The sequence below is a fragment of the Erythrobacter donghaensis genome (assembly GCF_001557325.1).
GTDB lineage: Bacteria > Pseudomonadota > Alphaproteobacteria > Sphingomonadales > Sphingomonadaceae > Erythrobacter > Erythrobacter donghaensis_B.
The window spans coordinates 1-52,540 of sequence record NZ_LSJS01000222.1 but is presented as its reverse complement, the minus strand read 5'-3'; the positions used below and the strand labels follow the sequence as shown (position 1 = coordinate 52,540).

Genomic DNA, 52,540 nt, shown 5'->3' with positions numbered 1-52,540 from the left:
ACAGGACCTACACCATCTCCGAAACCGACATCCGGGTCGAGAGCGGGATCTTCAGCCGCGCCGCGCGCTCGGTGCCATTCGAGCGCATTCAAGATGTGAGCCTCGAAGCCAAGCCGCTGCCGCGCCTGCTGGGGCTGGTGGCGGTCAAGTTCGAGACCGGGGCGGGCGGGGCGGATGACCTTGCGCTCCAGTACCTCACGGCCGCCGAGGGCGAGGCGCTGCGCCAGCTGGTGCGCGAGCGGCGCGAGGACGAGGCGGCAGGCGAAGGTGCCGCCGCCGCAGACCCCGCCATGCCTGCTCGCACCGTTGACGAGGCAGGCGAGGTGCTGTTCGCGATGGCACCTGGGCGGCTCCTGACCTTCGGCCTGTTCGAATTCTCGCTCGCGGTCTTCGCGGTGCTGGGCGGCGCGCTGCAATATCTCGACAATGTCACCGATATCGACGTCTGGTACGGCTGGCTCAAGGAACAGGGCAGCACGGTCGCCACGCTCGGTCGCGAGGCGCAAGTCTTCGGCGCGGTGGCCGGGATCATCGGCTTGCTGGTCGTCGGCTCGGTGACCGGGGTGGTGCGCACGGCCTTGCGCGATTGGGGCTTCACCCTGACCCGCTCGGCACGCGGCTTCCGGCGCCAGCGCGGGCTCTTCACCCGCACCGACGTGGTGATGCCCGCCCACCGCGTGCAGGGGCTGGTGATCGGCACCGGCATGGTGCGCTACCGTTTCGGCTGGCATTCGCTGCGCTTCGTCAGCCTCGCGCAGGACGACAAGGAGCAGAGCCACGTCGTCGCGCCCTTCGCGACCATGGAGGAGATCGCGCCGATCGTCGCGGCATCCGGCTTCCGCCTGCCGGGCGAGGCCACCCGCTGGCAGCGCGCCAGCACCCGCCACCGCACCGATCTGGCGATCCGCGATGCGGCGATTTTCGCGGCTGCGGCGATCGCGACCGCGATCCTTGCACCTCCGGGCCTGTTCCTGATCCCGCTTGGCCTCGCGGTGCTGGCGGTGGGGGCTAACCTCTATGCCTGGGAGTTCCGCCGCCACGCGATCGACGACAAGCAGGTCTATGCCAGCCACGGCTTCCTCTCGCCCCGGCAGGAAATCGCGACGCGGCTGAAGCTGCATTCGGTCGAGATCGCGCAGGGGCCGGTGGCGCGGCTGCGTGGTTATGCGACGGTGCACTTGGGGCTCGCCGGGGGCAGCTTCGCGATGCGCGGCGTGCCGATCGAGGACGCGCGCGCGCTTCGTGCGCAGGTGATGGAGACGATCACCGCGACCGATTACTCGCGGCTTGATGCCGCGCCTGCTCCTCAGGCCTTGAGCGCGGCCCAGTCAGGGTTCTCGGAAAACTTCCTCGCCACGTAAGAGCAATCGGGGCGGATCAGGAAGCCCTGCCGCTCGGCGTCCTTGACCAGCCGATCCACCAGCGCGCCTGCCACGCCGCGCCCGCCGATGGCGCGCGGGACGATGGTGTGCGCGGCGACGCGGATCTCCTTGCCATCGCGGCTGCCACCCGGCTCCCATTCGAGATAGCCTTCTTCCGGCGACCCCTCGACCACGGCGACATAGCGGCCGCCCTGGCCTGCGACATGATGGGTTATTGTCGGCTTTGCGCTTTCTTCGTCCATCGGTTGCTCCTCCGGCTTGCCACGCCCGAATGTAAGGTTAAGGGCGTGCCGAAATGACCCTCGCCAAACCCTTCCTGTCCGACAATGCCGCTGCCGTCCACCCCAAGCTGTGGGAGGCGATGCGCGCTGCCGACCAGCCGGACAACCCGTACGACGGGGACCGCCTCTCGGCCGAGCTCGACGCCCGCTTCACCGCGCTGTTCGGGCGTGAATGCGCCGCGCTGTGGGTGGCCACCGGAACTGCGGCGAACTGCCTGGCGCTGGGCACGATGGTCCAGCCCCATGGCGGGGTGGTGTGCCACCGCGAGGCGCATATCGAGGTCGACGAGGGCGGCGCGCCCGGCTTCTTCCTCCACGGCGCCAAGCTGATGCTGGCGGAAGGCGAGGGCGCGAAGCTGACCCCCGCCGATATCGCCGCGCTGGTCGACCCGATCCGCGATGATGTCCATCAGGTGCAGCCCCACGCCATCGCGATCACGCAGGCCTCGGAATATGGCCGCAGCTACAGCCCCGCCGAGCTGGCGGCGCTAGGCGACTTTGCGAAGGAGCGCCGCCTCGGCCTCCACATGGACGGGGCGCGCTTCGCCAATGCGGCGGCCTTCCTCGGCGGCTCGGCGGCGGAGGCGGCGCGGGCAGCGAGCGGCCCGGTGGACAGCCTCGCCTTCGGCTTCATCAAGAACGGCGGCATGGGGGCCGAGGCGGTGGTGCTGTTCGATCCCGAGCGCGCGATGGAAGTGCGCTACCGCCGCAAGCGCGCCGGGCACCTGCAATGCAAGGGTCGCTATCTCGCCGCACAGATCCTCGCGATGCTGGACGGCGACCTTTGGCACGCCAATGCCGCGCACGCCAATGCCGCCGCGCAGGAAGTGGCCGCAGGCTGCGCCGACCGGCTGCTCCACCCGGTCGAGGCCAACGAGCTGTTCGTGCGCCTGACTGCGGCGGAGCGTGAGGCGCTTCGCGCGCAGGACTTCGCCTTCTACGACTGGGGCGCCGATAGCGCGCGCTTCGTCACCGCCTGGAACACCCGTCCCGAGGATGCCGCCGCGCTCGGCAAGGCGATTGCCGCGCTATGACCCTCGCGCCGCCGCCTGCGCCCGCGATGCTGAGCCCGCGGGTGCTGGTTCCGTTCATGCTGACCGGTACGATCTGGGGCTCGACCTGGTTCGTCATCACCGGACAGATCGCGGGCGTGCCCGCTGCATGGGGCGTGTTCTACCGCTTCATGCTGGCGACCCCGGCGCTGTTCGCCCTCGCGCTGGCGATGGGCAACCGGCTGAGGCTGTCGCGGACCGAGCACGTTCTCGCGCTCGGCGTCGGGATCGCGCAGTTCTCGGGCAACTTCCTGTTCGTCTACCATTCCGAGCAGCACATCACCTCCGGCATCGTCGCGGTGATGTTCGCGCTGCTGATGGTGCCCAACGCGATCTTCGCGCGGGTGTTCATCGGCGAGCGGGTGCAGGGCGGCTTCATCGGCGGGAGCCTGGTCGCCATCGCGGGGGTTTCGCTGCTGCTGGTGCATGAATGGAACGCGGCCCCGCTCGGCGGCGACGTGGCGCTGGGCATCGTGCTCGCCATCGGCGGGATGCTTGCCGCCTCGATCGCCAACGTGGTGCAGGCCAACCCCACCGGGCGCAAGGTGCCGATGGTGAGCCTGCTCGCCTGGGCGATGCTTTACGGCACGATTTTCGATTTCGGCTTTGCCCTGCTGACCGCCGGCCCGCCGCAGGTGCCGACAGCGTGGCAGTTCTGGGCGGGGACGGCCTATCTCGCGATCATCGGTTCGGTCGTCACCTTCCCGCTGCACTACAACCTCGTTCGCGAGATCGGGGCGGGCAAGACCGCCTATAACGGTATCGTCACCGTGTGCGTGGCGATGCTGCTCTCGACCCTGTTCGAGGACTTTCGCTGGGACCTGCTCTCGGCGAGCGGGATGGCGCTGGCGCTGCTCGGCATGGGCCTGGCATTGCGGGCGCGGCGGGTGAAGGCGGTGCAGGTGCAGCAGTCGGGCGCGCTGCGGCGGTAGGCCCTGCGTTCGTCATCGCGAGCGAAGCTGGCCGTAGGCCTACCAATCCGTCGACTGCGGTCGCCCACAGCGGAACGGGCGTTCCATGGATTGCCGCGTCGCTCCGCTCCGCGCGATGACGAGCTAGAGAAGTCCTGCCAACCCTTCGACATAGGTAGGGTACTTTGGCGACCACCCCAGCAAGCGCCTTGCCTTGCCGTTGGCGACGCGGCGGTTCTCCATGTAGAAGCCGCGCGCCATTTCGGAGAGGTTCGCTTCCTCGAGTGTCTCCATCGGCGGCAGCGGCAGGCCGAGCAACCGGCAGGCATGTTCGGTGACTTCGTTGCCGCTGCACGGGTAGTCGTCGCCGAGGTTGTAGGCCCCGCTCGGCGCATCCCCGACCAGCGCGGCGACCACCCCGCTGGCGATATCCTCGACATGCACGCGGCTGAAGACCTGCCCCGGCACGTCGATCCGCCGCGCCTTGCCCTCCTTCACCCGGTCAAGTGCCGAGCGGCCCGGGCCATAGATCCCCGGCAGGCGGAACACCCGTGCGCCCATGGTCAGCCATGCGAGGTCGGCCTCGGCCCGCGCATTGCGACGGCCTTCCCCACTTTGCGCGATGGTCGGCGTCGTCTCGTCCACCCATGCGCCTGCGCGGTCGCCATAGACGCCGGTGGAGGAGAGGTAGAACAGCGCCTTGCCTTGCAGAGCCTCGCCATAGGCCTCCAGCACCGGGTCGCCGCCTGCTCGCTCCGGCGGCACCGAGGAGAGGACGTGGCTCGCCGCGCCCAGCGCCGCCAGCACCGCCTCGCGGTCGGCGAAGGCGAGGTCGCCCGCGCTCCCGGTCGCGCGCACCTGCCAGCCCTGCGCCTGCATGGCGATGGCGATGCGCCCGGCGGTGTAGCCGAGACCGAAGATCAGCAATTGTCCCATAAGAGCAACCTAATGATTGGCCCCGCGCCCAATACAACCTAAATCGGGCCGCATGGATATCGCAACCACCCCCACCACCCCCGACGGCAACCCCGAAATCGCGGATGCCGCGCCCACTCCGCACGAGCCGCCGGTGATCCGGCGCGAGGATTATGCGCCCTTCGCGTGGCGCGTCCCGACGACGCAGCTCGATTTCCGGCTGGGGCTGGAGGCGACCCGCGTCACCGCGACGCTTGCGGTCGAGCGCAATCCCGCCGCCGCGCCGACGCACGAGCTGCGCCTCAACGGCGACAGCCTCACCGCGACCAGCGTGATGGTGGACGGCGCGGCTGCCGCGTGGCGGATGGACGGGCCCGACCTCGTCGTCACCCTGCCGGGGGACAGGCACATGGTCGAAATCGTCACGCAGATCGATCCCAGCGCCAACACCCAGCTGATGGGCCTCTACGCCTCGAACGGCATGCTTTGCACCCAGTGCGAATCGGAAGGCTTCCGCCGCATCACCTTCTTCCCCGACCGACCCGACGTGCTTTCGACCTATGCGGTCAGGATGGAGGGCGACAAGGCCGCCTTCCCAATCCTGCTGTGCAACGGCAACCGCACGGCCGCGGGCGAGAATCCTGACGGCACCCACTGGGCCGAGTGGCACGACCCCTGGCCCAAGCCCTCCTACCTCTTCGCGCTGGTCGCGGGCGATCTGGTGGCGAATTCGAAACCCTTCACCACCCGCTCGGGCCGCGTGGTCGAATGCAATGTCTGGGTGCGCAGGGAAGACCTCGAACGCACCGACCATGCGCTCGAAAGCCTGCACCGCTCGATGAAGTGGGACGAGGACACCTTCGGCCGCGAATACGACCTCGATCTCTACAACATCGTCGCCGTGTCCGACTTCAACATGGGGGCGATGGAGAACAAGGGGCTCAACGTCTTCAACACCAAATACGTGCTGGCCGACCCCGACACCGCGACCGATGCCGATTTCGACGCGGTCGAGGGCGTGATCGCGCACGAATATTTCCACAACTGGTCAGGCAACCGCGTGACCTGCCGCGACTGGTTCCAGCTCAGCCTCAAGGAAGGCTTCACCGTGCTGCGCGACCAGCTGTTCTCGCAGGACATGCGTGGGCAAGCGGTCAAGCGGATCGAGGATGTGCGCATCCTGCGCGCCGCGCAGTTCCCCGAGGATGCGGGGCCGCTCGCGCACCCGATCCGGCCCGACAGCTACCGCGAGATCAGCAACTTCTACACGGCCACCGTCTACAACAAGGGCGCCGAGGTGATCCGCATGATGCGCAGCATGGTGGGCGAGGCGCGGTTCCGGGCCGGGTGCGACCTCTATTTCGACCGCCACGACGGGGAAGCGGCGACCTGCGAGGATTTCGTCAAGGCGATCGAGGACGGGGCGGGGATCGACCTCACCGCCTTCCGCCGCTGGTATTCGCAGGCGGGCACGCCGCGCGTCGCCGTGTCGCAGACGGTCGCGGGCGACACGCTCAAGCTCACCCTCAAGCAGACCGTCCCGGCCACGCCCGGCCAGCCCGACAAGCTGCCGATGCCGATCCCGCTCAAACTCGCGGTGCATGCGCGTTCCGGCGTGCTCGGGGCCGAGCGGCTCGTAGTGCTGGAGGAGGAGCAGCAGAGCTTCGACCTGCCGCTCGCGGGCGGCGATCCGGTGGTCTCGATCAACCGCGGCTTCACCGCGCCGGTCGTGATCGAGCGGGCGCTGGCGCGCGAGGATCTGGTGTTCCTTGCGGCGCATGACGATGATCCCTTCGCGCGCTCGGAGGCCTTGCAGGAGCTCGCGGTCGGCCATCTCGTCGCTGCGGCGAGCGGTGCGCTCCCGGCCGACGAGCAGGCGGCGGGCGAGGCGGCGATCATCGGCGCCTTCCGCGCGAGCCTCGCCGACAACGCGCTCGAGGATGCGATGCGCGGCGAATTGCTGGTGCTGCCTTCCGAAACCTACCTGTTCGAGGCGATGGCGACCGGGGAGCGCAAGGCCGATCCGGGCGCGATCCATGCCGCGCGCGAGGGGCTCAAGGCCGCGATCGGCACCGCGCTGGCGGGAGAGCTTGCGGCGCTCCATGCGCGGGCCTCGGGCGTTGCGCAGGGCGATCCGGCAGGGCGCGGGGCGCGCAAGGTCAAGACCATCGCGCTTGGCCTGATTGCCGCCGCCGACCCGGCCACGGCGGCAGAGCTCGCCGCGGCGCAGTTCGATGCGGCGGACAACATGACCGACCGGCAGGGGGCGCTGATGGTGCTGTGCGGGCTCGACACCCCGCATCGCGAGGACAAGCTCGCCGCCTTCTACGAGCGCTACAGGGACAATGCGCTGGTGGTCGACAAGTGGTTCACGCTGCAGGCCCTGTCGCTCCACCCCGATGTCATCGCGCATGTCCGGGCCTTGGCCGAACATCCCGACTTCACGCTCAAGAACCCCAACCGCGTGCGCTCGCTGCACATGGCCTTCGCGGGCAATCCCAAGGCGTTCCACAAGGCGACTGGCGAGGGCTACCGGATGGTCGCCGACGTGATCCTCGCGCTCGATCCGATCAACCCGCAGACCGCCGCGCGCTTCGTGCCCTCGCTCGGACGCTGGCGGCGGATCGAAGAGGGCCGCGCGGCGCTGATGAAGGCGGAGCTCGAGCGGATCCTCGCCGCGGGCAATCTCTCGCGCGACACCTTCGAGCAGGTCAGCCGCTCGCTCGAGGGCTGACCGGGTGGAGTTCCAGATCGAAACCCACCCGCTGCTCGAAGGCGTGCCGCACGGCTTCTTCGGCAGCGCGGGCGGCGCGCAGCAGTTCGGCTTCGGCGGGCCCGGCGAAGGCGAGGGCGTCCGCGCGCTGCGGGCGGCGGCGGCCGAGGCGATCCGCCCCGGCGGCACCCTCGCCGCCCCGCATCAGGTGCATTCGCCCGATGTCGTGACGGTCACCGGGGCGTGGGACGACGGCGCTGAGGGCCGCCCGGTCGGCGATGCGGTCGTCACCGCCACGCCCGGGATCGTGCTCGGGATCGTCACCGCGGACTGCGGCCCGATCCTCTTCGCCGACCGCGCGGCAGGCGTGGTCGGCGCAGCCCACGCGGGCTGGCGCGGCGCGGTGGACGGCGTGCTCGAGAACACCATCGCCGCGATGGAGGCGCTGGGGGCCAGGCGCGCCCATATCGCCGCCGTGCTCGGGCCGACCATCGCGCAGGCGAGCTACGAGGTCGACGCGCCCTTCCGCGACCGCTTCCCGGCCGCCGCCGAGCGCTTCTTCGCCCGCGCGCCCGAACGCGAGGGTGTGGCGCGCTGGCACTTCGATCTGCCGGGATTCATCGCCGCCCGGCTTGTCGACGCGGATATCGGGAAATTTGCGGATATTGCCCGGGATACATTCTCACACGTCGCGCGTTACCACTCCCACAGACGCTCCACGCAGGGCGGTGAGGCGAATTATGGTCGGCAGATCAGCATGATCGCGCTGCCCTGACCCGGCCTTGCACGGCGGCGAACGCGGCTTGACTAAAACACGGTTGGAATCTCGCAGGATTGCCGTTAATTGCCCCGCCCAAGTTTCAGGCCGGGTTCGCCGCAAGGGGCACACGGCCATGAAGCAGGGACCAATCGACGGATAGGCTCAGGGGCTTTCGCGCCCCGCAACGCAACACCACGCCGCGCAGGCTCATTCCGGCGCGGCAAAACGAGCAGGGCAAGACGAAATGGCTAATGACACGGCCGCTACCACCGAAGTCTCCACCGCCGATGAGGGCGTGCGCCGCCGCGACTGGATCCACATCGCCGCGCTCGGCACGGCGGGCGTGGGCGGGGCTTCGGTCCTGTTTCCGCTGATCAGCCAGATGGCGCCCTCGCAGGACGTGCTCGCCGCGAGCACCACCGAAGTCGATGTCAGCGCGATCCAGCCGGGTCAGAGCATCAAGGCCACCTTCCGCAAGCAGCCGCTGTTCGTGAAGCGCCTCACCGCCGAGGAAATCGCCAAGGCCAAGGCCGATGACGCGTCCGACATGCGCGATCCCGCCACGCTCGCCGAGCGTACCAAGACCGGGCACGAGGACCTGCTGGTCACCATGGGCGTTTGCACCCACCTGGGCTGCGTGCCGCTGGGCGCTGCCGAGGGCGAGAACAAGGGCGAGTTCGGCGGCTATTTCTGCCCCTGCCACGGCTCGCACTACGATGTCGCGGGCCGTATCCGCAAGGGTCCGGCGCCCAAGAACCTGCTGGTGCCCGAATACGAGTTCACTTCCGACACCGTCATCCGGGTCGGGTGATCGCGCGTATCTGATCCGACACAATAATCGCCTGACCTTTCATCCGATCAAGCCGAGAGAACGCCATGAGTTTCGCCTGGGCCAAGCAATACGAACCGCAGTCCGCCTTCACCAAGTGGATTGACGAGAAGCTGCCGCTGCCGCGCCTCGTCTACAACGCGGTCGGGGCCGGTTATCCGGTGCCGCGCAACCTCAACTACATGTGGAACTTCGGCGTGCTCGCCGGCTTCTTCCTGGTGGTTCAGATCGTCACCGGCGTCGTCCTGGCGATGCACTATGCGGCCAACGGCCTCGTCGCCTTCGCCACGGTCGAGCACATCATGCGCGACGTGAACTACGGCTGGATGCTGCGCTACGCCCACGCCAACGGGGCAAGCTTCTTCTTCATCGTGATCTACCTGCACATCTTCCGCGGGTTCTTCTATTCCTCCTACAAGGCCCCGCGCGAGATGATCTGGCTGCTGGGCGTGGTGATCTTCCTGCTCATGATGGCGACCGCCTTCATGGGCTACGTGCTGCCGTGGGGCCAGATGAGCTTCTGGGGCGCGCAGGTCATCACCGGCCTGTTCTCGGCGATCCCGCTGGTGGGCGAGCCGCTGCAGGTGTGGCTGCTGGGCGGCTTCGCGCCCGACAATGCCGCGCTCAACCGCTTCTTCAGCTTGCACTTCCTGCTGCCCTTCGTGATCGCGGGCGTGGTGATCCTGCATATCTGGGCGCTGCACATCCCCGGCTCGTCGAACCCGACCGGCGTCGAGGTGAAGCAGGAATCGGACACCGTGCCGTTCCACCCCTACTACACCGCCAAGGACGGCTTCGGCCTCGGCGTGGCGTTGATCCTGTTCACCGCGATGGTGTTCTTCCTGCCCAACGCGCTCGGCCACCCGGACAACTACATCGAGGCGAACCCGCTCTCGACCCCGGCGCACATCGTGCCCGAATGGTACTTCTGGCCGTTCTACGCGATCCTGCGCGCCTTCACCGGCGATCTCACCATCCCCTTCACCGGCATCACCCTGATCCCGGCGAAGCTGCTCGGCGTGATCGCGATGTTCGGCTCGATCCTGCTGTGGTTCGTCCTGCCCTGGCTCGACAAGAGCCCGGTGCGCTCGGGCCATTACCGCCCGCTGTTCCGCAAGTTCTTCTGGTTCGGCCTGATCCCGGCGATGGCGGTGCTGTTCTACTGCGGCGGCGCCCCGGCCGAGGAGCCCTTCGTGGTCCTCAGCCAGATCGCCACGGCGTACTACTTCCTGCACTTCCTGGTGATCCTGCCGATCATCAGCCAGATCGAAGTGCCCAAGCCGCTGCCGTTCTCGATCACCGAAGCCGTGCTCGGCGGAACCAAGCCCGGCAGCACCTCGGGCGGCGGCAAGGTCGATCCCGAAAGCGTTGTCGAGGGCCTGCCCGGCACCGCCACCGACGGCTCGCTGCAACCGGCCGAGTGATCGGCCGGGACACAGCCCAAGCAATCTGAACCGATAACGAGAAAGAGCTCGGTCATGACTATTCGTCTCGGAGGCATCCTCGCAGGCCTCGCCATCACCGCGGTGCTGGTGCTGTGGTCGCTCCTGCCCGGTGTCTACAACTACGCCTTCGGCCCCGCGCCGGAAAAGCAGCCGTCCTATGCCTTCTACGAGCACGGCCACGGTCCCGAGGGCGGCTTCGCCTTCGACGGCCCCTTCGGCAAGTGGGACATGGCGCAGCTGCAGCGCGGCTATCAGGTCTACAAGGAAGTCTGCAAGGCGTGCCACAGCCTCAAGTTCGTCGCTTTCCGCGACCTCAAGCAGCTCGGCTACACCGACGCCGAGGTTGACGCCGAGGCGGCGACCTGGACCGTTCCGGGCATCGACCCCGCCACCGGCGAGGCGACCACCCGTCCGGGCGAGCCGACCGACTACTTCCCCTCGCCCTTCCCCAACGCCATCGCCGCCGCGGCCGCGAACAACAACGCAATCCCGCCCGATCTCTCGCTGATGGCCAAGGCGCGTCACGACGGGTCGAACTACATCTACGACCTGCTGGTGGGCTACGGCGAGGCGGACCCCGCCAAGGCGGCCAAGGTCGGCTTCGAGACGCCCGACGGCCTCTACTTCAACAAGCACTTCCCCAACGTCAACATCGCCATGCCCCCGCCGCTGAGCGATGATCAGGTGACCTATGCCGACGGCACCAAGGCCACCGTGGCGCAGATGTCGAAGGACGTCGCCGCCTTCCTGACCTGGACCGCCGAGCCCAAGCTCGTCGAGCGGCGCCAGACCGGGTGGTTCGTGCTGGGCTTCCTGCTGTTCGCGACCACGCTGGCCTTCCTCAGCTACAAGCAGATCTGGGCCGGCATGAAGCCGAAGAAGAAGTAAGCCTTTCACGCGGTTCGATACATCGGGCGCCCCGTCATCCCTTGCGGATGGCGGGGCGCTCTGCTTTGAGGGGACCGAAAGGGGCCAAGCCGACATGACTGCACCGCATCTCTCTCCCGAAGAGCTCAAGGCGCTTGTGCGCACCGTGCCGGACTTCCCGCATCCAGGGATCCAGTTCCGCGACATCACCACGCTGATCGGCCACCATCAGGGCATGGCGGCGAGCGTCCATCACCTGGCCGCGGCCGCCGGCGCTGCGGGGGCGCACAAGATCGCCGGGATGGAAGCGCGCGGCTTCATCTTCGGCGCGGCGGTCGCGGTGCAGCTCGGGCTCGGCTTCGTGCCGGTGAGGAAGCCCGGCAAGCTGCCGATCGACACTATCGGCATCGACTACGCGCTCGAATATGGCACCGACCGGCTCGAGATGGACCCGGGCGCGATCGAGCCCGGGAAGCAGGTGGTGATCGTTGACGACCTCATCGCCACCGGCGGCACCGCGCTCGCCTCGGCCGAGCTGCTGCGCAAGGCGGGGGCCGTGGTGACCCACGCGCTGTTCGTGATCGACCTGCCCGACCTCGGCGGGGCCGAGCGGCTGCGTCAGGCGGGCATCACCGTATCCGCGCTGATGGCGTTCGAGGGCGACTGACCCCTCCGCGTCGGCCGGCAAGGGTCCGGTTTTGGTTGTGTTGTCGAAGACCCCTCGGCTATGCCCGAGGGCGGGCGCTGCCTCCCGCGCCCGTGTAAGCTGAACCCCATTAGCGCAAGGATCCGAGACGCCGCCTATGGCTATCGCCATGACGCTTCTGACGCTGGCCCTGCTTCCCTTTGCCGCTGCGCTCGCCATCGCGCTGTTGCACGGCGCGCCGCGTGCGGTGCATGCGGGGCTGGCGGGCGGAGCGAGCGCGGCGGGCCTCGCGCTGCTGGCGAGCCTCGCCGCACCCGCGCTCGGGGGAGAGCCGCCCTTGGCCCGGTGGGAATGGGTGCCTGCCCTTGGCCTCGATCTCACCCTGATGGTCGATCCGCTGGGCTGGATGTTCGGGCTGCTGATCCTCGGCATCGGCCTGTTGGTGGTCATCTTCGCGCACAGCTATCTCTACGAGAACGAGGACACGGGACGGTTCTTCGCCAGCCTCATGCTGTTCCAGGGCGCGATGCTGGGGATCGTGATCGCGGGCAATGTCCTGCTGCTGCTGGTGTTCTGGGAGCTGACCAGCCTCGCCTCCTTCCTCCTGATCGGCTTCTGGCAGCACAAGGCCGAGGCGCGGCAGGGCGCGCGCATGGCGCTGGCGGTGACCGGCGGCGGGGGCCTCGCGCTGATCGGCGGGATGGTGCTGCTCGGGCTGATCGCCGGGAGCTTCGATTTGCCCACGATCCTCGCGCGGGGCGACCTGGTGCGCGCCTCGCCGCTCTACCCGCTGATGCTGGGGCTGATCCTCATCGGCTGCTTCACCAAGTCGGCGCAGTTCCCGTTCCATTTCTGGCTTCCCCACGCGATGGCCGCGCCGACGCCGGTGAGTGCCTATCTCCATTCGGCGACGATGGTGAAGGCGGGCGTGTTCCTGCTCGCGCGGTTGTGGCCGGTGCTGGCGGGGACGGAGCTCTACACCGTCACCGTCACCAGCGTCGGCCTCGTCACGATGGTCGTCGGCGCCACGGTGGCGCTGTTCCGGCACGACCTCAAATCGATCCTCGCCTATTCGACCATCTCGCAGCTCGGCATGCTGGTGATGCTGCTCGGCTTCAGCCGCGAGACCGCGGCGCTGGCGGCGGTGCTGCACATCCTCAACCACGCCGCCTTCAAGGCCGCGCTGTTCATGAGCGCCGGGATCGTCGAGCACGAGACCGGGACGCGCGACATCCGCCGGCTTGGCGGGCTTGCCAAGGCGATGCCGGTCACCGCGCTGGTCGCGACGCTCGCCGCCGCCTCGATGGCGGGGCTGCCGCCGCTGGGCGGGTTCATTTCCAAGGAGGCGATGCTCTACGAGACGCCCAAGCTGGCGCTGTTCGGGATCGCATGGCTGCTCCCGGCGCTGGCGACGGTGGGCGCCACCTTCTCGGTCGCCTATTCGCTGCGCTTTGCCGCGCACCTCTTCGCCGGAAAGCCGCGCGAGGCCGGGCCCTTCGCGCGCGCGCATGATCCTTCCCCCGCGATGTGGGCCGCGCCCGCGCTGCTGACCGCACTGGCGGTGCTGCTCGGCCTTGTCCCGATGTGGCTCGCCGCGCCGCTGGTGAGCGCGGTCACGGGCGCCGTCACGGGGAGCGCCCCGCCCGAGGTCGAGCTGGGCCTGTGGCACGGGGTCAACCTTGCGCTGATCCTCAGCGTGGCTGCGGTCGCGGGCGGAGCGGCGCTGCTGTGGCGGCATAAGGGCCTCCTCGCCCTGTGGGAGCGCGCTTCGCTGCCCGATGCCAAGCGGATGTTCGAGACCGCGCTCGGCCTCGCCGACCGCTGGACGAGGAAGGCGCTGGTCGCCACCCACACACCCTCGCTCCAACGCATGCTGCTGGCGAGCTTTGCGGTCACGATCCTGCTGGTGATCGAGGGTGCGCTCACCGGCGGCGGGGTGCTGACCGGCACGCGCGCGGGGCTCCCGGCAAACCTTCCGGCGATGGCCGCCTGGGTGCTGCTGATCGCCGCGACGCTGGCGGTCGCGCTGGAATCGCACAACCGCCTGCGTGCGCTGATCTATGTCAGCGTGATCGGCCTTGTCGTCAGCCTCGCCTTCGCGGTGCTCTCCGCACCCGATCTCGCGCTGACGCAGATCTCGGTCGAGGCGGTGACGGTGCTGCTGATGCTGCTCGCGCTGAACCTGCTCCCCAAGCAGCCGCCGGTGATCTCGAGCCGCGCGCGCAAGACCCGCGATGCTGCCATCGCCATCGCGGGCGGCCTGCTGGTCGGCGGGATCGCCTGGGCGATGCTGACCCGCGATCCGGGGGCGAGCATCGCCGCCTTCCACCTCGCCAACGCCAAGCCGGGGGGCGGGGGGACCAATGTCGTCAACGTCATCCTCGTCGATTTCCGTGCCTACGATACCCTCGGCGAGATCATCGTGCTGGGGATCGCGGGGCTGGGGATCTTCGCGCTGCTCGACACTGCGGGGGTTGGCGCATCGGGCGCGCGGCTGCGGGCATGGCGCGCCGACATGCCGCATTCGCCCGAGCGCCATCCGATGATGCTGGTCGCCGCCAGCCGGATCATCCTGCCGCTGACGCTGGCGGTGGGCATTTACCTGTTCCTGCGCGGCCACAACCAGCCCGGCGGCGGCTTCATCGCCGCGCTGGTGGTGGCGATCGCCTTCCTCGTCCAGTACCTCGCCGCCGGCTTCGACTGGTCGGATGCGAGGAAGCCCTTTGGCGAACACAACCTCATCGGCTGGGGCGTGCTGGTGGCGATGGCGACCGGGCTCGGCGCGATGGTGCTGGGCGCGCCGTTCCTCACCAGCTGGTTCGACTATTTCAGCCTGCCGCTGATCGGCAAGTTCGAGCTGGCGAGCGCGATGCTGTTCGACACCGGCGTGTTCCTGACCGTGCTCGGCGCGGTGATGCTGGCGCTGGCGCAGCTGAGCCATGTCGCGACCCGGGCCGCGCGCGCCGCCGGAGAAGTGGAAGGCGCGCCATGAGCTACGAATTCCTCGTCGCCAGCGCCATCGGCGTGCTGGTCGCAGGCGGGATCTTCCTCGCGCTGCGGGCGCGCACCTTCCAGGTGGTGCTGGGGCTGACGCTGATTTCCTATGCGGTGAACCTGTTCCTGTTCGCCAGCGGGCGGCTGGTGCTCAACCGTCCGCCGATCTGGGACAAGACGGTGAGCGAATACACCGACCCCCTGCCGCAGGCGCTGGTGCTGACCGCGATCGTCATCACCTTCGGCATGACCGCCTTCGTGGTGATCCTCGCGCTTCGGAGCTTCCTCGAGACCGGCAGCGACCATGTCGATGGCGACCGGGTGCCCTGCGATGCCCAGGACGGGCTGGCTGATGGGGAGAGGAACGAGCCGTGAGCCTCGCCGATCATCTCCCGATCCTGCCGGTCGCGATCCCCGCGCTCGCGGCGCCCTTCGCGTTGCTGGTGATGCGCCGCCGCCGCGCGCTGGCGGTGGGCATCGGCTTTGCCGCCTGTCTGGCGCAGCTCGCGGTCGCCGTGTTGCTGATGGAGCGGGTGAGCGGGGGGACGACCCTTGCCTATGCCCTCGGCGCATGGCCCGCGCCTTTCGGGATCGTGCTGGTCGCCGACCGCCTCGCGGCACTGATGCTGGTGCTGACCGCGGTGCTCGCGCTGATCGTGCTGCTGCACGCGGTGGTGACCCGCGCCGACCGCAAGGGCTGGCACTTCCACCCGCTGTTCCACTTCCAGCTGATGGGCCTCAATGGCGCCTTCCTGACCGGCGACCTGTTCAACCTGTTCGTCTTCTTCGAGGTGCTGCTGATCGCCTCCTACGGACTGATGCTCCACGGTCAGGGCCCCGCGCGGCTCAAGGCCGGGGTGCAATATGTGGTGGTGAACCTCGTCGGATCGGCGCTGTTCCTGATCGCGCTGGGGATGCTCTATGCGCTGACCGGCACGCTCAACATGGCCGACATGGGCCTCAGAGTGCGCGAGGTTGCCCCAGACGATCAGGGCCTGCTGCGGATCGCGGCGCTTCTGCTGGCGAGTGTCTTCGCGCTGAAGGCGGCGGTGGTGCCGCTGCACCTGTGGCTGCCGCGCACCTATGCGGCCGCCACCCCTGCAGTGGCAGCGCTGTTCGCGATCATGACCAAGGTCGGGGTCTATTCGCTGATCCGGGTCGTGCCGCAGGTGTTCGGCGAGGGCGCGGGCGCGGCGGCCTGGGCGCCGGCGCCGTGGCTGCTCCCGGCCGCGTTGGTGAGCGCCTGCATCGGCTTTGCCGGAGTGTTCACTGCGCGCAGCCTTGCCGAGCAAGCCGCCTATGCCATCATCGGATCGACCGGCACGCTGCTGATCGCGGTCGCCGGTTGGAGCGGAGCGAGCCTTGGTGCAGGCCTCTACTACCTCGTCCACTCGACCCTCGCGGGCGCCGCTCTGTTCCTTGTTGCCGACATCGTCGGCCGGCGGCGCGGGAGCTTCGGCGATGCCACGAGCCCCGGCCCGGCCTTCGCCGGGCGCGGGGGCGCGGCGCTGCTGTTCATGGCCGCCGCGATCGCCACCACCGGCCTGCCGCCGCTCTCGGGCTTCATCGGCAAGCTCTTGATCCTGCAATCGGTCGCGGCGCTGCCGAACTGGGGCTGGGCGTGGAGCGTGATCCTCGGCACGACCTTCATCGGCGTGATCGGCTTCGCCCGCGCGGGCAGCGTGATCTTCTGGAAGACCGCCGAAGGGTGCGAGGCCCCGCCGCTGCCCGACACCCGGCTCGACCTTGCCGCGCCCGCGCTGGCGCTCGCCTGTCTCGCCGCGCTCTCGGCTGGCGCGGGAGCTGCGAGCGACTATGCGAATGCTGCCGCTGCACAAGTGCTTGCGCCTGCGCAAAGCGCGGCGGCGGTGCTGGGGGAGGGCCCGCGATGATGCGCCGCCTGCTCCCGCACCCCGGGCTTACCGCGCTGCTGGTGGTCATGTGGATGGTGATGGTCAACGACCTCACCGTCGGCACGCTGTTCCTCGGCCTGGTGGTGGGGGTGGCGGTGCCGATCTTCACCGCGCCCTGGTGGCCGGGCCGCCCGAAGGTGCGGTTCCTGCCTGCGCTTGCCTATGCCGGGCTGGTGCTGTGGGACATCGTGGTGGCCAACTTCCAGGTCGCCGCGATCATCCTGTTCAAGCCCAACCGCGACCTTCGCCCCGCTTGGCTGACGATCCCGCTGGAGCTTCCCAGCCCCGAGGCGATCACCGTGTTTGCCGGCACCATCAGCCTGACGCCGGGCACGGTCTCGGCCGATGTCTCGGCTTGCGGCAAGTACCTCCTCGTCCACGCGCTCCACGCCCCCGATCCCGCCGCCGAGATCGCCAAGGTCAAGGCGCGCTACGAGGCGCGGCTCAAGGAGATCTTCCCATGACGGCAGGGGTGATCGAGGCGGCGCTCGCCTTCGGCTTCGCAGGCCTGGGCCTCGCGCTGGCGATGAACCTGTGGCGGCTGTTCAAGGGGCCGGGAGTGACCGACCGGATCCTCGCGCTCGACACGATAGTGATCAACACCATCGGCCTGATCGTGCTCGCCGGGATCGCCGGGGGCAGCGGCACCGCTTTCGAGGCGGCGCTGCTGCTGGCGATGGTGGGCTTTGTCGGCACCGCCGCCTACGCCAAGTTCCTGCTGCGCGGAGACATCATCGAATGAGCCCCGCCGCCCCCCTCCTCGCCGAGCTGCTCGCCGCCGCGCTGATCGTGCTCGGCAGCGGCTTCGCGCTGGTCGGCAGCTGGGGACTGGTGCGCCTGCCCTCGCTGATGGAGCGGCTCCACGGCCCCACCAAGGCGAGCACCCTCGGGCTGGGCGCGATGCTGGTCGCCTCGGTGGTGTGGTTCCAGCTGGGCGAGGGGGAGTGGACCACGCACGAGCTGCTGATCTCCGTGTTCCTGTTCGTCACCGCGCCGATTGCGGCCAACATGATCGCCAAGGTCCACCTCCACCGCCTGCGCACCGGCGAGCCGAGCGAACCGGCCGGCCCCGCAGGCCCGCCCGCACCCCCGCCGGGCCGCGCCGACTGGGCCACGCACGAGGCCCCGCACCACGGCACGCCGGGAGACTTCGCGGGGGATTAGGACAGCAGTGGAGCCGCCGCGTTGCTGCGCAGCGCGGGCTCGGCGGCGGCTATGCAGCGCCGCACCATGCCTGCCGTCTCCGGCGCAGTCTCGACCGGCGCTGGACTATTGGCATAATGTTTGCCATTAGTTTTGATCGATGGACCGCCCCGCGCCGCTGCTTTTCGTGGCGCGGGCGCCCGATGTTCGGTCGATGACGGCGGGGGAGAGCGATGCGGAGATTGCGGGCACCGGCGAGGTATGGCGTGCTGGCGGCGGTATTGGCGGCTGCGCTGCTCACCGGCGCGGCTGTTCCGCCGGCCACGTCCGCGGACACGGCTCGGCCCCGCCCCAATGTCGTCGTGATCCTTGCCGATGATGCAGGGCTCATGGATTTCGGCGCCTTTGGCGGGGAAGCGCACACGCCCAACATGGATGCCCTCGCCGCGCGCGGCGCGATGTTCACGCAGTTCCGCGCCTCCCCGCTGTGCTCGCCCTCGCGCGCCATGCTGCTCACCGGGATGGACAACCACCTGACCGGTTTCGCGACGATCCCCGAGGTGCTCCCGAGCGAGCAGCGCGGCAGGCCGGGCTATACCATGGCGCTCGAGCCCGGCGTGCTCACGCTGGCCGATCGCCTGCGCAAGCTGGGCTATCGCACGCTGATGGTCGGCAAGTGGCACCTGGGGGAAGAGGCCGGGGCGATGCCGCAAGCACACGGCTTTGATCGCTCCTTCGCGCTCGCCGCATCGGGGGCGGATAACTGGGAGAAGAAGGCCTACATCCCCTATTACAAGGACGCGCCCTGGTACGAGGACGGGGTCGAGGCCGATCTGCCCGACAACTTCTATTCCTCGCGCTTCATCGTCGACAAGATGATCGCCTATTTGCGCGAGACCGACCCATCGAAGCCGTTCTTCGCCTATCTGCCGTTTCAGGCGGTTCACATCCCGGTGCAGGCCCCGGCGGAGCTGATCGCCAAGTACAAGGGCCGTTATGACGCGGGCTGGGACGTGTTGCGGCGCGAGCGGCAGCAGCGCGCCGAGGCGCTCGGGCTAGTGCCGCCGGGCGCGGCGATGGCGGACCTGCCGCCGGGCTATCGCAGCTGGAGCGACCTGAGCGACCAGGATCGCGCACTCTATGCCGCGCGCATGGAGGTGCATGCCGCGATGCTCGAGGCGATGGATGCCAATGTCGGGCGCCTGATCGATCACCTCAAGGCCAGTGGCCAGTATGACAACACAATCTTCGTGCTTGCCTCGGACAACGGGCCCGAACCCTCGCGCGGCGACGACAATGCCTCGCTCGGCGCCTGGCACCGTGTGGCCGGCTATCACGTCGGGCTCGAGGGCATGGGCGGGCGCGGGAGCTGGGGCTTTATCGGCCCCGAATGGGCGGCAGCCACCGCAACGCCAGGCGCTTGGTTCAAGTTCTACGCCACCGAGGGCGGCGTGCGCGTTCCGCTGGTCATCGCCGGTCCGGGCCTCGAGGCGGCGCGCATCGACAGCCCGGCGATGATGACCGACATCGCCCCCACGCTGCTCGAATGGATCGGCGCGCCGCTCGGCAGTGACGATCAGGGTGCCCGCCCCGTCACCGGACGCAGCCTGCTCCCCGTCCTCGCCGGGAAGGCGACGAGCGCCTATGCCAAGCACGAGGTGCGGGTGATCGAGGTATCGGGCAACACCGCGCTCTACCGCGGCGATTTCAAGATCACCCGCAGCGTGCTTCCCTTGGGCGATGGCCGCTGGCGGCTGTTCGATCTCGCCCGCGACCCCGGAGAAACCACCGATCTCAGCGTGGCCCGGCCTCAGCTCCTGACCGACATGGTGGCCGAGTATGACGCCTATGCCGAGCGCGTGGGCGTGCTGGCGATGCCCGAGGGTTACGACTCGGTGAAGCAGACCGCCAAAAACAACATCGTTCAGATGCTCGCGAACTATCCCTGGCTCTACGGTGTGATGGCGGGATTGGCGCTGCTGGCCGGGCTGGTCGTCTGGGGCCTGATCAGGCTGCTGCGCCGGGTGTTTCGCCGCCCCGGCGCATGATCCGGCGGCGTTGGGCGTTGGAGCCACGCCAGCCGCCCGGCCTCTGGCGACGCTGGGCGCTTTTGTACGGTTCTTGATTGCTCGTTAATGCATGGTATTAGTTCGCGGCACTATGAGGTGGCCCAAGCTTGCACGCTGCCCGGATGGAAGGAGCCGAATCGTGACCTGGTTGAAAAGGATCGGACTGACGGCACTCGCCATCGTTCTCATCGGCGGCGTGGCGGTTTACGCATTTCAGGCGCGCATCGGCGTTTGGCTGTTCGAGCGCGGCACGGCGCAGCGCATGGGCGTCGACAACCTCGCCGCCTTGGGTGATGGCCTTCACGTAGGGTTGTGCGGCACCGGCTCTCCCATGCCCAATCTCGACCGCGCAGGCCCCTGCAACGTGGTCATCGCCGGCAAGCAGATGTTCGTGGTCGACATCGGCGAGGGCGGGGCCGAGACGCTCAATGTCATGGGGCTAAGCCCCGGCAAGGCCGACGGACTGCTGCTGACGCATTTCCATTCCGACCATATCGACGGCTTCGGCCCGCTGATGCTGTTCCACTGGACCCGCGGATCGAGCACCGCGCCGCTCCCGGTCTATGGCCCGAGCGGGGTCGAGGCGATCGTGGGCGGGTTCAACGCGGCCTACGCGACCGACAACACCTATCGCATCGCGCACCACGGCACCGCGGTCGTCCCGCCGAGCGGCGCGGGCGGCATCGCGCGCCCGTTCGAAATGACCGGCCCGACGACGGTGGTGCTCGAGCGTGACGGGCTGAAGATCACCGCCTTCACGGTCAACCATGATCCGATCAAGCCCTCGGTCGGCTACCGCTTCGACTACAAGGGACGCTCGCTGTGCATCAGCGGCGACACCAAGAAATCGCCCAATCTCGAAGCCGTGTGCAAGGGCGTCGACATCCTCGTGCACGAGGCGCTGAACCCCGGGCTGGTCCAGAAGATGGAAGCGGCGGCGGGAGCGGACGGCCAGGGCGGCGCGGCGAAGATCATGCACGACATTCAGGATTACCACACCTCGCCCGAGGAGGCCGCCGAAAGCGCGCAGGCCGCAGGGGCCGGGATGCTGGTGCTGAGCCATCTCGTCCCGCCCTTGCCGAGCCGGTGGCTCTACGCCGCCTTCCTCGGCGATGCCGAAAGCCGCTTTTCCGGCCCGATCGTGGTCGGCGAGGACGGCATGATGTTCTCGCTGCCCACCGGCAGCAAGACGATCGACCGAAGTCGGTTGATATGACGCAGCGGCTGATCCGCTGCCGCCTTTGGGCTTTCCCCGCCCCTGACCCCCCTGAAGGAGAATGACCGATGAAAACGATGTACCGGATTGCAGCGCTCGCAGCGGCTTCGCTGGCCCTTGCCCCCGCAGCCCATGCCCAGAGCTACGACATGGCGTTGTCGCACCTGACCTCGAAGTTCAAGGCGGCTGACAAGAACGGCGATGGCAAGCTCAGCCTGCAGGAAGCCAAGGACGGCGGAATGACGCGGGTCGTTGCCAACTTCAAGACGATCGACACCGACAAGGATGGCTACGTGACCTTCGCCCAGCTCAAGGCGCAGTTGGACGCCCGCTACAAGTAGGGGCTGAAGCGATCGGGACGCGCCGACAGGTGGTGCGGCGCGTCCCGATCAGCAATGGCAAGCGGTTTCGTGGCACGGCTCCGGGTTTCGCAGGGCCGGGATAATCAGAGCACTGGCAGGTCAGCGAGGATGATTACGCCGTCCTCGTCCTGATCGATCAGGGCGAAGATATCGCGCTCGGGCTTGTCCCATTCGGCGCGCGACAGCAATCCGTCGCCGTTCTTGTCGGCCATCGCCAGCACCTGTTCGAGCTTTTCGGTGAACTTCTTCCTGGCGATCCGGATCTTGGGCGCGTCTTCCTCGCTCGCCACGCCGTTGCCGTTGCGATCGAGCTTGGCGAAGATGTCGTCGCGGTGCGCGTCATATTCACGGCGGGTGACCCTGCCATCGCCGTTTGCGTCGGCTTCGGTGAGAATGTTGCGGACCTTTTCGAGCTGCTCCGCCGAGGGCTGGGCGGCGACCGGGAATGCGGCGCAAGCCAGAGCGGCTGCGGCAAGAATGCGGATGGGTTTGTGCATGGGCATGCTCCGTTCGAATCGCCGACACTGGCTTGCTGCGGCTGATGTGCATCATTAATCGAATACATTATTCGGGCAAGGGGTACCGCAATTGCCCGCCTTGCAAGAATTAGCGATTGCCCGACACGCCGTAATGTCTCATATTAATCCGCGAGAGCCCGATCCGACGTCGGGCCAATCGAACGGGATGAATGATGGCAAAGGTTCTGAAATGGGCGGTTCGCGTGCCGCCGGTGGTGCTGGCGATCCTGTTCGGGTTTCTGGGTATCCGCACGATGACGAACCCGGATCGCGCCGCGGCCTTCTTCGGCTACCGGTTTCCCGACAGCGGGCTGGGGCTGAGCTCTCTGACCGGCCACTCGGCCAGTTGGGCGCTGACCATCGCGGTCTGCCTGGCGCTTGGCCTGATCCGCAAGGAACGTGTGTGGTTCTACCCGGCGATGATGCTGTTCGGGTTCTTTGCGCTGGGCCGGATAGCCGCGACCCTGCTCCACGGCGCGCCGGTTCATCCCGAGCGCGTCATTCCGGAACTGGCGTTCGTGGGCCTGCTCTACCTCGCAGCGCGCCAAACGCCCCAAGTCGGCCAACAGGCGCACTGACGGCGCAGGGTCGAGACGATCAAGCGGGAGCAAGGCATGGTTGAGACAATCCTGATCGGCGCGGGCGCGCTGGGCGCTGCAGCGGTAGCGGGCGCATTCGCGATCACTCGAGACGGGTCGATCGTCACCCCTAGCGGGGTGGGCAAGGTCACTTCGGCCTCGGGCACGTTCGAGGGTTTCCCGCTGCCCGACTACGCGCAGAAATTCGTGACCCCGGATTACAAGAGCTATCTCATCGAGGTCGAACCGGGCATCAAGGTGCACATGCTCGAAGTCGGGGAGGGCTATCCGATCTTCATGCAGCACGGCAATCCAACCTCGGGCTTCCTCTATCGCAAGGTCGTCGAACATCTCCCGCTTGACCGGGTGCGGGTGATCATGCCGACGCTGGTCGGGCTCGGTTTCTCGTCCAAGGTGCCGGTCAGCATGCACACCGCGGCGAACCACAACCGCTGGATCAACGCGGCGCTGCGGCAGCTCGGGCTCGAGCAGGCGATCTATGTCGGGCAGGACTGGGGCGGCCCGATCGGCATCGGCGCGCTGGCGCTGTCGCCCGGCATGGTCAAGGGCGTCGTCATCATGAACACCGCGATCCGCGTGACCGAGGTCAAGACCAGCCTTTCCAGGATTCATGACCTGATGAAGACCCCGATTGTCGGCGAGTTCCTGGGGAATGTCCGCACCGCGATCTTCAGGGGCCTGCACCGCCCGCAGCACGATCCCGCCTCGATGCCGCAGGCGGTCAAGGATCTCTATGCCCGCCCGGTGCGCGAAAGCGGCAACCACAAGGCGCCGCTGGCGATGATGCGGATGGTGCCCGACGGTCCCGATCATCCGAGCACCCCGGTGATGCGCGCGCTGGTTCCCTTCGTGCGCGGGCTCGATGTGCCGGTCGAGATCGTCTGGGGCATCAACGATCCCATCCTCGGCAGCGCGGTGCCCGCGATGCTCGAGAACTTTCCCAACGCACGGGTTACCGAGACATCGGCTGGGCATTTCCTGCAGGAAGAGGTTCCCGAGGTGATCGCAGAGGCAGTGCTGCGCGTGTTCGACCAGGTCCGGAAGGGCGGACCGCAGGCAGCCGCCGCGGCTGCCGAGTAGCGTCACGGCACAAAGCGCTTGCCCGGGCCGGGTGCAGTTGTTAGTTAATGCAATATATTAGATTGCGACAAAGCGGGTCGGCGCGCGTCACTTATGGGTGCGCTGCCGGGTGCCCCTCGTCGCGCATGACAAGCGAGAGGCGATTTCATGACCACCGTGCTCGACAAGGAAGCCATCAGGCAGAAATACGCGGCCGAACGCGCCAAGCGGCTGCGGCCCGAAGGCAACGAGCAATACCAGCGCCTCTCCGGCAAGTTCGCGGATTTCGCAGTCGATCCGCACACGCCCTTCGTTCCCCGCGATCCGGTCACCGACCATGTCACCTTCGCCTTCATCGGCGCAGGCATGTCCGGCCTGGTCACGGCGGCACGGCTGAAAGAGGCTGGGATCGAAAGCGTTCGCCTGATCGACAAGGCGGGCGGCGTCGGCGGCACCTGGTACTGGAACCGCTATCCCGGCGTGCGCTGCGATACGGCGGCGATGATCTACCTGCCGCTGCTCGAGGAAACCGGCTACATGCCGAGCGAGAAATACGTGCCCGGTCACGAGATTCTCGGCCATTGCGAGCGGATCGCGAAGCATTACGGCCTGTATGACAAGGCCCTGTTCCACACCGAAATCGCCTCGGTGGAATGGCAGGAAGACGCCCGGTTGTGGCGCATCACCACCAACCGCGGCGACGATTTTACCGCCAAGTATCTCGGCATGGGCACCGGCCCGCTGCACGTCGCCAAGCTGCCGGGGATCCCCGGGATCGAGGCCTTCAAGGGCAAGCAGTTCCACACCAGCCGGTGGGATTACGACTATACCGGCGGCGATGCTTTCGGTGCGCCGATGGAGAGGCTTGCGGACAAGCGGGTGGCCGTGATCGGCACCGGCGCGACCGGGGTCCAGTGCATCCCGCAGGTCGCTAGGACCGCCGGCCAGCTGTTCGTTTTCCAGCGCACCCCGTCATCGGTCGATGTGCGCGGCAATCACCCCATCGATCCGCAGTGGTTCGCGCAAATTGCCAAGCCGGGCTGGCAGAAGCGCTGGATGGACAATTTCGTCGACAATGTCGGGCGCGGTTTGCCGTCGGAGGATCTGATCGACGATGGCTGGACCGCGATCTCGCGGCGCATCCGCGAGAAGGTTCTGGATGGCCGGCCGGTGTGGCTCGCCAGGCTGGCGACGCGGATCGCGGGCGCGCTGGGGCGTCCCCCGCGCCAGATGAGCCCGGAGAAGATCCTGGCCGCGATCGAGGATGCCGATATCGAGAAGATGGAGGAAATCCGCGCGCGGGTCGATGCGGTCGTCAAGGACGCGGAGACCGCCGAGCATCTCAAGGCGTGGTATTCGCAGCTGTGCAAGCGACCCTGCTTCAGCGACGAATATCTCGATGCTTTCAACTCGCCCAACGTCACGCTGGTGGACACCGACGGAAAGGGTGTCGAAAGCATCACCGAAACCGGGCTGATGGTCGGCGGCAAGCACTACGAGGTCGATTGCATTGTCTATGCATCGGGCTTCGAATTCGGGGCCAACTTCCAGATGAAGACGGGCTTCGATATCAAGGGTCGGGGCGGCCAGCTATTGTCGCAATACTGGGCCGAGGGCCTGCGCACCCTGCACGGCCTCCACGTCCCCGGCTTTCCCAACGCCTTCATGGTGCAGATGAACCAGGCCGCCAACATGGTGACCAACATCCCGCACAATATCGTCGATCACGCCAAGACGGTGGCGCAGGTGATCGCCTATGCCGAGAGCCATGGCTATGCCGAGGTCGAGCCGACCGAGGAGGCGGTTTCGCAATGGGTCGATCTGATCCTGACCGGGCAGGGCTCGCTGATTGCCTCGACCGATTGCACGCCCGGCTTCTGGAACAATGAAGGTCAGGGCTGGAGCAAGGAGTTCCGCCAGTCGCAGGGCCATCCGGGCGGGGCCGAGGGCTACTTCAAGCACATCGATGCGTGGCGGCGCTCCGGCACCTATCGGGGCCTTGTCTTCAGCAAGTGAGACGGCCGCAGGGCGACTGGCCGATGGGGGCCGCCTTGCCTTGTGCGCGATAATTGATTGCATTAGACCTTGATGGCGACGTCGCCGCGGTGGGGGAAACGATGCTGAGAAAGATCCTGATCGCCGTGCTGGCCGTGGTCGTCATCGGCGGCGCGGTCGGCTGGTTCAACCGCAACGCGATCATGACCGCGCTGCTGATGCGCCGGATCGAGGCGACCAAGGAAAATGTCGAGCCCACAAGAGAGGTCGTGTGGGATCAGGGCCCGGCCACCGCCGATGCGCCCGTCTCCGAACGCCCCCCCAACGTGGTGTTCATCCTGTTCGACGATTTCGGCTACAATGATCTCTCCACCTTCGGCGGCGGGGTTGCCGGCGGCCGGGTGCCCACTCCGAACATCGACAAGCTCGCGAGCCAGGGCGCCATCTTCAATCAGGCCTATTCCGGCACTTCGACCTGCGCGCCCTCGCGCGCGATGCTGATGACGGGTCGCTATCCCACCCGCACCGGGTTCGAATTCACCCCGATCCCGGATGGCATGGCCAAGGCGCTGCCGATCTTCGCTGCCGGCATGGATCGCGGCGCCTTGCCGCCGACCGTGTTCAATCCCGAGTTCGACGAAGAAAAGATGCCCTTCAAGAATCAGGGGCTCCCCGGCTCGGAAGTCACTATCGCCGAACTGCTCAAGACCAAGGGCTACCACACCGTCCACATCGGCAAGTGGCACCTTGGCGAGGCAGCCGAGTTCAAGGCCAATGCGCAAGGCTTCGACGAGAGCCTGAACATGCACAATGGCATGTATCTCCCGGAAGACGATCCCAACGTCGTCAACGCCAAGCTCGATTTCGATCCGATCGACAAGTTCTTCTGGGCAAAGCTGCAATTCGCCGCGACGTTCAACGGGAGCAAGCCGTTCGAGCCGGGCGGCTACATCACCGATTGGTGGACCGACCAGTCATTGAAGGTGATCGAAGCCAACCGCAACCGGCCGTTCTTCCTCTACATGGCCCATTGGGGCGTCCACACGCCGCTCCAGGCCACCCGGGAGGACTTCGAGGCGGTCGGCGACATCAAGCCGCATCGCCTGCGGGTCTATGCCGCGATGGTGCGCGCGCTCGATCGCAGCGTCGGGCGGATCATGGCGAAACTCGACGAGGAGGGGCTTGCCGACAACACCATCGTGGTGCTCAGCAGCGACAATGGCGGGGCGGGCTATGTCGGCCTGCCCGATATCAACGCACCCTATCGCGGCTGGAAAATCACGCTGTTCGAAGGCGGGATCCGGGTGCCGATGTTCGTGCGTTGGCCCAAAGCCATCAAGCCCGGGACTCGGATCGACACCCCGGTCGCGCATATCGATGTCCTGCCGACCCTGGCCTCGGCGGCCGGCGTGCCCCTGCCCGCCGATCGCATCATCGATGGGCGTGACATGCTGCCGCTCGCGACCGGCGCCGGCGCGTTCTCGCGACCGAATAATGCGATCTTCTGGCAATCGGGTGCCTATCAGGTGGTGCGCGCTGGCGACTGGAAGCTGCAGATCGACGGCACGCGCAAGAAGACATGGCTGTTCGATCTGGCCGCGGACCCCACCGAAAAGACCAATCTCGCCCGAAAGCGGCCCGACAAGGTCGCCGAGCTCACGCAACTGCTGGCCGCGCATCGCAAGGATGCGGTCAAGCCGCTATACCCCTTCAAGCTCGCCAGCCCGGTCATGGTTGACAAGACCGAGGCGCAGAAGGCTCTTCCAGGCGACGAATACGTGATCTGGCCCAATTAGGGCCAGCGTCCCCCGCTCCCCTTGATCTGCCTCGCCCTAGAGATCTTCGCGCAAGCAAGGCTTCAGTGCGCCCCATCCCGGGCCTCCGGGCGCTCCTGCGCATGCCCGTTTGATCGCTCGAAGGCCCTCGCTGTGCGGGTGCAAATCTCTCCTTGCGGATCCATCAATAATCTTTCACATTAATGCATCGCAGTAGACTGGGGGCTGGAGCCTGGCGCTGCCTGAAGGGAGGGGATTTATGGCAAGGACAACCAATCGGCATCTCGCGCACCGGTTCAAGGTGGCGCTGTCTGCAGGCACGGCGCTGCCGGCTGTACTGCTCGGATTGAGCGCGCCGGCACACGCGCAGGATCAGCCGGAGGCCGATCAGGAAGAAACTGCCGTCTCGTCCCCGCGCGTCGGGGACATCGTGGTCACCGCGAACAAGCGCGAGGAGACCTTGCAGGACACGCCGATCGCGGTTTCCGTGGTGGAGGCGGAGGCAATCGAGCAGGCCGAAATCCAGGACCTGCTCGACCTCCAGACGCTGGTTCCCTCGCTCGCCATCCGGCAGGGCCAGACTTCGGGCAACACCAACTTCTTCATCCGTGGCTTCGGCAACGGCCAGAACGCCATCGGGCTCGAACCCTCGGTCGGGGTGTTCATCGACGGCGTTTATCGCTCGCGCTCGGCCGCCTCGATCTCCGACCTGCCGAACCTCGAGCGGGTCGAGGTTCTGCGCGGCCCCCAATCGACCCTGTTCGGCAAGAACGCCTCGGTGGGCGTGATCTCCGTGACCACGCGAAAGCCGCAGTTCGAATGGGGCGGCCATCTTGAAACGAGCCTCGGCAACTACGGCCTGCATCGCTTCGAAGCCTATATCACGGGCCCCGTCACCAACACCGTGGCCGTGGCGCTGGGCGGCAATTTCAACCGGCGCGACGGATATGTCGAGGATCTCGGAACGGGAGCCGAATACAACGAGCGCGACCGTCGGGGCATCCGCGGCGATATCCTGTGGGAACCCTCGCTCGATGTCAGTTTCCGCCTGATCGCAGACTATGACGAGATCGACGAGAATTGCTGTATCCTCACCAATCTGGTCGAGGGGCCGACCGGCGCCAGCATCCGCGCGCTGGGCGGGCAATTCGTCTCGGAAGACCCGTTTTCGTACAACGTGTTCTACGACATCGTGCCGAGCAACAGGATCGAGAACTACGGCGTATCACTCGAGGGTGATATCGACTTCGACTTCGCGACGCTGACCAGCATCACCGCCTATCGCCGCAACGACGTCGCTTCCCAGTTCGATCCCGACGCGACCAGCCTCCGATTGTTTTCGACCAATAGCGGCCAATCGGAAATCGAGACCTTCACGCAGGAAATCCGGCTGCAGTCCAATGGCACGGGCAAGCTGTTCGACTGGATGATCGGGGGCTTCTATTTCGATGAGCGGCTCCAGTCCGGCAACGACCTGTTCTATGGCACGGATTTCCGGCCCTATCTAGGCGCGCTGCTCGGCAACCCCACGCAGGTTGCCACATTCGAGGCCGCTGCCGGGGTGCCGGCCGGCACCTTTGCCGCACCCGGACAAGGCATTTCGGAGAGGAGCGAGCAGGACAACACCGCCTGGTCGGTCTTCGGCAATATCGACGTGCATCTCACCGACCGCCTTACCGCCACTTTCGGGCTCAGCTACACCGAAGATCGCAAGGACGTTTCGGTCACCGCGCTCAGCACCGATGCGCTGGCTGCGGTCAATCTTGACCAGCTCGGCTACAACGCCACGCTCAGGAACCTGCTGGCGGCGCGCGGCGTGAACTTGCAGAATCCGGCATCGGTGGGGCCGTTCGTCGCCGCCAATCCGGCCATCTATGCGCAGCTCCAGCAGCAGGCCCTGGCGACCGCGCTTGGCACCGGTAACCCATTCAATGGCTTGCGGGCGCTGCAGTTCTTCCCGCCCTTCGTCAATCTCCCCAATGCGGTGGAAGACGGACAATCGCGCGACAACAGCACCGATTTCACCGCCCGCCTCGCCTATGAGCTGACCGACCAGATCAGCGTCTATGCCTCCTATGCGACGGGCTTCAAGGCGAGTTCGTGGAACCTGTCGCGGCAGAGCAGGCCACCGGCCGCGATCCTTGTTCCCGGCAATCCGGTGGTCGATCCGGTCACGCGGCAGGTTCTGCGGGCGACGCCAGCTTCGCCGATTGCCGGTGCGGGACTTTACTCGACAAATCTCCTGCCCGGGACACGCGTGGCCTCGCCCGAGGACGCCGAGGTCTATGAGCTGGGGGTCAAGGGCACCTTCGACAACTTTGCCTTCACCCTCACGGTCTTCGATCAGACCCTGAAGAATTTCCAGACCACCGTGTTCACGCAGAACGGCTTCGTGTTCGCCAATGCGGCCGAGCAATCGACCTTCGGCGTCGAGGTCGATTTCCGCTGGAGCCCGCTCGACGGACTGTTCTTCATCGGCGGCGCGACCTTTCTCGATCCGGTCTATGACAGCTTCCCCAATTTCGGCCCCGGCATCGACATCTCCGGGCAGCAGCCGCAAGGTGTGGCGGAGACCCAGTTCACGCTCGGTTCGAACTACAATTTCACCATCGGCAGCCTCGACGCCTTCGTGCGGGCCGATTGGCAGCATATCGGCAATTCGCCGTTCCTCGACGATCCGAACGAGGCAGCCCGGCTGGTGGGCAGCGGCTTTTCGCGCGAGCAGAACCTCGTGAACATGTCGGTCGGGATCAGGACTGCCGGGGATTTTGCGGTGTCCTTGTGGGCACGCAACCTGCTCGACGATCAGCATATCGTCTTCGCCTCGCCCGCCCTGGCACAGGCGGGCACGATCAACGGCGCACCCAATCAGCCGCGCACTTACGGGGTGACGCTCCGCAAGTCGTTCTAGCCGCTGCGCCGAAGCCCATTCGGCTCCGGCTCCACGAAAACCTCAGGAACCCAGCTTCCTGAGGTTTTCCTCGTGGGTGGCACGATCGATCCGGTATGTGGCGATGACCGCAATCATCGCGATCCAGAGTGCCAGCACGAGCGGCACGTAATAGGCCCCCATCCGCCAGACGGCGTCGGCGCTGACGTCCTCCGGCTTGGCGCCCGGCGAGACGCCGGCGAGCGTCAGGATCGTCGTTGCCGCCATCACTCCGAGACCGCGCACGGCCTTGTCGATGAAGGTCTCGGCGGCAATGAAGACGCCCTCGGATCGCCGGCCGGTCTGCAATTCGCTGTCCTCCACCAGATCGGCGAGCATCGATGCGAACAGGATCTGGAAGCAGATGATCAGCCCGATATCGAGGATGTTGGTGATCGTGACGAACCAGAAGATGAAGGGCGTCCCGTTGGGCGGCAGCAGGTCGAGCAGCCGCAGGATGATGGGCACCGGCGCGCCGACGAAGGCCAGCAGGCCAACGATGATCGCGCCACGCTTCTTGCCCAGTTTGCGCGAGACGAAGGGTGCGAGAACCAGCCCGATGCCCGCAGCGACAAAGGTGCCGATGAAGATCGCGCCGGTCTGGCGCTCGTCGAAGCCCCAGAAGTAGGTGAGGAAATAGAGCGAGAGACCGGCAGCCAGCCCGCCTGCGATCGCCGCCAGCATCGCGGCGATGAACAGCGACAGGAAGGAGCGGTTTGACAGCGTCTCGATCAACTCGCCGAAAATGACGCCGATGGTCAGTCTGCGTGGCGCAGGAGCCGACTTCAAATAGGGAATTCGCGTGTGGGTGCCGAGCGCGCTCACGAGGATCGACAGCAGGATCGCCAGCGCCCCGACGAGACCATAGATCGGATAGGCATCGCGGTTGAAGCGCCCGTCGGCAATGGCGGCGGTCACGAACATCGGGAACAACACGGCAAAGGCCCAGACCGACACCGCATTGCCGCCCACCCACGCAAGGGAATAGCGCAGGCTGTAGAGCGCGGTCCGCTCGTGATAGTCCGGCGTCAATTCGGGCACGAGCGCGCTCGCGGGGGTGCGGTAGAAGGTGATCGCGGTCCGCACGATCACGGCCAGCGTCACGAGGTACCAGAACAGCACGGTCTGGCTGGCATTCGCGGGCGGCGTCCACAGGAAGTAGTAACTCGCCGCCAGCGGGATGGCCGAGGCATAGAGAAACGGGTGGCGCCGGCCCCAGCGCGAGCGCAGATTGTCGGACCAATAGCCTACAATCGGATCGCTGATCGCATCGCACACCAGCGAGATCAGGATCGCCAACCCGACCAGCCGCGCGTCGAGGCCGACCACCTGACTGTAGAAGATCAGCAGAAAGAAATCGAATGCGGCCGCTGTGATCCCCGGAGCGATGGCGCCGACGCCAAAGGCGAGCTTGGTTGGCCGCGACAGCGGCGGGGGGGCGGTGGTCTCGTTGATGGGATCGGGTGCACCGGCTTGATTGTACACGCGTCGTATCCCCCCGATCGTTTTGGCTGCAGGCCGGGCGAACCAGTTCAGTTCTTGGCGGCACCCCTGCGGGTGTGATATCCCATGTCCGGCATTAATGTGCAATATTAGACACGAGAGCCATGCCCCAACCCACCCATTCCGACACGCGAACCGCCCTGCTTCAGTCCGCCCAGCGCCTCATCGCCGAGCGCGGATTGGGCACGGTCTCCGTCAAGGACATCACCCGCGCTGCCGGTGCCCGCAATCCGAGCGCGGTGCATTACCACTTCGGCAACCTCGAAACGCTGATCAAGGAAGTCTTCATCCAGCGCTACAGGGCGATCGAAGCAGAGCGCGCCCTGCGTCTCGCCAAGGTCGATGAGCCCGATCCGGCGCGCCGGCTCGTCGCGCTGATGGCGGCGGCGATCGCCCCCTTCATGGATTGCTGCCTCGACGAGGAGGGGCGGCTCTACGTCAGGTTCTGCCTCCAGTTCTCGTCCGATCCGCGCTTCAACCTGTTCGAGCTCGTCACCGAATACGGGATGCCCAGCCTGCTCTTGCTGCGGGCTCAAGTGGTCGAGTGCGTGTCCGACATTCCCGAGAATGTGGTCAACGCGCGCCTGCGCCAGGCCTTCTCGATCGCGCTTGTGCAGGCGGCGGACTATGCGCGCCAGCTGGAAGCCGGCTTGCAGATCGCACCCGATCACGCCGTGAGCGAAGCGGCCACCACACTGGCCGGCTATATCAGGGCGCGGATCGGCTGATCAGGGCGTGCGTCCGCCGCAGGCAATCGGGACGAAAGGGGGAGGGCTGGAGCGGGTAGCGGGAATCGAACCCGCATAGCCAGCTTGGAAGGCTGGAGCTTTACCACTAAGCTATACCCGCTCAGGGCTCGGCAGCGCCCATGCCATTGATGGCGCGGCCGCGTCAATCACTTGCGGGCCTCAAACGGCAGGATTGATCGCCATGTTGTCGATCAGCCGCGTCCCGCCGATCCGGGCAGCGACGAGGATCCGCGCAGGGCGGTCCGCCAGCGCCTCTATCGGCGCGAGGGTTTCGGCATCGACCACCTCGATATAGTCGAGGCGAAAGCCTGCAATCTGCAGCTCGTCCTCTACCACCGCCTTCGCCAGCCACACCGGTTGAAGCCCGTCGGTGATCGTTTGCGCAGCATCCGCCAGCGCGCGCGGCAGCACTGCTGCTGCGGCGCGCTCCTCGGGCGACAGATAGCGGTTGCGGCTCGACATCGCGAGCCCGTCCGCCTCGCGCACCGTCGGCACCCCGATGATCGCCTCGACGTGGGGCGCGGTAAGATCGAGGTCGCGCGCCATCGCCCGGATCACCGCAAGCTGCTGAAAATCCTTCTCGCCGAAGAACGCCATGTCGGGGGCGACCTGGTTGAAGAGCTTGAGCACCACGGTCGCAACGCCATCGAAATGACCGGGACGCGCGGCGCCGCACAGGCCCTCGCTTACCCCGGCGACGCTCACGTTGGTGGCGAAACCGGGCGGATACATTGCCGTCACGTCAGGCGCCCACAGCAGCGCAACCCCTTCCGCCTCCAGCATCGCGGCGTCCGCGGCGAGCTGGCGGGGATAGGCGTCGAGATCCTCGTTGGGGCCGAACTGCTTCGGGTTGACGAAGATCGAGGCGACCACGTGATCGGCCTCGGCCCTGGCGCGGCGCACCAGCGTGAGGTGGCCTTCGTGCAGCGCGCCCATGGTCGGCACCAGCGCGATCCTTGCCCCCGAACCGCCACGCAGCTGTGCCAAAGCGGTTCTCAACATTTGCAGTGTCTTGACCGTTTGCACCGTCAGGCCTCCAAGGATACACGAAATCACGCCCTAGCGGCCCGACCTGTTCCATTTCAAGCCACTCCGCCGAGAGACCCGTGATGCTCCCCGCCGCCCCTTCCCAACCCGCTGCGACCCGGGCCTTGCGCAAGGGGCAAGCGCACAGGATCGTGTTCGCCAACGAGAAGGGCGGGACCGGCAAGTCGACCACCGCCGTCCATGTCGCGGTCGCCTTGTCCTACCTTGGCGCGCGCGTCGCCGCGGTCGATCTCGATCCGCGCCAGCGCACCATGCACCGCTATGTCGAGAACCGGCTTGCCACGCTCGAGAAGCGCGGCCTCACCCTGCCGACCCCGGCCTGCGAGGTGTTCCGCGGCAACAGCACCGGCGATCTGCTGGGAATGATCCGGCGGCTCGAGGCGAGCTGCGATTTCCTCATCATCGACAACCCCGGGCGTGACGATCCCTATGCCCGCGTCGCGGTCGAATATGCCGACACGCTGGTCACGCCGATGAACGACAGTTTCGTCGATTTCGACCTGATCGGCCAGGTTGATGCCGAGACCTTCAAGGTCAAGAAGCTGTCCTTCTTCGCCGAACTGATCTGGGAGGCGCGGATGAAGCGCAGCCGCATGACGATCGAGCAGCAGCGGCCCGAAATGGACTGGCTGGTGGTCCGCAACCGCACCGGCCATGTCGAGGCGCGCAACCAGGCGCGCCTGCACAAGGCGCTGGGGGAGATGGCCAAGCGGGTCGGCTTCCGGGTCACCCAGGGGCTGTCCGAGCGCGTGATCTACCGCGAGCTGTTCCCTTCGGGGCTGACACTGCTCGACAAGGGGCACCTGGGCGAGCTCGGCACCAGCCACCTGGTTGCGCGGCAGGAATTGCGCGCGCTGGTGAAGGCGCTGCGCCTGCCCGAGTTCAGCCGCGAGCAGGACCGGTTGGAGGTGGCATGAAGTATCTGCTGTTTCTCGTGGTCGCCTGCGTTTTCTGCCGCTGGGCGATCGGCAAGTGGCCGTGGGAGCTGCTGCGCAGCACGCCGACCCGCAGCCAGGCGATCTTCCGCGCGCGCAAGCTGCTCGGGGTCGAGGCCGGGGCAGGGCGCGAGGAGATCATCGCCGCGCATCGCCGCCTGACCACGCTGGTGCATCCCGACAAGGGCGGCAGCAATGCCGCCATGCAGGAGGCCAACGCCGCGCGCGACCTGCTGCTCGACGAGCTGCCGCTGGCGGGTGGCGGAGCAGAGGGCTGAGCGGCGCGATCCTATCCTGCGGGATTGACACAGGCGCACGGCAAGGGCTTTTCGGCGCCGCGCCATCTTGTCGCGGGGACACGGGGGCAGACCGCCTTCGCGCCGTCATTTCGCTGCGGCATGTCGCGCCTTGGGAGCCCGCCGGGGATGCGGCAAGGAGAGTTTCTCGATCATGCAACACCAGTTCCACCCCACCGTCCTGCGCGAATACGACATCCGCGGGATCATCGGCGAAACGCTCGGCGCCGATGACGCGCGCGCGATCGGCCGGGCATTCGGCACGCTGTTGCGCCAGGCGGGCGGCCGGACCGTGGCGGTGGGCTATGACGGGCGGGTCAGCTCGCCGATGCTCGAGCACGCGCTGGTCGAGGGGCTGACGACGAGCGGGGTCGATGTGGTGCGGATCGGCATGGGCGCGACGCCGATGCTCTATTACGCGGAAGCCTCAGATGAGCAGGTGGATGGCGGCATTCAGATAACCGGCAGCCACAATCCCCCCAATTACAACGGCTTCAAAATGGTATTTCTGGGACGCCCGTTCTTCGGCGCGGATATCCAGAAGCTCGGGAAACTGGCAGCAGACGGAGCTTTCGCCAGCGGCACCGGGACGGTGACCACGCGCGACATCCTTGGCCAATATGTCGAGCGCCTGCTCGAGGGCCTGGCCGGGATCGAGCCCGGCAAGCTCGAAACCCTGCGGGTCGGCTGGGATGCGGGCAACGGCGCTGCGGGCCCCGCGCTCGAAGCACTCGCGGCGCGGCTGCCGGGGGAACACCATCTGCTTTTTACCGATGTCGACGGACATTTTCCAAACCACCATCCTGATCCCACCGTCGAAGCCAATCTGGCCGATCTGCGTGAGCTAGTCGCGACGAAGAAACTCGATTTCGGAGTTGCCTTTGACGGCGACGGTGACCGGATCGGCGCGATCGATGGCGAGGGCCGGGTGATCTGGGGCGATCAGTTGCTGATGATCTACGCCGAGGATCTGCTCAAAACCCGCCCCGGCGCGACGGTGATCGCCGATGTGAAGGCGAGCCGCGCGCTGTTTGATCGGGTGGCGGAGCTCGGCGGGGAGCCGCTGATGTGGAAGACCGGCCATTCGCTCATAAAGTCCAAAATGAAAGAAACAGGCGCGCCGCTCGCAGGGGAAATGAGCGGGCATGTGTTTTTCGCCGATCAGTATTACGGCTTCGACGACGCGCTCTACGCAGGAATACGGTTGCTGGCGGCCACTGCGCGCCTCGGCAGGTCTGTTACCGAGCTGCGGAGTGCGATCCCGCCGATGCTCAACACCCCCGAGCTGCGCTTCCAGGTCGACGAAGCCCGCAAGTTCGCCGCCATGGCCGAGATCGCCGAGCGCCTCACCACCAGCCCCGGCCCCGAGGTCGAGAGCGTCAACGCGACCGACGGCGTGCGCGTCAACACCGCCGACGGCTGGTGGCTGCTGCGCGCCTCGAACACGCAGGACGTGCTGGTCGCGCGGGCGGAAAGCGATACTGAGGAGGGCCTCGACCGCCTGCTCGCCCAGATCGACGCGCAGCTGGCCGCCTCGGGCCTCGAGCGGGGCGAAAACGTGGGGCATTGAGAGCCATTCTCGCCGCGATTCCAATTGCCTGACACGCCGTCCGCGCTATGAGAAGCGGCATGCTTGTCGGTATCGATCTTGGCACCACCAACAGTGCCGTCGCGCTGTGGAAGGACGGTGCGCCGCAGCTTGTGCCCAATGCCCTGGGGCGCGAGCTGACCCCTTCCGCGGTCAGCCTCGCCAAGGGCGGGGAGACCTGGGTCGGGCAGGCCGCGCTCGACCGGATGGCGACCAACCCGGCCGACACCGTCACCAGCTTCAAGCGGATGATGGGCACCGCCGCCACCGTGACGCTGGCGGGGACGACGCTGACGCCGGAAGACCTCTCGGCGATGGTGCTGCGCTCGCTGGCCGACGACGTCGAGGCGGCAACGGGCACCCGCCCGACCGAGGCGGTCATCACCGTCCCAGCCTATTTCAACGAGCGCCAGCGCCGCGCCACGCGCCGTGCGGGCGAGATTGCGGGGCTCGAAGTGCGCCGCCTGATCAACGAGCCGACCGCGGCCGCGCTCGCCTTCGGCCTTGCCGACAAGGGCGACCGCGAGCCCTTCCTCGTCTTTGACCTCGGCGGGGGCACCTTCGACGTCTCGATCGTCGAGATGTTCGAAGGGATCGTCGAGGTGCGCGCCTCGGCCGGGGACAACCGCCTGGGGGGCGACGATTTCGACGAGGTGCTGGTCAAGCTGGTCGAGCCGCTGCTGGCGAAGGACCAGGCAGCGGCGCAAGCGCTCGCCGGCCTGCCCGCGGATCGCCGCCGCGCGCTGCTGACGCTCGCGGCCGAGCGCACCCGCCGCGCGCTCACCACCTCGGAAGAGGCCGATTTCATCGTGGTGGCGGACGACACCCCGCTCACCGCACGGGTCACCGCCGATGGTTTCGAGGAGGCGGCAAGCGGCCTCCTCAAGCGCCTGCGCGATCCCGTGATCCGCGCGCTGCGCGACAGCCATATCGATGTGAAGGCCCTGTCCGACATCGTGCTGGTCGGCGGCGCCACCCGGATGCCGGTGGTGAGGAAGGCGCTGACCCGCATGTTCGGGCGGTTCCCCAATTCGACCGTCCACCCCGACCACGCGGTCGCGCTGGGCGCCGCGATCCAGGCCGGACTCCTCTCGGGCGGGGACGGGCTCGAGGAAATCCGCATCACCGACGTCGCGCCCTTCACCCTGGGCGTCAGCACCTCGACCCGCGATGCGCACGGGCGTTTCCACGACGACATCTTTGCGCCCATCATCGAGCGCAACACCCCCGTGCCGGTCAGCCGGATGGAGCGCTTCGTCACGCTCGGCGACAACCAGCGGCAGGTGACCTTCGCGATCTACCAGGGCGAGGCGCGCGACGTGAAGAAGAACGTCAAGCTCGGCGAGCTCACTGTCCCCGTCCCCCCGAAACCGGCGGGCGAGGTGGGGGTCGAGGTGCGCTTCACCTATGACACCAGCGGGCTGCTCGATGTCGACGTCAACGTGCCCCTGACCGGGCTGACCCGCAATCTGGTGATCGTCGACGAGGATGACCGGCGCTCGAAGAAGGATATCTCCGAAAGCCGCAAGCGGCTCGAGAAGCTGAAAGTGCACCCGCGCGACGAGGCCGAGAACGTGGCGCTGCTCGCGCGCGCCGAACGCGCGTACGAGGGCTTCACCGGCCCGGTGCGTGACGTGATCGGGCAGGGGCTGACCGAGTTCCAGGGCGCGCTCGACAAGCAGGACCCGCGCATCATCGCCGATGCGCGCGACGGGCTGACCCGGCTGCTTGACGAGATCGACGCGCAATCGCCGCTCTGAAGGTCTCGCGATGATCCGCCGCGCCTTTCCCTGGAGCCGCCTGGGGATCGATCCCACCAGCGACAAGGCTGCGATCCGCAAGGCCTATGCCGATGTGCTGCGGTCGATCAATCCGGACGAGGACATCGCCGGCTTTGCCGACCTGCGCCGCGCCCGCGATCAGGCGCTTTGGCTCGCCGCGCGGCAGGCAGACGCGGACGAAAGCGAGGGCGAGCACGAGGATGAGGGCGAGGACGAGGGCGAGCTCTACGGCCTCGGCACTCTCGACCACGCCGATGATCGCGATGGCGACTGGGGCGATGGGGGGGATGACGGCGCCTGGGACATCGCCCCCGCCTTCACCCCCGGCGACATGCGCGCACCCGCGCCCGAACTCACCGAAGCCCAGCAGCGCGCGCAGGCGGCGTGGAACCGGCTGCTCGAGGTGCTCTACCCCGGCGGCGATTTCAGCGAGGATGCGGTCACGCATGCTGAGCTCGACGAGGGCCTCGCCGCGCTGGCCGTGCTGACGGCCCGCGCCGAGGAGGCCGACATCGAGGAACACGACGCGCTCGACGGCGCGCTCGCCGATCTCTTCGCGCGCACCTGGCCGCGCTCGGCACCCTTCGTCGAGCCCGCCAACGCCGCCTTCGGCTGGCTCGATGAAGCTGGAGCCCTCGAAGAACGCGCGGCGCTGCGCTTCCTCAACCAGCGCATCAAGGGAATGCGCTTCCACGACAAGGTGCAGCAGCCGGAACACCCGCTCCACAAGGCGTGGGTGGAGCTTTCGCGCCCCGGGCGCGCCGGGGTGCTCGACCGGCTGCGGGTCAACCGGCTCGATGTCCACAAGCTGCTCGTCGGCATCCGCGAACGCTATCCCGAACTGGAAAGCTATCTCGATCCCGAGCGCGTCGTCTCGTGGGAAGGCGCGGGCGCGGCGAGCGCCGAGGGGCTTTCGAACGCGGGCCGGGGCTTTGGCGGCGCTGTGCTGTTCGTGGTGCTGTTCTTCGCGCTGATCCGCGCGGTGGCGTTGTTGGGAGTCTCGGGCGGCGAGACTTCGGCGGGCAATGGCCTGCCGCCGCCGGTGGTGGTCGCGGGGCCGAGCGAGGCCGAGATCGACGCTGCGGTTGCGAGCGTGTTCGGCCCCGGCACCGACATGGCCAAGGTGCGCGCCGCCGATCCGGTCTTCGCCGACCAGCTCGCACTCGGGATTCGCAACGCCGAGGACAATGGCGGAGTCGATGCCTTCGTGCGCCACAAGGCGCTGCAAGTGGCCGAGATCGCCGAGTTCGAGGAGCTGGTGGCGCTGGGCGAACTGAAGCGCCTCTGGCTGGGGGCCGCGCTCAGGAATCCGGCGCAGTGCAGGAACGTGACCGCCGGCGACTTCCGCTCGCTCCCGCTGGCGCTCGGCAAGGCCGAGACCGCGCGCGAGCAGGAGCTGCTGCGGCGGCTGCTCGACGCGAAGCTCCTCAATCATCGCAGCAGCAAGCGCACAACCTCCTTCAGCGTGCCCGGCTGGGCGGTCGACAAGATGCTGAAGAAGAGCGGGCTCGGGATCGACGAACTGACCGCCGCGTTCAAGGACCCCGATCATCCCAAGCGCTGCCTGGTCGACCTGACGCTGGCCGAGGTGATCCTCGCCGAACCCGGCCGGGTCTCGGCCGAGGTGCTGCGCGCGTTGTAACCGCGCGGGCGGGCTTTCGCACCGACGCGCAGTGCGGCACAATGGTGCCTCACCCGGGAGCCATCGTCATGATTCGCAACAACATCCTAGGTCTTGCCGCCAGCCTTGCCGTGCTCGCTCTCGCCGCGCCGCCGCTTGCCGCGCAGGAGCACACCGCGACCGGGAAGGCCGCCGGCATCGAGAACCGCAAGGAGGAGTTCGTCTTCCTCACCGAGGAGGAGGAGGCACAGGCGCAGCTCGAGCAGGAGCTGGCCGAAGCCTTCTCGTTGTTCGGCGAATTGTTCAAGGCCGATCCGCTCACCCCCGAACAGGAGGCCCTCCTGCCGCTCGCCACGCAGATGGCGGCTCACGTCATGCCCGATGGCAGCTTCCGCACAGCGATGGACGGGGTGCTGGAGCCGATGATGGAGGTGGTGCTGGGCGATCCCGAGAACGGCCCGCGCGTGCGCCTCGCCGAGATCAGCGGGGTCACGGCGGAGGATCTCGAGCGCCTCTCCGACGAGGACGCGCAGGAGGCGCTCGACATCTTCGATCCCCAGTTCGCCGCGCGCACCCAGCGCACCTCGGCCGCCTTCACCGGGATGATGGGCAAGCTGATGGTGGCGATCGAGCCCGCCTATCGCGAAGGCCTCGCCCGCGCCTTCACGCACCGCTTCGAGGAGGCCGAGATGCGCGAGCTGCTGACCTTCTTCGCCACCCCGCTCGGGGCCAAGTTCGCGGCGCAGAGCTTCCTCGTCCAGTATGACCCGCAGATCATGGGCTTCATGGAGGCAATGGGCCCGGCCGCGGCCAAGCTCATGCCCGAAATGACCGAGGAGTTCGCCGCGATCGAGGCCGAGTTCGGGGGCAGCCGCGATTTCTCGCAGCTGAGCGCCGCCGAGCGCACCCGCGCCGCGCGGCTGATCGGCAAGTCGGAGCGCGAGCTCGAAGCGCTGGTGCCCGAGGTGATGGCCGAGGAGGACGAGGTCGAAGACCCCGTCGTCTGAGCCCCGCGCAGCCTTGCGCGGGGCTGCGGCGCGGGCCACATGGCAGGCGTGACCCCCGCGCAGCTGACCCTTCCTCCCGCCATCGCCGCCCCAATCGCTGCATGGTTCGCGCAGCGCGGCTGGCGGGTGCGGCGGCACCAGTGGGAGATGCTCGAGAAAGCGCGCGCGGGCGAGCACGCGCTGCTGGTCGCCGATACCGGCGCGGGCAAGACTCTCGCCGGGTTCCTGCCGACCCTGTGCGACTTTGCGGGTGACACGCTCCCGGCGGATGGCCTCCACACCCTCTACGTCTCCCCGCTGAAGGCGCTGGCGCAGGACGTGAAGCGCAATCTGCTCACGCCGATCGAGGAGATCGGCCTTCCGATCCGGGTCGAAACCCGCAGCGGCGACACCCCAGCCGACCGCAAGAAACGCCAGCGCGAACGCCCCCCGCACATCCTGCTGACCACGCCGGAGAGCCTCTCGCTGCTGCTCTCCTACCCCGAAAGCGCCGATCTGTTCGCCGGGCTGAAGCGTATCGTGATCGACGAGGTCCACGCCTTCGCCACCGACAAGCGCGGCGATCTCCTCGCGCTCTCGCTGGCGCGGCTCCACGCGCTGGCCCCCGGCGCGCAGCGGGTCGCGCTGTCGGCGACACTGGCGAACCCGCGCGACTTCCAGGAATGGCTCGCGCCCCAGTCCGGCGAGGACGGCGAGATCGCCGCGGCTGCGCTGGTGCTGGGCGAGGAAGGCGCCGAGCCCGAGGTCGAGATCCTCCTGCCGCAGGAGGAGCGCGTGCCGTGGGGCGGCCACGCGGGGCGCTGGGCGGTGCCGCAGCTGATGCAGGCGATCAAGGCCAACCGCACTACGCTGGTCTTCACCAACACGCGCTTCCTCGCCGAGTTCATCTTCCAGTGCCTGTGGGAGGCGAACGAGGATCACCTGCCCATCGGCATCCACCACGGCTCGCTCAGCACCGAGGCGCGGCGCAAGGTCGAGGAGGCGATGGCGCGCGGGGAATTGCGCGCGCTGGTCGCTACCTCCAGCCTCGATCTCGGGATCGACTGGGGCGACATCGATCTGGTCGTGCAGATGGGCGCGCCCAAGGGTTCCTCGCGCTTGCTCCAGCGCATCGGGCGCGCGGGGCATAGGCTCGACGTGCCGAGCCGCGCGGTGCTGGTGCCGGGCAACCGCTTCGAATTTCTCGAGGCCATGGCGGCCAAGGAAGCGGTCGACCAGGGCCAGCGCGATGGCGAGGCCTTCCGCCCGGGGAGCCTCGACGTGCTCGCCCAGCACGTCATGGCCTGCGCTTGCGCGGGGCCGTTCCACGAGGATGCGCTGCTGGCCGAGGTGCGTTCTTCGCTGGCTTACAGCTGGGTCGATCGCGCAACCTTCCAGCGGGTGCTAGGGTTCGTCTCCAATGGTGGCTATGCCCTGCGCGCCTATGACCGCTTCCAGCGGATCGTGCGCGACAAGGCAGGCGTGTGGCGGCTCGCGCACCCCAACCAGGCACAGCGCCACCGGATGAATGCCGGGATCATCGTCGATTCCGAGATGCTCACCGTGCGCTTCCGGAACGGCCGCGGCCTCGGCAAGGTCGAGGAGCGTTTTGCCGCCCAGCTCTCCCCCGGGGACACCTTCTTCTTCGCCGGCATGAGCCTCGAGGTCGAGGGGGTGAAGGATATGGACGTTACCGTCCGCGCGGCGAAGAGGTCCGCGACGATCCCGAGCTATGGCGGACTGCGCCTGCCGCTGACGACGCATCTCTCCACCCGCGTGCAGGAGATGCTCTCCGACCGCGCGGGCTGGGCGCGGTTCCCCGACGATGTGCGCGAATGGCTCGAGATGCAGGACTACCGCTCACGCCTGCCCGCACCCGGCGAGCTGCTGGTCGAGAGCTTCCCGCATGGCGGCAAGCACTACACCGCCTATTACACTTTCGAGGGCTGGAACGCGAACCAGTCGCTGGGCATGCTGATCACCCGGCGGATGGAGGATCGGGGGCTGCTGCCGGGCGGCTTCGTGGCGAACGACTATTGCCTCGCGGTGTGGGGGCTGAAGCCCGTCACCGATCCGGCACCTTTGCTCTCTCCCGATATCCTCACCGGTGAATTCGTCGAGTGGGTGACCGAAAGCCACCTCCTGCGCCGCGCTTTTCGCGAGGTGGCGGTGATCAGCGGATTGGTGGAGCGCCAGCACCCGGGGCAGAAGAAGACCGGCAAGCAGGTCACCTTCTCGACCGACCTGATCTACGACGTGCTCAAGAAGTACGAGCCCGATCACGTGCTGATCGAAGCCGCCTGGGCCGATGCGCGGGCGCGGATGACCGATGTGGGGCGGCTCGCGGACCTGCTGGAGCGTTCCGAGCGCGAGCTCGTCCACGTGACACTCGACCGCGTCTCGCCGCTGGCGGTGCCGGTGATGACGATGATCGGCCGCGAGGCGGTGCCGCAGGGGGCGGTGGATGACGAGCTGCTGCTCGAGGCCGAGGGCCTGATCGCGGCGGCGATGCGGCCCGATGCGCCGCTGGAGGGGGATTAAACGCGCGGCGCCTGTTCGAGGAACAGCTCGCAGCCGCCGTGCCTCGCCTCGAACAGGGGGCGCAGATCGTGCGGCGGGCGGGGCTCGGGGCCACGTGGTTGGGGTTGCGGTGTATAGAAGCTCTTGTTGAAGTTGCCCGAGCCTTCAAGCTGCCTCCCGTCAAAGCAGATGTCCTCCGGAGCGACGCCTGCCTCGCTGATCTGGTCGAGCACGTGGGCGACACGGTCGTAGGCCGTATCGGGCTGGGCGCGCAGCAGGACGATGGGCAGGTCGAAGGCCTTGGCACGGATGGCGGCGGCAAGACCGGCGAGCGGCACGGGGATGCCGTCAAGCGCCAGGTCTCCGCCTTCGGCGAGGCTCACGACCATATACGGCGGCGCGAAATCGGGCGGCGCAAAGCCCTGCGGCAACTCCACCAGCAGGGCATGGGTGCGCGTCTGGCTCGCCGCTAGCAGGAACACCACCGCGATGAACAGCGCGACGAACAGCATCGGCCGGGTGTCGATCGCGCGGATCGGTTCACCATGGTCGAAGCGCCGCGGCATGGGGCCGCGGCGCAGCGAGGGGTGGGGCATCAGGGGAAGTCTCGATATTTCTCGTTGCCGTCGAAGACGAAGCTCTGCGCGCCTTCTTCGCGGATCAGGGCGAGGGTGCGGGCCGACTTGTCGTAGCTCGCCTGCGCGTCGGGCTCGAAACGCAGCACGGGCTGGACGGGCAGGTCGCTCGCCACAGCGAGTTGGGCGCGCAGTTCGGCGGCCGTGACGACATGGCCGTTCCATGCAAGGCGGTCACCTGCGTCGATGGTGAGGACGTTCGTCTCCAGCACCGGATGCTTGGGCCGGCCATCGGTAGGCAGATCGACCGGGGTGACATTGGCCGCCATCGGGATCGCGAGGATCAGCATGATCAGCAGCACCAGCAGCACGTCGATGAAGGGGGTGACATTCATCGCCGAGAGCGGCTGGGGGCGGGGGGCGGTGAGATTGGGGCGCTTCAGGGCATGCGGCATGGCTCTCTCCTCTTTGGCAGAGCGGCCCCGGCGGGATCGAAGCCGCACTAGCCCTATGAGAATATCGCAAAAAGAAGAGGTTGCCTAACGCGTACCGGTATCGGGCTTGCAACCGGTCAGGCGGTGCAGCCGATGTTCGCGAAATGTTTCACGTGAAACATTGCGGTGTGCGATCGAGCGCGCCCTGAACCCCGCGCCACAAGCAAAAGGGGCGCCGCGATCGCTCGCAGCGCCCCCCATGATCATGCAACAACCGGGCAACAACCCGGCCATTACCAGCCGAAAGCCCCTTGTATCAGCCGGGGCTGGCGGTCACTTGCCGAAGTCGCGGTACTTGTCGTTGCCGACGAAGCCGAACTTGGTGACGCCCGACGACTTGATCGTCTGCAGCACCTTGGCCGACAGGTCGTAGCTCGCCTGGGATTCGGGCTCGAACTGGAGTTCGGGCTCGGGGTTCATCTGCGTCGACTGCTGCAGCGCGGCGACGAGCTGGCCCTGATCGATCGGCGTGCCGTTCCACAGGATCTGGTCATCGGGCGTGAGGACCAGCTTGTTCTTGGTCGGCTCGACCAGCGGCGGCGGGGCATCGTTGGGCTGCGGCAGGTCGATATCGACCGAGTGCGTGGCCACCGGGATGGTGATGATGAACATGATCAGCAGAACGAGCAGAACGTCGATCAGCGGAGTCATGTTCATGTCCATCATCGGCTCGCCGTCAAGCTGGCCTCCAGACATTGCCATGGTGTGTTCTCCTCAGAAAATTGGCGGTTGCGGTCAGACGCCCGGTTCGACCGGGTTCGAGATGAACCCGACGATCGGATAGCCGGCCAGCTGGACGCGGAAGATGGCCCCCGCCACGCAACGCCACGGGGCGTTGACGTCACCGCGGATGTGGACCTGCGGGATCTTCTCCGGGTCTTCGAGCAGGGCCTCGACCCCGCCCGCGCGCTGGACGATCGCGTCGAGACGCTTGAACGCCTGCTCCTGCAGCTCGTTCGAATCCACCAGCGTGATGTTGTTGAAATAGACCCGGCACTGCCCGTTGCGCGATGCGCCTTCGTAGCCTGCGTCTCCGGCACTGCGGCCGGCATCGTCGGTCGCGCTGACGGTGAGCAGCAGGTTTTCGACCTTGTCCTTCGATTCCAGCGATTCGAACACCGGAATCTTGAGCTTCTCGATCGTCTGGATCGCCACCGGAACCGCGATGAGGAAGATGATCAGGAGCACCAGCATCACGTCCACCAGCGGCGTGGTGTTGATGTCGGACATCGGGGTATCGACCCCACCTCCCGTTGAAATCGCCATTGTGAATTCCTAGCCTGTCAATACTTTGGCTTCTACCGCTTGCCCCGTAGCGCCGCGCCTGGCGGGCTGCGGGGCACCAGCGGGAGCAAGGCTCTGAGCCCGCTCCCGCCGGTCAGCAGCTCTGACGATCAGGACTTGTTGAGCGTCGGGTTGGCAGGGGCAGCGGGCTTGGCAGCGGGCTTGGCCGCCGGAGCCGCCTGAACCGCCGGCTTCACCGCGCCGTTCGAGTTCATGTAGGCGAGCAGGTCGTTCGAGAAGGTGCTCAGCATCGCCGAGATCTTGCGGTTGCGCGACTGCAGCCAGTTGAAGGCGAACACTGCGGGAACCGCGACGAGCAGACCGATCGCGGTCATGATCAGCGCTTCACCGACCGGGCCGGCGACCTTGTCGATCGAGGCGTTGCCGGCGATGCCGATGTTGATCAGCGCGCGGTAGATCCCGATCACGGTGCCGAGCAGACCGACGAACGGCGCGGTCGCACCCACGGTCGCGAGGAACGGCAGGCCGCCCGCGAGCACCGCGTTGATCGAATCTTCCGAACGCTGGAGCGAACCGTGCATGTAGTCATGCGATTCGAGGCTGTCGGTCATCTTGCCGTGCTCTTCCTGGGCCTTGACGGCGTCGTCGGCGAGCTGGCGCCACGGGCCGTCCTTCTCGAGCTTGGCGGCGCCTTCCTTGAGGCTGGCGGCGCGCCAGAAGCTGGTCTGCACGGTCTTGTACTGCTTGATCACCTTGTTCTGCTCGAACAGCTTGGTGAACAGGATGTAGAACGAGCCGACCGACATGATGATCATGATGGCAAGGATCGACCAGGCGACGGGGCCGCCCTCGACCATCGCTTCGTAGAAGCCGAACTTGCCTTCGGGTGCTTCGGCCCCAGCGGCGGTGAGAAGGGTAAGGGTCATTGCGAAAGTCCTCTTGAAAAGAATGGGTCGTGTGGGAGCGGCGCCGTCGAGGGTTCTTGGGCTGCCGGCCCGATTGATCAGTTCAGCTTGTAGGTAATCCGGGTCGACCAGCTGGCGGTGATGGGCACGCCGTCATCGTTGAGCGCCGGTTCGAAGCGCGCATAGCGCTCGACCGCCTTGGTGGCTGCGCCATCGAGGATGTCCGAGCCGCTCGACGAGGTCACCGAGCAACCGGTGGCACGGCCATCGGTGGTCACTGTGCAGCGCACGCCGACGGTCCCTTCGATCTCTTCCTGGGCTGCACGACGCGGATAGTCTTCCTGGATGCGGGCCGACCACGAGCGCTGGTTCTTGGGCTGCACGCCGCGGGCCTTGGACGGGCCCTTGGGCGCCGGCGGCGGCCCCGGAGGCGCGCTGGGCAGCGCGGAGGGACGGGTTTCCGTCCGCGCGGGCGGCGGAATGTCCTGGCGCGTCTCCACCGGCGGCGGGTTGGGCGCAAGGTTGAGCTGCTGCGGCGGGGTCACGGGCGGCGGCGGCGAGGTGACGTCCGGCTGCTGTTCCGGCGGCGGCGGTTCATCCGGCGGCGGCGGCGGCGGCGGCGGTTCCTCGACGTTGACGGTGGTCACACGTTCGACCACGTCCTTGACGGCGTTGATGGCCAGACCGGTCACGAGAAGATAACCGATCGCGACGTGGACGAGGACCACGATCGCGATGGAAACCGTCTTGTTCCCCGCCTGTTGTTGGCTAGCGTAGGACATCCAGCGCTTTCTCTCCAAATACTCGCCGATCCCATGGATCGGCACACTCCCCACCCCCCGGCCATATTGGTCGGCGAGCGGATCCCGGTCATTTCGGTCCTCCCACGCCGGAACAAAATTACGGGCCCATGCATCGCACGTGACCCGATCTTTCTCCGGCTGGCACGCGCGGGACAAGAAACGATTCCCGCACGCAACCTCACACTGTCCGCGCGGCAATGTCCCCAGTCCCGCGCCTTCAGTCCTGCGGGCTTTAACGGGCAACCCCTAGCCGATCAAACGCTTTTGCGGTTCAGCACGGGTTCACTGCGAGTCATGTGCAAAAGACCCTGCTAATAGGCAAAGCCGCAAGGGTGTGTGCCGGCCCGCCGCGGGGTCAAAGGTAAAGGGAAGATTAATGTCGTTTTTCAAGACTCTGACCATGTCAGCCGTGGCGCTCGGGGGGCTCGCCATGGTGCCTTCGGCAGCGCTGGCGCAGGCCGCGCCGGGGGGCGATGTCGCCCGGCCGGCGGGAGCGGCCTTCGGTCCGACCTATGCCGATCTCGCGACACTGGCAGACGCGGCGGAACTGGTGCTGCGCGTGCAGATTCGCAAAGCGACCGTGCTGCGACCCGAACGCGCGCCCGGCGTCGCGCCGGGATTCGCGCGGCTCTATGTCGAGGCCAACACCTTGGCGCTGATCGCCGGGCGCAGCGGGGTGGGGGCGGCGGTCACCTATCTGGTCGACGTGCCGCTCGACGCCAGGGGCAAGGTGCCCAAGCTCAAGAAGCGCGAATTCCTGCTGTTCGCGCGCGCCGTGCCGGGGCGTGCGGGCGAGCTTCAGCTGATCGGCCCTGCTGCCCAGCTCGATTACACCCCGGCACTGGAGGCGCGGCTGCGGCCGATCCTGACCGAGCTTTACGCCGCCGACGCGGCGCCGCGGATCACCGGGGTGAGCGACGCGCTGGCGGTGCCGGGCACCTTGACGGGCGAATCAGAGACCCAGATCTTCCTCGCGACCGAGAATCGCTCGCCGGTCTCGATCACGGTGCTGCGCCGCCCGGGGCAGCGGGTGCAGTGGGGGGTCTCGTGGGGCGAGATCATCGATTCGGCCGCCCGCCCGCCCGCGCCCGAAACCCTGCGCTGGTATCGCCTCGCCTGCGCGCTGCCTGCCCAGCTGCCCTCGGGCGCCAACCTTGCGCGCGATGCCGACGAGCGGCGGCTGGCGGCGGGCGACTATGCCTTCGTGCGCCAGGCACTGGGCCCGTGCGAGCGGCAGATCACCAAGGGGTGATCGGTACTTTGCCCGCTTGACCGCACCGGCAGCACGGTTAAGCGCGGGCCTCTGTCACCAACGGAGGGCTGCTTGACCACCACTGCACCGCTGCGCCCGGCTTCTCTCAGGATCGCCATCGCCGGGCTGGGCACCGTGGGCGCGGGCGTGATCCGCCTGCTCGACACCAACGCCGCGCTCATCGCCGCGCGCGCCGGGCGTCCGGTCGAGGTCGTCGCGGTGGCGGCGCGCGACCGCGGCAAGGATCGCGGCGTCGACATCGCCCGCTTCGCCTGGGAGGACGACATGACCGCGCTCGCCCGGCGCGAGGATGTCGACGTGGTGGTCGAGCTGGTCGGCGGTTCGGACGGCCCCGCGCTCGCCCTGTCGCGCGCGGCGCTGAGCGCGGGCAAGGGGCTCGTCACCGCCAACAAGGCGATGATCGCGCATCACGGGCTCGAGCTCGCCGAGATCGCCGAGGCCAGCAACGCCCCGCTCAAGTTCGAGGCGGCGGTCGCGGGCGGCATCCCGGTCATCAAGGGGCTGCGCGAGGGCACCAGCGCCAACGCGCTCACCAAGGTCTACGGGATCCTCAACGGCACCTGCAACTACATCCTGTCCGAGATGGAGGCGACCGGTGCCGACTTCGCCGACGTGCTGGCCGAGGCGCAAAGGCTGGGCTTTGCCGAGGCCGATCCGGCTTTCGACGTCGAGGGGGTGGACGCCGCGCACAAGCTCGCGATCCTCGCCAGCATCGGCTTCGGCACGCGGGTGGACTTCGCGGGCGTGCGGGTCTCGGGCATCACTCGGGTGCGCGCTGCCGACATCGCGCAGGCCGATGCGCTGGGCTTCGTGATCCGCCTGATCGGCGAGGCCGATGTCGAGGAGACCCCCGCAGGCCCCCGCCTGCTCCAGCGCGTGCGCCCCTGCCTCGTCGCCAAGGGCCACCCGTTGAGCGCTGTCGACGGCCCCACCAACGCGGTCGTGGCCGAGGGCAACTTCTCAGGGAGGCTGCTGTTCCAGGGCGCGGGCGCGGGTGACGGGCCGACCGCCAGCGCGGTCGCCGCCGACCTCATCGACATTGCGCGGGACGAGGTGGGCGCGCCCTTCTCGATCCCCTGCGCGCAGCTCGCCGCGATGCCGCCCGCCGAGCCGGGCGACCGCACCGAGCGCACCTACTTGCGGTTCATGGTCAAGGACCGCCCCGGCGTGCTCGCCGAGATCACCGCGGCGATGCGCGACGGGGACGTCTCGATCGAGAGCCTGATCCAGCAGGGCCGCAGCCATGGCGGGGGCGAGGTGATGGTGGCGATGGTCACCCACGAGGGCCCCGAGCGCTGCGTCGCCCGCGCGCTGGCACTGCTCGAGGGCTCGGACAGCCTCGCGGGCGAGCCGCTGGTGCTGCCGATCCTGCCGCGCTAGCCTTCGGGCTTGGGCGCCTCGGGCAAGCCCAGCTCGGCCTCGACCCGGCGGCGGGCGTCCTCGTCCAGAGGCGCGTCATCGCTCTCGACCGGGGCGAGACCCTGCGCAACCCGTTCCGCATCCGAGCCTGCGGGGGGCGGCGGGATCGCTTCGACGTCGACGATCAGCGCTGCGTCCTTGGGGCAGGGCGGGATGAAGCACAGGCCGCTGATGGTGGCAGGGCCGCGGAAGATTCCCGGCCCGGCCACGTCGGGCGGCGGAATGGTGCCCGCATTCTGCGTCCGCTCCGCATAGTCCTTTAGCCACGCCTCGCGGCTGCCGCTGTAGAGCTGCGAGGTGTCCGCCGGCAGCTCGCGGCACACCACGATCTCGCCCGACACGACTCCGCGCTCGGTGTCATCGGCGCACTGCTTCAGTTCCACCGCATCGGCCGCCTCGAAAGTCTGGGGCGGGGCAAGGATGTCGATCTGCTGCGGCGGTTCGGCCACGGGCGCATCGGGGCCGAGGTCGATGGGGATGCGCGGGCGTGCGGGCTCGGGCGGTTTGGCGGGCTTGCCGGAGGCAGGAAGCGGCGGCAGCTGCAAGGTCTGCTGCGGCGGCACCTGCGGGCCGATCGGCACCTGCGGGTCGGTCGGCACCTGCGCGGCGAGCGCGGCGGCGATGAGGTGGAGAAGCACTGCGCCGCTCCCTTACCCGCCCTTCCTCTTGCCGGAGCGCGGGGGCACGGTGGTCTTGATCCCCTCCGCCTCGCGCCGGGCGCGTTCCTGTTCCTCGGTCAGCTCCTCATTTTGCCCGAGCGGAGGGAGCCCTTGCGCGATCCGGTCGGCGTCCGAGCCCGCGGGCGCCTTGGGCAGGGCGGCGAAGTCGACCGTGATCGCCACCGGCGGAGGCTTGCCGAAGCCGATGCCCTTGCCGTTGTCGGGAATGCCGAACAGGTCGGGCGGCGGCGGGGCACCCTTGAAGGCGGTCTCCTGAGCATAGCGCTTCTGCGTTTCGGCGCGGTTGCCGGTGAGGGCACCGCCATCCCGGTCGCGCACCCGGCACACCACGATCTCGCCGTTGATCGCGGCCGCCTCCTCGTCATCGCGGCATTCGCGCAGGTCCGCCGCGCTCGCCTCGTCACGCGGGACCGAGACCGTCAGGTTGACCCGCGGCGGCACGCCCGCAGGCGCGGCGGCGGCGGCAGCTGCGGCATCGGCGGAGGCCTCCTCGGCAGGCGGCGGTGTCGCGCTGCTGTCATCCTGCGCAGCCAAAGGCGAGCCGATCAGCGCGGCACAGGCAGCCAGACAGAGGCGAAAACGGGTCAGGACTAGCGTTCCCTTGCTCGACAAACCCGTCTCCATCCGCTTAAGCGCCGCAGGGTATCCCATGGCCGGGCCGCATCCAGAGCGAAGAAGGGCTGAATTGCACATGAACTCCCCGTCCGATACCCAGCTTGCCGCCACCCCGCAACCCGCCGCCGCTCGGGCCGAATCCTCCGAGAACGCGATCCAGCGCGTGCTGGTGCTCGAGATGGTGCGGGTCACCGAGAAGGCGGCGGTCGCGGCGGCGCAGCTGGTCGGGCGCGGCGACGAGAAGGCCGCCGATGCCGCCGCGGTGGCGGCAATGCGCAAGGCCTTCGACAACCTCTACATCGACGGCACCGTGGTGATCGGCGAGGGCGAGCGCGACGAGGCGCCGATGCTGTTCATCGGCGAGAAGGTCGGCATGGGCAAGGGGCCCAAGATCGACATCGCATTGGATCCGCTCGAAGGCACCACCATCACCGCCAAGGCCGGGCCCAACGCGCTCGCGGTGCTGGCGGCGGCGGAGGAAGGCTGCCTGCTCAACGCGCCCGACGTCTACATGGACAAGCTCGCGGTCGGCCCGGGCTATCCCGAAGGCATCATCGACCTCGCCAAGTCGGCGACCGAGAACGTCTGCGCCGTGGCCAATGCCAAGGGCGTCAAGCCGTCCGACATCAACGTCTGCGTGCTCGACCGCCCGCGTCATGCCGAGCTGATCGCCGAGCTGCGCGGCCTCGGCTGCGGCGTGGTGCTGATCGGAGACGGCGATGTGGCGGGGGTGATCGCGGTGACCGACGAGGACACCACGATCGACATGTACATGGGCCAGGGCGGCGCGCCCGAAGGCGTGCTCGCGGCAGCCGCGCTGCGCTGCGTCGGCGGGCAGTTCAACGGCCGCCTCGTGTTCCGCAACGACGACGAGCGCGCTCGCGCGCGCAAGTGGGGGATCGAGGACCTGGGTCGCATCTACAAGCTCGAGGACCTCGCCAAGGGCGACTGCATCTTCGCCGCGACCGGCGTCACCGACGGCTCGCTGCTCGCGGGTGTCAAGCGCCGCCGCAAGGTGACCGGCGAGACCATCCTCACCACCGAGAGCGTGGTGATGCGGGCCTCGAGCGGCACGGTGCGGTGGATCAGGGGCGAGCACCGCATCGACTGAGGTGTTGAAGTGGACTGCCGG

47 protein-coding genes and 1 tRNA gene are annotated in these 52,540 nt (G+C 67.6%); 34 read left to right on the top strand and 14 right to left on the bottom strand.

The window, feature by feature from the left end:
* The coding region (locus AX692_RS13860) for a PH domain-containing protein (protein WP_073977728.1) at positions 1-1,361 on the top strand (1,361 nt) is incomplete at its 5' end.
* Here the strand turns inward: AX692_RS13860 and AX692_RS13855 are convergent.
* On the bottom strand, positions 1,307-1,624 hold the full coding sequence (locus AX692_RS13855; protein WP_073974697.1) for a GNAT family N-acetyltransferase: 318 nt from the start codon (positions 1,622-1,624) through the stop codon (positions 1,307-1,309). The genes AX692_RS13860 and AX692_RS13855 overlap by 55 nt on opposite strands.
* Before the next feature lie 53 nt (positions 1,625-1,677).
* Here AX692_RS13855 and AX692_RS13850 point away from each other — a divergent pair, with 53 nt between their 5' ends.
* Positions 1,678-2,697 carry a threonine aldolase family protein gene (locus AX692_RS13850; RefSeq protein WP_073974696.1) on the top strand — a complete coding sequence of 340 codons (1,020 nt, stop codon included), beginning with the start codon at positions 1,678-1,680 and terminating at the stop codon, positions 2,695-2,697.
* Positions 2,694-3,647: a DMT family transporter gene (locus AX692_RS13845; RefSeq protein ID WP_073974695.1), complete on the top strand. Its 954-nt coding sequence runs from the start codon at positions 2,694-2,696 to the stop codon at positions 3,645-3,647. Before AX692_RS13850 ends, AX692_RS13845 begins: the two co-directional genes overlap by 4 nt.
* Before the next feature lie 123 nt (positions 3,648-3,770).
* On the opposite strand, the gene AX692_RS13840 is transcribed toward AX692_RS13845, so the two are convergent.
* On the bottom strand, positions 3,771-4,562 hold the full coding sequence (locus AX692_RS13840) for an NAD(P)-dependent oxidoreductase (protein WP_073974694.1): 792 nt from the start codon (positions 4,560-4,562) through the stop codon (positions 3,771-3,773).
* 52 nt (positions 4,563-4,614) lie between these two features.
* Here AX692_RS13840 and pepN point away from each other — a divergent pair, with 52 nt between their 5' ends.
* The 15 genes from pepN to AX692_RS13765 all read left to right on the top strand — a co-directional run bounded on the left by pepN (position 4,615) and on the right by AX692_RS13765 (position 21,477).
* Positions 4,615-7,275 (top strand): aminopeptidase N, encoded by a 2,661-nt coding sequence (gene pepN / locus AX692_RS13835; RefSeq protein ID WP_073974693.1) that lies wholly within the window; start codon positions 4,615-4,617, stop codon positions 7,273-7,275.
* A 4-nt stretch (positions 7,276-7,279) separates the two neighbouring features.
* Entirely contained in the window at positions 7,280-8,029 is a 750-nt protein-coding gene (pgeF, locus tag AX692_RS13830; RefSeq protein WP_073974692.1) for a peptidoglycan editing factor PgeF, read from the top strand.
* A 229-nt stretch (positions 8,030-8,258) separates the two neighbouring features.
* Positions 8,259-8,825 carry a ubiquinol-cytochrome c reductase iron-sulfur subunit gene (petA, locus tag AX692_RS13825; RefSeq protein WP_073974691.1) on the top strand — a complete coding sequence of 189 codons (567 nt, stop codon included), beginning with the start codon at positions 8,259-8,261 and terminating at the stop codon, positions 8,823-8,825.
* A 65-nt stretch (positions 8,826-8,890) separates the two neighbouring features.
* The gene (locus AX692_RS13820; RefSeq protein ID WP_073974690.1) at positions 8,891-10,267 is read left to right on the top strand and encodes a cytochrome b; all 1,377 of its coding nucleotides are present in this window, start codon (positions 8,891-8,893) and stop codon (positions 10,265-10,267) included.
* A 54-nt stretch (positions 10,268-10,321) separates the two neighbouring features.
* Positions 10,322-11,176, top strand: a complete 855-nt coding sequence (locus tag AX692_RS13815) for a cytochrome c1 (protein WP_073974689.1) — start codon at positions 10,322-10,324, stop codon at positions 11,174-11,176.
* Between the two features lie 94 nt (positions 11,177-11,270).
* Positions 11,271-11,822, top strand: a complete 552-nt coding sequence (locus AX692_RS13810; protein WP_073974688.1) for an adenine phosphoribosyltransferase — start codon at positions 11,271-11,273, stop codon at positions 11,820-11,822.
* A gap of 136 nt (positions 11,823-11,958) precedes the next feature.
* Positions 11,959-14,793 (top strand): monovalent cation/H+ antiporter subunit A, encoded by a 2,835-nt coding sequence (locus AX692_RS13805; protein WP_073974687.1) that lies wholly within the window; start codon positions 11,959-11,961, stop codon positions 14,791-14,793.
* Positions 14,790-15,170: a Na+/H+ antiporter subunit C gene (locus AX692_RS13800; protein ID WP_073974686.1), complete on the top strand. Its 381-nt coding sequence runs from the start codon at positions 14,790-14,792 to the stop codon at positions 15,168-15,170. The genes AX692_RS13805 and AX692_RS13800 overlap by 4 nt, the downstream gene beginning before the upstream one ends.
* Positions 15,167-16,687: a monovalent cation/H+ antiporter subunit D gene (locus AX692_RS13795; RefSeq protein WP_073974685.1), complete on the top strand. Its 1,521-nt coding sequence runs from the start codon at positions 15,167-15,169 to the stop codon at positions 16,685-16,687. The genes AX692_RS13800 and AX692_RS13795 overlap by 4 nt, the downstream gene beginning before the upstream one ends.
* Positions 16,684-17,172 (top strand): Na+/H+ antiporter subunit E, encoded by a 489-nt coding sequence (locus AX692_RS13790; RefSeq protein WP_073974684.1) that lies wholly within the window; start codon positions 16,684-16,686, stop codon positions 17,170-17,172. The genes AX692_RS13795 and AX692_RS13790 overlap by 4 nt, the downstream gene beginning before the upstream one ends.
* Positions 17,169-17,450 carry a K+/H+ antiporter subunit F gene (locus tag AX692_RS13785; RefSeq protein ID WP_196490096.1) on the top strand — a complete coding sequence of 94 codons (282 nt, stop codon included), beginning with the start codon at positions 17,169-17,171 and terminating at the stop codon, positions 17,448-17,450. The genes AX692_RS13790 and AX692_RS13785 overlap by 4 nt, the downstream gene beginning before the upstream one ends.
* Positions 17,447-17,872 (top strand): Na+/H+ antiporter subunit G, encoded by a 426-nt coding sequence (locus AX692_RS13780; protein ID WP_073976992.1) that lies wholly within the window; start codon positions 17,447-17,449, stop codon positions 17,870-17,872. The genes AX692_RS13785 and AX692_RS13780 overlap by 4 nt, the downstream gene beginning before the upstream one ends.
* Positions 17,873-18,084: 212 nt before the next feature.
* Positions 18,085-19,899, top strand: a complete 1,815-nt coding sequence (locus AX692_RS13775) for an arylsulfatase (protein WP_081095336.1) — start codon at positions 18,085-18,087, stop codon at positions 19,897-19,899.
* Positions 19,900-20,059: 160 nt separating this feature from the next.
* Positions 20,060-21,136, top strand: a complete 1,077-nt coding sequence (locus tag AX692_RS13770; protein ID WP_230959503.1) for an MBL fold metallo-hydrolase — start codon at positions 20,060-20,062, stop codon at positions 21,134-21,136.
* 68 nt (positions 21,137-21,204) lie between these two features.
* Positions 21,205-21,477, top strand: coding sequence for an EF-hand domain-containing protein (locus tag AX692_RS13765; protein WP_073973974.1), 273 nt, complete (start codon positions 21,205-21,207; stop codon positions 21,475-21,477).
* Positions 21,478-21,581: 104 nt separating this feature from the next.
* Here AX692_RS13765 and AX692_RS13760 read toward each other — a convergent pair whose 3' ends face one another.
* Entirely contained in the window at positions 21,582-21,995 is a 414-nt protein-coding gene (locus AX692_RS13760; RefSeq protein WP_073973973.1) for an EF-hand domain-containing protein, read from the bottom strand.
* Between the two features lie 194 nt (positions 21,996-22,189).
* Between AX692_RS13760 and AX692_RS13755 the strand changes: the two genes are divergently transcribed.
* From AX692_RS13755 to AX692_RS13735, 5 genes are all read left to right on the top strand, one after another.
* The gene (locus AX692_RS13755) at positions 22,190-22,594 is read left to right on the top strand and encodes a hypothetical protein (RefSeq protein WP_155646995.1); all 405 of its coding nucleotides are present in this window, start codon (positions 22,190-22,192) and stop codon (positions 22,592-22,594) included.
* A gap of 36 nt (positions 22,595-22,630) precedes the next feature.
* The gene (locus AX692_RS13750; protein WP_073973971.1) at positions 22,631-23,695 is read left to right on the top strand and encodes an alpha/beta fold hydrolase; all 1,065 of its coding nucleotides are present in this window, start codon (positions 22,631-22,633) and stop codon (positions 23,693-23,695) included.
* Between the two features lie 147 nt (positions 23,696-23,842).
* Positions 23,843-25,690 carry a flavin-containing monooxygenase gene (locus tag AX692_RS13745; RefSeq protein WP_073973970.1) on the top strand — a complete coding sequence of 616 codons (1,848 nt, stop codon included), beginning with the start codon at positions 23,843-23,845 and terminating at the stop codon, positions 25,688-25,690.
* Positions 25,691-25,791: 101 nt separating this feature from the next.
* On the top strand, positions 25,792-27,465 hold the full coding sequence (locus AX692_RS13740; protein WP_196490095.1) for a sulfatase: 1,674 nt from the start codon (positions 25,792-25,794) through the stop codon (positions 27,463-27,465).
* Positions 27,466-27,703: 238 nt separating this feature from the next.
* Positions 27,704-30,355 carry a TonB-dependent receptor gene (locus AX692_RS13735; RefSeq protein ID WP_073974194.1) on the top strand — a complete coding sequence of 884 codons (2,652 nt, stop codon included), beginning with the start codon at positions 27,704-27,706 and terminating at the stop codon, positions 30,353-30,355.
* Between the two features lie 42 nt (positions 30,356-30,397).
* On the opposite strand, the gene AX692_RS13730 is transcribed toward AX692_RS13735, so the two are convergent.
* Entirely contained in the window at positions 30,398-31,858 is a 1,461-nt protein-coding gene (locus AX692_RS13730; RefSeq protein ID WP_230959502.1) for an MFS transporter, read from the bottom strand.
* 122 nt (positions 31,859-31,980) lie between these two features.
* Here AX692_RS13730 and AX692_RS13725 point away from each other — a divergent pair, with 122 nt between their 5' ends.
* Positions 31,981-32,604: a TetR/AcrR family transcriptional regulator gene (locus AX692_RS13725; RefSeq protein WP_073974193.1), complete on the top strand. Its 624-nt coding sequence runs from the start codon at positions 31,981-31,983 to the stop codon at positions 32,602-32,604.
* A gap of 47 nt (positions 32,605-32,651) precedes the next feature.
* Here AX692_RS13725 and AX692_RS13720 read toward each other — a convergent pair.
* Both AX692_RS13720 and panC read right to left on the bottom strand, forming a co-directional pair.
* Positions 32,652-32,725: transfer RNA gene (locus AX692_RS13720), tRNA-Gly, on the bottom strand.
* Positions 32,726-32,784: 59 nt separating this feature from the next.
* Complete coding sequence (panC, locus tag AX692_RS13715; protein WP_073974192.1) at positions 32,785-33,651, bottom strand: pantoate--beta-alanine ligase; 867 nt, start codon at positions 33,649-33,651, stop codon at positions 32,785-32,787.
* A gap of 83 nt (positions 33,652-33,734) precedes the next feature.
* Here panC and AX692_RS13710 point away from each other — a divergent pair, with 83 nt between their 5' ends.
* The 7 genes from AX692_RS13710 (at position 33,735) to AX692_RS13680 (ending at position 43,420) form a co-directional block, all read left to right on the top strand.
* Positions 33,735-34,589, top strand: coding sequence for a division plane positioning ATPase MipZ (locus AX692_RS13710; protein WP_073974191.1), 855 nt, complete (start codon positions 33,735-33,737; stop codon positions 34,587-34,589).
* The gene (locus tag AX692_RS13705) at positions 34,586-34,885 is read left to right on the top strand and encodes a J domain-containing protein (RefSeq protein WP_073974190.1); all 300 of its coding nucleotides are present in this window, start codon (positions 34,586-34,588) and stop codon (positions 34,883-34,885) included. Before AX692_RS13710 ends, AX692_RS13705 begins: the two co-directional genes overlap by 4 nt.
* A 172-nt stretch (positions 34,886-35,057) precedes the next feature.
* The gene (pgmG, locus tag AX692_RS13700; RefSeq protein WP_073974199.1) at positions 35,058-36,473 is read left to right on the top strand and encodes a phosphoglucomutase/phosphomannomutase PgmG; all 1,416 of its coding nucleotides are present in this window, start codon (positions 35,058-35,060) and stop codon (positions 36,471-36,473) included.
* A 59-nt stretch (positions 36,474-36,532) separates the two neighbouring features.
* Positions 36,533-38,251: an Hsp70 family protein gene (locus AX692_RS13695; RefSeq protein WP_073974189.1), complete on the top strand. Its 1,719-nt coding sequence runs from the start codon at positions 36,533-36,535 to the stop codon at positions 38,249-38,251.
* Positions 38,252-38,261: 10 nt separating this feature from the next.
* Positions 38,262-39,914, top strand: coding sequence for a hypothetical protein (locus AX692_RS13690; RefSeq protein WP_073974188.1), 1,653 nt, complete (start codon positions 38,262-38,264; stop codon positions 39,912-39,914).
* 68 nt (positions 39,915-39,982) lie between these two features.
* Positions 39,983-40,900: a DUF2059 domain-containing protein gene (locus tag AX692_RS13685; RefSeq protein ID WP_196490093.1), complete on the top strand. Its 918-nt coding sequence runs from the start codon at positions 39,983-39,985 to the stop codon at positions 40,898-40,900.
* 39 nt (positions 40,901-40,939) lie between these two features.
* The gene (locus AX692_RS13680) at positions 40,940-43,420 is read left to right on the top strand and encodes a ligase-associated DNA damage response DEXH box helicase (protein ID WP_196490092.1); all 2,481 of its coding nucleotides are present in this window, start codon (positions 40,940-40,942) and stop codon (positions 43,418-43,420) included.
* Here AX692_RS13680 and AX692_RS13675 read toward each other — a convergent pair.
* The 6 genes from AX692_RS13675 to AX692_RS13650 form a co-directional block, all read right to left on the bottom strand.
* Entirely contained in the window at positions 43,417-43,995 is a 579-nt protein-coding gene (locus tag AX692_RS13675) for an ExbD/TolR family protein (protein ID WP_073974186.1), read from the bottom strand. The genes AX692_RS13680 and AX692_RS13675 overlap by 4 nt on opposite strands.
* Entirely contained in the window at positions 43,995-44,429 is a 435-nt protein-coding gene (locus tag AX692_RS13670; protein ID WP_230959501.1) for an ExbD/TolR family protein, read from the bottom strand. Before AX692_RS13670 ends, AX692_RS13675 begins: the two co-directional genes overlap by 1 nt.
* Before the next feature lie 312 nt (positions 44,430-44,741).
* A complete protein-coding gene (locus tag AX692_RS13665; protein WP_073974185.1) occupies positions 44,742-45,170 on the bottom strand; it encodes an ExbD/TolR family protein in 429 nt (142 codons plus the stop codon).
* Positions 45,171-45,203: 33 nt separating this feature from the next.
* The gene (locus AX692_RS13660) at positions 45,204-45,734 is read right to left on the bottom strand and encodes an ExbD/TolR family protein (RefSeq protein WP_196490091.1); all 531 of its coding nucleotides are present in this window, start codon (positions 45,732-45,734) and stop codon (positions 45,204-45,206) included.
* A gap of 128 nt (positions 45,735-45,862) precedes the next feature.
* Positions 45,863-46,639 (bottom strand): MotA/TolQ/ExbB proton channel family protein, encoded by a 777-nt coding sequence (locus AX692_RS13655; RefSeq protein ID WP_073974183.1) that lies wholly within the window; start codon positions 46,637-46,639, stop codon positions 45,863-45,865.
* Between the two features lie 77 nt (positions 46,640-46,716).
* Complete coding sequence (locus AX692_RS13650) at positions 46,717-47,400, bottom strand: energy transducer TonB (RefSeq protein ID WP_073974182.1); 684 nt, start codon at positions 47,398-47,400, stop codon at positions 46,717-46,719.
* A 397-nt stretch (positions 47,401-47,797) separates the two neighbouring features.
* Here AX692_RS13650 and AX692_RS13645 point away from each other — a divergent pair, with 397 nt between their 5' ends.
* Both AX692_RS13645 and AX692_RS13640 read left to right on the top strand, forming a co-directional pair.
* The gene (locus AX692_RS13645) at positions 47,798-48,673 is read left to right on the top strand and encodes a hypothetical protein (protein ID WP_155644993.1); all 876 of its coding nucleotides are present in this window, start codon (positions 47,798-47,800) and stop codon (positions 48,671-48,673) included.
* A 72-nt stretch (positions 48,674-48,745) separates the two neighbouring features.
* Positions 48,746-50,074, top strand: coding sequence for a homoserine dehydrogenase (locus tag AX692_RS13640; RefSeq protein ID WP_081095334.1), 1,329 nt, complete (start codon positions 48,746-48,748; stop codon positions 50,072-50,074).
* Here AX692_RS13640 and AX692_RS13635 read toward each other — a convergent pair.
* Together AX692_RS13635 and AX692_RS13630 are read right to left on the bottom strand one after the other, a co-directional pair.
* The gene (locus tag AX692_RS13635; RefSeq protein WP_073975294.1) at positions 50,071-50,751 is read right to left on the bottom strand and encodes a hypothetical protein; all 681 of its coding nucleotides are present in this window, start codon (positions 50,749-50,751) and stop codon (positions 50,071-50,073) included. The two genes, AX692_RS13640 and AX692_RS13635, sit on opposite strands and share 4 nt — an antisense overlap.
* Positions 50,752-50,763: 12 nt before the next feature.
* On the bottom strand, positions 50,764-51,405 hold the full coding sequence (locus tag AX692_RS13630; protein WP_155644992.1) for a hypothetical protein: 642 nt from the start codon (positions 51,403-51,405) through the stop codon (positions 50,764-50,766).
* A 79-nt stretch (positions 51,406-51,484) separates the two neighbouring features.
* On the opposite strand from AX692_RS13630, the gene glpX reads away from it, so the two are divergent.
* Positions 51,485-52,519 (top strand): class II fructose-bisphosphatase, encoded by a 1,035-nt coding sequence (gene glpX, locus AX692_RS13625; RefSeq protein ID WP_073975292.1) that lies wholly within the window; start codon positions 51,485-51,487, stop codon positions 52,517-52,519.
* Positions 52,520-52,540 lie beyond the last annotated feature (21 nt).

Excerpts from the sequence above, each read along its gene's own strand:
- AX692_RS13780 (WP_073976992.1), top strand. The coding sequence starts at position 17,447 with ATGAGCCCCGCCGCCCCCCTCCTCGCCGAGCTGCTCGCCGCCGCGCTG.
- AX692_RS13855 (WP_073974697.1), bottom strand. The coding sequence starts at position 1,624 with ATGGACGAAGAAAGCGCAAAGCCGACAATAACCCATCATGTCGCAGGC.
- AX692_RS13670 (WP_230959501.1), bottom strand. The coding sequence starts at position 44,429 with ATGCCGCATGCCCTGAAGCGCCCCAATCTCACCGCCCCCCGCCCCCAG.
- AX692_RS13775 (WP_081095336.1), top strand. The coding sequence starts at position 18,085 with ATGCGGAGATTGCGGGCACCGGCGAGGTATGGCGTGCTGGCGGCGGTA.
- AX692_RS13690 (WP_073974188.1), top strand. The coding sequence starts at position 38,262 with ATGATCCGCCGCGCCTTTCCCTGGAGCCGCCTGGGGATCGATCCCACC.
- AX692_RS13800 (WP_073974686.1), top strand. The coding sequence starts at position 14,790 with ATGAGCTACGAATTCCTCGTCGCCAGCGCCATCGGCGTGCTGGTCGCA.
- AX692_RS13735 (WP_073974194.1), top strand. The coding sequence starts at position 27,704 with ATGGCAAGGACAACCAATCGGCATCTCGCGCACCGGTTCAAGGTGGCG.
- AX692_RS13765 (WP_073973974.1), top strand. The coding sequence starts at position 21,205 with ATGAAAACGATGTACCGGATTGCAGCGCTCGCAGCGGCTTCGCTGGCC.
- AX692_RS13760 (WP_073973973.1), bottom strand. The coding sequence starts at position 21,995 with ATGCACAAACCCATCCGCATTCTTGCCGCAGCCGCTCTGGCTTGCGCC.
- AX692_RS13695 (WP_073974189.1), top strand. The coding sequence starts at position 36,533 with ATGCTTGTCGGTATCGATCTTGGCACCACCAACAGTGCCGTCGCGCTG.
- AX692_RS13815 (WP_073974689.1), top strand. The coding sequence starts at position 10,322 with ATGACTATTCGTCTCGGAGGCATCCTCGCAGGCCTCGCCATCACCGCG.
- AX692_RS13805 (WP_073974687.1), top strand. The coding sequence starts at position 11,959 with ATGGCTATCGCCATGACGCTTCTGACGCTGGCCCTGCTTCCCTTTGCC.
- AX692_RS13675 (WP_073974186.1), bottom strand. The coding sequence starts at position 43,995 with ATGCCCCACCCCTCGCTGCGCCGCGGCCCCATGCCGCGGCGCTTCGAC.
- AX692_RS13850 (WP_073974696.1), top strand. The coding sequence starts at position 1,678 with ATGACCCTCGCCAAACCCTTCCTGTCCGACAATGCCGCTGCCGTCCAC.
- pepN (WP_073974693.1), top strand. The coding sequence starts at position 4,615 with ATGGATATCGCAACCACCCCCACCACCCCCGACGGCAACCCCGAAATC.
- AX692_RS13665 (WP_073974185.1), bottom strand. The coding sequence starts at position 45,170 with ATGGCAATGTCTGGAGGCCAGCTTGACGGCGAGCCGATGATGGACATG.
- AX692_RS13745 (WP_073973970.1), top strand. The coding sequence starts at position 23,843 with ATGACCACCGTGCTCGACAAGGAAGCCATCAGGCAGAAATACGCGGCC.
- AX692_RS13655 (WP_073974183.1), bottom strand. The coding sequence starts at position 46,639 with ATGACCCTTACCCTTCTCACCGCCGCTGGGGCCGAAGCACCCGAAGGC.
- AX692_RS13645 (WP_155644993.1), top strand. The coding sequence starts at position 47,798 with ATGTCGTTTTTCAAGACTCTGACCATGTCAGCCGTGGCGCTCGGGGGG.
- petA (WP_073974691.1), top strand. The coding sequence starts at position 8,259 with ATGGCTAATGACACGGCCGCTACCACCGAAGTCTCCACCGCCGATGAG.
- AX692_RS13740 (WP_196490095.1), top strand. The coding sequence starts at position 25,792 with ATGCTGAGAAAGATCCTGATCGCCGTGCTGGCCGTGGTCGTCATCGGC.
- AX692_RS13785 (WP_196490096.1), top strand. The coding sequence starts at position 17,169 with ATGACGGCAGGGGTGATCGAGGCGGCGCTCGCCTTCGGCTTCGCAGGC.
- AX692_RS13750 (WP_073973971.1), top strand. The coding sequence starts at position 22,631 with ATGGTTGAGACAATCCTGATCGGCGCGGGCGCGCTGGGCGCTGCAGCG.
- pgmG (WP_073974199.1), top strand. The coding sequence starts at position 35,058 with ATGCAACACCAGTTCCACCCCACCGTCCTGCGCGAATACGACATCCGC.
- AX692_RS13790 (WP_073974684.1), top strand. The coding sequence starts at position 16,684 with ATGATGCGCCGCCTGCTCCCGCACCCCGGGCTTACCGCGCTGCTGGTG.
- AX692_RS13685 (WP_196490093.1), top strand. The coding sequence starts at position 39,983 with ATGATTCGCAACAACATCCTAGGTCTTGCCGCCAGCCTTGCCGTGCTC.
- AX692_RS13820 (WP_073974690.1), top strand. The coding sequence starts at position 8,891 with ATGAGTTTCGCCTGGGCCAAGCAATACGAACCGCAGTCCGCCTTCACC.
- AX692_RS13725 (WP_073974193.1), top strand. The coding sequence starts at position 31,981 with ATGCCCCAACCCACCCATTCCGACACGCGAACCGCCCTGCTTCAGTCC.
- AX692_RS13660 (WP_196490091.1), bottom strand. The coding sequence starts at position 45,734 with ATGGCGATTTCAACGGGAGGTGGGGTCGATACCCCGATGTCCGACATC.
- AX692_RS13840 (WP_073974694.1), bottom strand. The coding sequence starts at position 4,562 with ATGGGACAATTGCTGATCTTCGGTCTCGGCTACACCGCCGGGCGCATC.
- AX692_RS13810 (WP_073974688.1), top strand. The coding sequence starts at position 11,271 with ATGACTGCACCGCATCTCTCTCCCGAAGAGCTCAAGGCGCTTGTGCGC.
- AX692_RS13705 (WP_073974190.1), top strand. The coding sequence starts at position 34,586 with ATGAAGTATCTGCTGTTTCTCGTGGTCGCCTGCGTTTTCTGCCGCTGG.
- glpX (WP_073975292.1), top strand. The coding sequence starts at position 51,485 with ATGAACTCCCCGTCCGATACCCAGCTTGCCGCCACCCCGCAACCCGCC.
- AX692_RS13710 (WP_073974191.1), top strand. The coding sequence starts at position 33,735 with ATGCTCCCCGCCGCCCCTTCCCAACCCGCTGCGACCCGGGCCTTGCGC.
- AX692_RS13845 (WP_073974695.1), top strand. The coding sequence starts at position 2,694 with ATGACCCTCGCGCCGCCGCCTGCGCCCGCGATGCTGAGCCCGCGGGTG.
- AX692_RS13680 (WP_196490092.1), top strand. The coding sequence starts at position 40,940 with ATGGCAGGCGTGACCCCCGCGCAGCTGACCCTTCCTCCCGCCATCGCC.
- AX692_RS13650 (WP_073974182.1), bottom strand. The coding sequence starts at position 47,400 with ATGTCCTACGCTAGCCAACAACAGGCGGGGAACAAGACGGTTTCCATC.
- AX692_RS13755 (WP_155646995.1), top strand. The coding sequence starts at position 22,190 with ATGGCAAAGGTTCTGAAATGGGCGGTTCGCGTGCCGCCGGTGGTGCTG.